The sequence below is a fragment of the Alteribacter keqinensis genome (genome assembly GCF_003710255.1).
In the GTDB taxonomy this organism is placed as follows: domain Bacteria; phylum Bacillota; class Bacilli; order Bacillales; family Salisediminibacteriaceae; genus Alteribacter; species Alteribacter keqinensis.
Window position 1 is genome coordinate 171,951 of record NZ_RHIB01000004.1, and the last position, 57,671, is coordinate 229,621.

The window sequence follows — 57,671 nt, forward strand, 5'->3', positions numbered from 1 at the left end:
ACAGAAGGTAAAGGCGGCTCTTTTGAAATTGCCGGCGAAGAATGGGAGTGGAAAGATGAGCCGACACTCACAGCCCCTGGAGTGGATATCATCTCCACACGGGTCATTGCTCCTCTTTCTGCTTTAGCGATTGAAAAAGACCTGGAATACATTGACCTTGAGCATATCCCTTACTACACAACCATGAGCGGAACATCAATGGCAACCCCTCACGTAGCCGGTATTGTTGCATTGATGCTTGAAGCAAATCCTGATCTTTCGCCGGACGAGGTGAAAACAATCCTTCAGGACACAGCGTCTGAGATGGAAGGAAGGGCGTCGTGGGAAGCGGGTGCAGGATATGCAGATGCTTATGAAGCAGTCCGGCTATCGTTTCAACAGTAAAAAAACCAAAAACCTTTAGAGGATATTTGAATAAATATATGAGATGTTTTTGTGCAGCGGCACGGGGACATCTCTTTTTTTGTTTTTTAGCCGAATCTTATTTCCATAGTCAAACCGATTATACTTTTACCAGCAATTTAGAATTAGTCATAAATCGTACGCAAAATTTGGTGAATATTGTGATAAAATGAAAGATATCATGCCTTAAGAATCAGGAGGAAAGTCATGTTGGATTTTATTATACCCGATCAGCTGGCAATGGTAACCCTCGCCGTTGCGTATCTGTTATGTATCTGTACATGCTTTATGTGTATTACACACCGCCTGGCATTCAAGGATTACACGAGGAAAAAGCAGCTTGGAATTGTTGTCATTTATGGGATCAGTTTCTGGGTTGTCCACCCTCTGATTCTGTTATCTGAAAGGACCGTTACCTTAACGGAAACGACCATTCTTCTTATGGTTTTAACGGTACCTCTCACCTGTGCGGCTCTTTGGGTTGCATTGGCTATGGGAGCAAAAATAGAAATTTCATCAATTCAGTTCCTCCTGGGCAGTTTTATTATAGGGACGCTAATATTTACACTTGATGTCACACTGTACATGCTTACTTTTGCAGACACCCTTGATATCAACGGATTGATTCTGACTTACAGTTACCTGCTGGTCGGATGCATAGCAGGGGCCGTACTTCGGTTTCTCCTGATCCTGAATAATGAAACAGAACTTGATGAAATAAAAAAATGGCATTTTGCCGGCGCTGTCACCATCGGTATTGCCTTAGCCAGTATACCGAATGTGATTAAAGCTTCTCTTACAGTGGGAAAGGAACTGACGAATTTAACCCTCACCTTTGACTCGATCTTTTTTGCCCTTCTGATCAATATTGTTGCGCTCATTGTTCTCATCCTGGTACCGGACCTGTTAGGAGATAACCAGCGTAAAAAAACAAAGCTTGCACTTCTGACAAACCGTGCAGAGTACCATTCTTTGTTCTTTAATCATCCGGATGCTGTTTTTGCTATTGATCAGGAAGAACGCTTTATCAGAATGAATGAAACGGCGAGGCAGACGCTTAACCAGACAGAGGCGACGCTGCCTCCTTCCCTTGCGCTCAAGGATGTATTGAAAAGCCGCACATACGTTAAGGTAAAAAGCTACCTCAAGCAGGCATTTGATGGAATCGGGAGTGAGTTTCATCTGTATACGGCAGATGACCGTTATTTTCAGGTGACACTTCTGCCGTTGGAGTTTGAAGGTCAGACGGCTGCTTATGCTATCTTGAAAGATCAGACCGATCCTAAAAAGTATCAGGAGCAAATCCAGCACTTCGCTTTTCACGACGACCTGACTGGCTTGAAAAACCGCAGGGGATTCTTTGTTGAACTGGAGGAAATTAATCATCCCTTTTCCATCGTGATGATTGATTTTGACCACTTTAAACGGATCAATGATATTTACGGACACGATTACGGTGACCTGTTGCTGAAAGAGCTGGCAAGACGAATGAAGCACCGGTTTTTAAGACCCTTTTCCATAGCCCGGATCGGCGGGGACGAATTTGCAATGATTTATTCGGGAGAAGATGAAGAGGCATTAGTCAATGCCTGCCGGAAATTCCTTGACGACTTTTCGGAACCTATTCAAGTAGGGGGCAGACTGTGCTACATGACACCGAGTATTGGCTTCGCTCATTCCATAGCAGATGAAAAGCCGGCTGCAATTGTGAGTTATGCAGACTACGCTATGTTCCAGTCAAAAAATAATGGCAGAAACCAGATTCAATTGTTCAAACCGGAAATGAAAGAACGTCTGGAGAGAAAGAAGGTGCTGGAAAAAGGCCTGCCCCATGCCATTTTAAACGACGAGCTGTTCCTCGTGTATCAGCCGATTCTTAATACAGTCTCAGCCCGGATAGAGGCAGTCGAAGCCCTGGTAAGGTGGGAACATCCCAAACTGGGCCTGATTTCACCGGGGGAATTTATACCGACCGCTGAAGATATCGGTGAGATTGCTCATTTGGAAGAATGGGTAGTGACAACGGCATGTGAAGAAGTGAAAAAGTGGAATGAGTCACTGGCCGAGCCTGTAAGACTGTCGGTAAATTTGTCCATGAAACATATTGAACAGACTGACATCCACCTATTTGTAAAAGACAGACTGACTCAAACAGGGTTCAGCCCGGAATGGATGACAATTGAGCTCACAGAAACGACTCTCATGAGAAGAGAGAAGGAAACGGTCAAATCCATTGAAAAGCTTAAGGAAATGGGCGTTGCAGTTTATCTTGATGATTTCGGCACAGGATACAGTTCGCTAAATTATATTATGCGTCTGCCATTGGACGGGGTTAAGCTGGACCGTCTGTTTTTACAGAAGATGAAGCAGGACAACGAACACTATACGCTCGTCCATTCTCTTATTACGATGAAACATAAGCTTGGCCTTGAAGTCGTTGCTGAAGGTGTGGAAACAAAAGATCATTTGCACATGCTTGAAAAAATGGGCTGTGAAAAAATACAGGGATATTATATTGCTAAGCCCCTTCATCATCAAGTGTGCCTCAATATGGTGAAATCAGGAATATTACCTGCAGCTGAAATTGTTTGATCGTAAAAGCTTTATAGTGGAAAATATGTATTTAAAATGTAAGAATAAGAATAGCAAAGATTTTATAATAGGGGTTAGAGGTTATATGTGTATTCAAAAAACAAATACAACAGAAAACAGAAAAAAGGTAACTGCTTTTTTAACGAAGGGCGATGTGGATAAAATTGTAAGTGCTCTTGTTAATAAACAGGACGCGATTATTATCAAACTGCTGTTCTTCAGTGTACAGGGGACGGAAGTATCAGAAATCAGAAATTTAACGATTCATGATGTAGACAAAGCGGAGCGAGAGGTCGTTGTGACTGACGATAAAAACCCGGACTGTCCCCGCTCTGTCAAACTTGATGCCGAGACCATCGCGCTGATTGAAGAGGCGCACCAGGAAAACGAATATGTTAAAAAGAACGGGGATATGGCCCAGACCAAGAACGTGAAAACAACGGTGGAAATGCCAGGATCAGATGAAACTGAATTTGTCCTGAAAACTGGTAAGACAAACCGAAAGCATGATAAAAAGGTGAGTCAGTACACAATCTACAACAGGATCGAAATGATACGGGACCTGGAACCTGTAAAGCGTATTTCCAGTAGCTTGAATTCCAAAATGATCGTAAGAAGCGGTATGCTGTATCGTGCCACTCAGATCCTTGAAACAGAGGGCGGCACCCTTGACAACAATAAAATAAAACAAGTGTGCAAAGAATTTAACGTAAGAAGCCACTGGGCAGTGAAGGGGTTTATGAATATAGACACGATTAACAGTCTGTACGGAGAACCAGAAGTAAATAAGGGCTGAAAAAAGACGGTTTTAAAGAGGGGCGCAAGCTACCCTTCTTTAAGACCGTTTCTTTTTTATCAAATAGGGTTCCAAAGAGAGAGTTCAGGAGCAGGGAAGTGATTCTTCAGATACTCCTCTGAATTCTGCGGATAAGGGCATTAATTCTGCAGGAAAAGCTGACAATTCTACCGATAATCCGAATAATTCTTCCAAAAAGAGAAAGAGACGATGTACAAGAGACCCTCTGAGAGAGACACCTTTAAAACCAGCAGAAAGGAGCCGTGGGTACAAAGAATTTCAAAACCTCTGTTGTTTTAACAGTACAGGATCGGGTAAAAGAAAAGGGTGATAACTAACAAATTGTAAGTAAAATACGGAGGTGTTTGGTTTGACGAATTCGATCTATATTAACGGCGAGTTTGTGGAAAGCGGATCAGAGGAGATGATTGATGTTATCAATCCTGCTACAGAAGAGACGATCAGGCAGGTGGTAAATGGCAACGAAGATGATGTGGAAAAAGCAATCGATGCTGCCTGCGAAGCTCAGAAAAGCTGGGCACACAAACCTGCTTCCGAACGTGCGGAATATTTGAATGTTATCGCAGACAAGCTCGAAGAAAACGAAGAATCATTCGCCAGACTCCTTACTGAAGAGCAGGGTAAAACGCTTGCTCTTTCCACCGGGGAAATCCAGATGACTGTTGACTATTTCAGATATATGGCCGGCTGGGCAAGACGGATCGAAGGTGACGTTGTACCAAGCGACAATCCGGACGAAAACATTATCGTGCTGAAAAAACCAATCGGTGTAGTCACTGGTATTGTTCCGTGGAACTTTCCGATGATGGTTTTAGCAAGAAAAGTAGCTCCGGCAATCGTGACCGGCTGTACGGTTGTCATAAAGCCAAGTCAGCAGACACCTCTTACTGCGATTAAATTCACAGAGCTGCTACACGAACATGCAGGTCTTCCAAAAGGGGTCTTTAACCTGATTACGGGATCAGGATCGTCTGTTGGTAAAGAGCTGTCATCTAATAATAAAGTCGGAATGGTAAGTTTAACAGGAAGCTTCCCTGCCGGATCAAAAGTGATGGAGGCGGCTTCAGAAGAAATCATCAAAGTGAACCTGGAGCTTGGCGGGAAAGCTCCTGCCATTGTAACAGAGCATGCAGACCTTGACCTTGCAGCCGAAAAGGTCATCGAATCCAGGATTATTAATGCAGGACAGGTATGTACAAATGCAGAGCGTGTGTATGTACACGAGTCGATGGCGGATGCCTTTATTGATAAAGTGACGACGAAAATGCGTGACCTCTCGTTTGGTAATCCTCTGGAAGAGGAGGTGGACTTTGGCCCTCTTGTAAGTAAAGACCAGCTTGAAGAGGTAGAAGAAGCGGTAGAAAAAGCAAAGAAAGATGGAGCCGATGTTCTCATTGGAGGGAAACGGGCAGATTTGGAAAAAGGTTTTTTCTTTGAGCCAGCCGTGATTACCGGTGTGAAACAGGAAATGGACATCATGCAATCAGAGATTTTCGGACCTGTTTTGCCAATCGCTGTTTTCAGTGATCTTGACGAAGCGATAGAACTTGCCAATGATTCCGATTACGGGCTTTCTTCATCCATCTTCTCAGAGAATTATCACGAGGTTATGCGTGCTGTTAATGAGCTCAAATTTGGAGAAGTCTTTGTTAACCGTGAGCATTTTGAAGCCATTCAGGGATTCCATGCAGGGTGGCGTCAATCAGGACTTGGCGGAGCTGACGGCAAGTATGGGGTAGAAGAGTATCTCCAGACAACTGTGGCTTATATGCAGTACGACAAAAAAAGAAAATAAGAGTAAAACTCAAAAGGTCGCTTTTACCTTTTGAGTTTTACTCGAAGCAATGAGCGGAGACGCCGCCCTCTTTAAAGAGCCCGGAAGGTGTGGGTTTTCTCCTGCCGGGCGAGCAGCGTGCGCAGCCATTGCCAATCTGCTGTGACCTATTTTGAGACCACTTATGCAACCTGTTGTAACAGACTTGTCATGGAATTTTCGTGATCTGATTGTTTGAAAAAAAGATGTACCGGGTATTTCAAATTCCAGGAGGCGATATAAGATGGAACCATTATACAAAGAGTTTTACAATGACGAAGAAGTTGTAAGTGCTGTTGAAACGTTAAAAAGTAAAGGGGTAGACGATGATAACGTGTTTATCCTGACACATGACGATGATCGTACTGACCGTGTTGCAGATAACGCAGACGCAAACACAGTCAGCCTGAAGCAGCAAGGTTTGGATACATCTGTTAAAAACGTTTTCCGTAAAAAAGGGGACGAGCTCCGTGCCCAATTTGAAGAACTTGGTTTTTCAAGCGACAAAGCTCACAGCCTTGAAGAGAAGCTGGACGAAGGAAAAGTCATTGTAGTCGTTAAAGATGCACCATCTGATTTAGTTCTCTAGCATAAAATACAGAAGGGCTGTCTCCTGAGAGAAGGAGGCAGCCCGTTTTATTGAAGTCATTTCATTGCCCTCTAATGATCTACAGTTGATTGACCAGCTGTCTGAGAGCACCAAGGTGATAGGCAGAATGTGCAAGAGAGGCCATGACCTGTTCGACCTGCTCTCCGGAAAAATCAATGTGATCAAGAAGGCTGAGATAATTTTCGTATTCCTCCCGAAGCTGGCTTTTGAATGCCTGCCAGGTTGCCTCATCAACTTCATGAATTTTCCAGCTTATTCCCCAGTCAACATGACGATCTTCTTTTAAAATATGAGCAGCAGATACTTGCAGGAAATAGAGTGTGTGGTGCACATGAGCGGCGATAGATGCTTCAGAAGAAGGAAGAATCATTGATGCTTCCCGGGCGTTGATTCTCTCAATAGTTCCAAGCAATCCGGTATCAGGTTCGGTATTGGTGAAGAAACTTCCTGACTTAGCCGGACCTTCAAATGTTTCTTTCAGCAACGATCTAGAGGAATCACGAATGGTTAACTGCTCCAATTTCATCACCATCACTCCTTTAAATAAATAGACTCTTTCATTACTTACGGACGGAAGGTGAAAACTCCTGCTTTTATGTAAAAAAACCTTCTAAGCCGTCGGGAAAAGGCGGGCTTGTACCCGGTCGGTCTAAGAAGGTCATTTTGACATACTGTTGAATTAGGCGATGTTAAGCTGGGCGGAGACGAGAATAAGAAGTTGAACGAGAAGCTGGATGTTGATGAGGATTTGAGTGTCTGTAGTAGTAACGTTAACATTTTTTGAGCCTTCAATGATGACTTGCTGGTAGGAGATTTGTTTTGACTTCACAGACTGCATTAAGTCGTCAGTAATTCTTTCCGCTTGATCAGAGTCAGCAACAGAAATGCTGATCAGGATCACAATGGCTGCCTGAAGAGCGGCCTGAAGGTTGACAGCTGCTTTTGTGTCGGTAGTTGTTACAGTAACATCACAGGAGTTGCGCACAACAATAAGCTCTTCAGACAACTGAGTTGTCTTGTTTTGAATGGTGTCGCCGCTACCTTCTTTCTTACAGCAGCTTAGTGGATGAGGTTTCCCACTCATAGGACTCCAGCCACCTCCATAATAGCTGTTGGGAGACTGGGAAAAGTTGCACCCTACTGGTCTTCCATTATTTACATAGTAACCTTTCATGACTTCACCTCCTTTCATTACCAGAGTATGAAGAGTGCAAAGATTTGGTTGGACAAACTATCCGGTTACTCTATCTATTTTTTCTATTTTTTTTGCGGTAGACATAGGGTTTACCTTCTGTTGTTTCAGAAAAGGATGGGGGATTGACTTCGGAGGGAGCAGATTTTTGAGGGTTTCCCTGATGGACTTCTTTTTTTTCTGCCTTTTCAACGAACGCTTTTACCTCCTGTTCCATTTCTTTAACAATGGACCGGAGCTTTACTTTTTGTTCCTTTGTAAGGTTTGATTGGACGTTTTTTACACCATGTTTTTTGAATGTCTTTTCTACGAGCATAGCTAGCAGCTTTTTATTGGTTTCCATATGACCGCCTCCTTTCAAATGAAATTCTGGTGACATGATAGTCTATGAAAAGAAAATGAAAGGGTATAGTCAAAACCAACGGCTCATCTTAAATGTGCGAACATCCTGAAAAGCAAAAAAAGAACCTCTCTGGATAGAGAGGAACAATGTATGTGCTAATGCTTCATTTGCAGAGAATGGATACTTTCGCCGATGTAAGAAGAGTATAAGAAACTTGCGACCTCTTTTACGTGATTCTCATCGTGTTTGCACAGATCTTCAATGTATTCCAATAATGTGTAGGAAGTCTCCCCCACAGAAAAGGATACAGACAACTCTGCTGAGTGCAGTTGTTCGGCGAGTTTAAGGCGGGATACGATAGCTTTATTCAGGAGTGTATGTTTTGGAATGGTTTTAGAGAATTGCTCTGCATCTTTGTTTACTAATTCTACGCGTTTCTTCAAACTGGGCAGGACTTCGCCTTTTTTCATACCAGGAAGCCGCTCCTCGGAAATGATTTGATCCCAGTAGTGAAAATGTGCAACAATTGCAGCTGTTGACCACTTGTCTTCACCTATTGGTTCATAGAACGTTTCGTCGTCTATTTGCTTCAGGTGATTAAAAAAAGAAGTCAACTGTTCAAACTTAGAGATAACTGTGTTCATCCAATCCCTCATTCTTTTATAGTGTCCGACTGCATACTGCTTTCCTAATTGTATGAAAATTCCTTTCCAAATGAAAGGAAACTCAATCAATTTGGCTAAAAAGGGCTATAAAAAAGTAGGATAATCCTGAAGAATCAGTATAAGGTATGGGTACTTTTTTCATGTATGGATGCTTTTTTGAGATCCGGGACAATATAAAAAGCCCGCCGGGGGAGCGGGCTTTTTGGGAGGGGAGTCCGGCTGACTAAAAGTTACAAGTGCAGCCTACAATAACAAGCAGTATAAAGATTACAACCACAAAAGCGAATGTGTTATTATACATCTTTTTATCACTCCCTTTTCACCATTTTGAGGGGATCTCCCAAGTCGGCGTCCACTTGAGAGTTAAAGGAATACCACGAATGTCTGGTTTTGCAAGGTTGTCGTCATTTACCTGATACACACAAAGTAAGCAAAGGAGGTTGCTTTAGGTTTGGGTGGCAAGTTGAGTTGGGGGGCGGAGCTTACTCTTAACCGTTAAAGCAAGAGCAGCCGATGATTACTAAAAGAATGAACAGCACAAGAATTAAAGCGAAGCCGTTTCCGTTGTAGTAGCCCATGTTTTCTCCTCCTCGTTTGTTTATTTGAGAAGTATCTTACCTCTCACTGATAACCTATGTGCAAAGAGAAAAAGAGACTGGACAAGTGATGGAGGTAATATGCCTGTTTTTTTCAGATTGGGCTTTTAATCAAGTGATTTATGGTGGTGTGTGGAGTTAGCGCTTTATTAATGTCCCGTCGTTTATACCTGTGAGGACTAAGCTGTTTTCGTATAGATTGTTGCTTTTACCAAGTAAATTCAGCTACAGGCGGACGCTTTCCGCGGGCATCACCGCCTTTTGCTCCATCATTAATATTGACAAAGCAATAATGTTTCCGAAAACAGATTTTTAAAAAAGTTTTTTATAAAAAAGTAATTGACAATGATTCTCAATCGCCTTATCATTAGAGTTGCGAGATTGATAATCATTATCACTACATACACATAGGAGGAAGCATAATGAAGAAGTGGTTTATGACAGGGTCACTGGCCCTTATGGCTCTTGGGATTGCGGCTTGCGGTTCTGATAATGAAGAGGGATCTGCAGATGGAGATAACGGATCTGAGGATGACGCAGCTGTTGAGGAAACAGGAGAACTGGTTGTTTATTCATCCCGTAACGAAACTTTTGTTAACGAACTTCTGGCAAAGTTTGAAGAAGATACAGGCATTGAAGTTCAGGCATTTCACGGTGATGATAATGCAATCAACCGTTTGAAGACAGAGGCAGAAGCTGGAAATATCTCGGCAGACATCTTCATTTCCAACGATGTTGGTGCCCTGGAGCACTTGAAAATGGAAGGACTCCTTCAGGAATCAGATCCTGAGAATATCGAATCAATTGATGAAAACTACCGGGCTGACGATAACTCCTGGTTTGCCCTTTCGGCCCGTACACGTGTATTAATGTACAACAAGGACCTTATCTCAGAGGACGAGATGCCGCAAAACATCTGGGATCTTACGGATGAGCAGTATGCAGACGAATTTGCCATTACCCGCGGTGGTAACGGTGGAATGATCGGTCATGTGTCGGCTCTCCGTCAGGAATGGGGAGACGAAAAAACAAGTGAATGGCTGGAGGCAATCAGTGAAAATGCTGGCACCATCCTTGAAGGACACGGAGACATCCGCCGTGCTGTCGGCTCCGGAGAATTCAAATTCGGTCTTGTAAACAACTACTATTATCACCAGCAGCTTCAAGAGCCAACGGACAATAACGTAGGTGTCATCTATCCCGACCAGGGAGATGATGAAATGGGAGCGGTTGTAAACGCAGCAGGTATTGGTTATATTGCTGACAACCCAAACCAGCACAGCGCTGAAGTTTTCCTGGACTGGATCCTTGAAAACGAAAACCAGCGTGAGTTCTCATATAACTCTCTTGAAGTACCGATTAACCCTGAAGTAGAAGCGGTTGAAGGTGCAGCATCCATTGATGATTACAAAACCCATGACATGCCGCTGAGTCAGCTTGGTGAGGTGTGGGAAGATACACGTACCTTGATTGAGCAGTCAGGACTCGATCTGGAAATCCGCTAGACACTTGAAGTGACATTTCTATTCCCCCTTTTAAAACAGGCAGCCATCCGGCTGCCTGTTTTGTTTGCTTTCCGTACAAAGGAGGGAACCGCAGGAAAAGCAGGCTTCATCTAAAGTCCTGGTCCAGGACGAGCTTATTGAGACCTTTATTTACTATTTACAGGAGAGTGGCTATAATGGGTGCAGAATGAGGTGAAAGAGATGGTTACGATTTTGGATATTGCAAAGCTTGCAGATGTGTCCAGAACGACAGTGTCAAGAGTCCTCAACGACTCGGGATATGTAAGTGAGAAAGCGAGATCCCGGGTTCTCGAAGCGATTGAGCAGACGGGATACATTCCAAGCGAACAGGCGAAATCCCTGCGGACAAAAAAAACGAAGGTTATCGGCGTGATCCTGCCGAAGATCAGTACGGAAACAGCGAGCAGAGTGGTGAATGGGATTGACGATATTTTAAGAGAAAAGGGATACCAGATTCTTTTATCCAATGCCAACCTTCAGGTAGACAAGGAAATTGAACAGATGAAGCTTCTTGAGAGCAGACGGGTTGATGGGATCATCCTCCTGGCTACGAATATCCAACAGAAACTTCTCAGTGCCATAAAGGAATTGAAGGTTCCCCTCGTTGCACTCGGCCAGGATATCCCGGATGTCCCGTCAGTCGTTTATGATGATTATCACGCAGCGAAAGACCTTACGAATGCCATTATTGACCGGGGTCATAAACGAATCGGTTTCATCGGGGTCCCGGAAACAGACCGTGCTGTCGGATATCTCAGGAAAGAAGGCTACCTCGATGCTATGAATGAAAAAGGTCTGGCTGTTGAGAAGTCTTGGATTCAAAAAGGGAAGTTTGACATTGAATCAGGCAGGCGTGCGATGAAAAGGATCCTTTCTGAGAGCAAGGAGGTTCCCACAGCCACTTTTGCCGTAACAGACCGTCTGGCCATAGGTGCCATGGAGTTTTTAAAAGAACAGCATATTTCTGTCCCTGACGAAATGGCTATGGCCGGTATAGGCGCATCTGAAATTTCCTCGTATATTACGCCTCCCCTGACTACAGTGGATTACAATAATGAAAATGCGGGAATGGAAACTGCAAAGCTGCTCCTTGAAAAAATTAACGGTAATGCAGGTAAAATGAGAAAATTATCGATGGACTATAGACTTATGATAAGAGATAGTTTAAGATAATTTATGGAATCGATTACATTAATCGCTTCCATTGCTTTTAATCATTGTGGAATCGATTCCATAATGCACATACTTCCTGAATGGAACATAAAGAATTGGACATAATTTCAATGAGAGGAAAGGGGTTTAACCATGTCAGAAAATCGTAAAATTGCAGAAGAACTGATTGAAGCGATCGGCGGAAAAGAAAACATTGATTCCGTTGCTCACTGTGCTACGCGGTTGCGCATCATGGTCAATGATAAGGAAAAGATTGATCAGAAAAGAGTAGAAGAGATTGATAAGGTCAAGGGAGCTTTCTATAACTCCGGTCAGTACCAGGTTATTTTCGGTACAGGAACAGTCAACAGAATTCACGAAGAGGTCATAAACCTCGGTGCTTCCGAGTCTTCCAAAGGGGAGCAGAAAGAGCAGCAGAAAAAGCAGGGGAATGCTTTCCAGCGGGCAATCCGTACGTTTGGTGATGTGTTTGTACCGATTATCCCGGTTCTTGTTGCAACAGGTTTATTTATGGGTCTTCGCGGCCTGCTTACCCAGGAAGAAATCCTGGCTGTTTTTGGCCTGGCACCTGAAGATATTTCGGAAAACTTTCTGTTATTCACACAAGTATTAACAGACACTGCATTTGCCTTTCTGCCGGCGCTTGTAGCCTGGTCGGCGTTCAGAGTATTCGGAGGAAGTCCGATCATCGGTATTGTCCTTGGTCTGATGCTTGTGAGTCCGGCACTTCCTAACGCCTGGGATGTTGCGGAGAACCCGGATCTTGCATTAGAATTCCTCGGCTTTATCCCGGTTATCGGATATCAAGGGTCTGTACTTCCAGCCTTCATTGCCGGTTTTGTAGGTGCGAAGCTTGAGAGATGGATTCGAAAGCGTGTACCGGAAGCACTGGACTTGATTCTTACACCTTTCCTGACGTTACTGATTATGATCACACTTGCTCTGTTTATTATCGGACCTGTCTTCCACGCAGTGGAAGCTGCAGTTATGGCAGCAACGACAGCACTGTTGAACATGCCGTTCGGTATCAGTGGTCTGATCATTGGTGGACTTCACCAGATTATCGTTATTACAGGTGTGCACCACATCTTTAACTTCCTTGAAATTCAGTTGTTAAACGAGCTTGCAGAAAACCCGTTTAACGCTATTATCTCCTGTGCGATTGCCGCACAGGGTGCAGCTGCGCTGGCAGTAGGGTTAAAAACAAAATCCAAGAAACTTAAAGCGTTGGCACTGCCGTCATCATTCTCCGCTTTCCTGGGTATTACCGAGCCTGCAATCTTCGGTGTAAACCTTCGATATATGAAACCTTTTATTATGGGTCTTGTAGGCGGAGCGGCAGGAGGATTCTTCGCCTCACTTGTAGGACTGGCTGGTTCAGGAATGGCTGTAACCGTTATACCGGGAACACTTCTCTACCTGGGGCCTGAGATCTTCTTCTACCTCCTTGCAAACCTTATTGCAGCAGGTGTTGCGTTCACACTGACGTACCTATTTGGCTTTACTGATAAAATGAAAGAAGAAATGGATAGCTAAGTGTAAAATGCTAAGGTGTCTCGAAAAGTCTGCCACAGACTTCGAGGCACCTTTTTCTTTGTTTTACTGCCCGGTCAGTTGGGATGATTAAATGGATGGGGAGGCTAATGTTCACAGTGTTTTATACAAAATTATGGAAATAAAAGTATGGGCAAAGAGGGAAGAGGACATCCTGCTAAAGAATGTTCTTTTTATAACATTCAGTTTCCTATATCGAACAAGAAAGGATAGACAAATCGTATTTTGTTCGATATAATGAACCAAATCGAATGTTCGAGCTAAGGCGGTGAATAGATACGCATGGGAGAAGTCGGAAATCGTATAAAGAAATATCGTCTCAGAAAAGGCTACTCAATATCACGACTGGCTGAAGAGAGCGGAATAGCGAAATCTTATATCAGCTTCCTGGAGCGTGATCAACGTAAGAATCCATCCGTAGAGACGTTGAAGAAACTTTCCAAAGTACTGAAGATTCCACTTGAACTGTTAATGGTAGACGAAGAGAGAGAATCGATTCTTGAAGTATTGGACGACGAGTGGCTCGGACTTATCAAGGAAGCAAAAGAGAGCGGTGTGAGTAAAGAAGAGGTAAGAAACTACATCAGGTTTATTCAGTATAACAAATGGCACGACAATAAAGATTCCAAAAATCCGGAAAAGTAACTCCCCCTTAAAACGAAAGTGTAAAGGGGGTTTATTTTTATTGTTTTTGCCCGGTTAATAATGAAAAATAAATGATATTGCCGAATTGTGCTCTGTTGAATAAACGTTTGTTTAAACAGGAAATATTCGATTCTTATAAGCATCAAATGTTAAAAAGCACTGTGTTTTACCAAGTGCCGGAGTTCTAATTATCTGGTTTGAGATATGACGGCTCAATGTTAAGAATTCATGGGTGAATATTAACAATTTCCGGAATTTCCGGATTTATGTTAAGGATTCCAGCTCTCCCGGAAGAAATCAAACACGACTCTTTGTGCACCTGTACACGCACAAAAAGACCCCATCCTGAATGGATGGAGACACCTTTTTGCTATTTTTTATCTTCAGGATCAACGTCCGGTTTCTTCGGTTCGCTCTCAGGCGTTTCAAGCTCTCCGTTTAACTGGTCGCCCAGATCTTCCCGAAGATCTTCGTAGACACGTTCTTTAAATTCTTCGTATACTTCTTCCTTAATATCTTCATAGACTTCTTCTTTTATATCATCGTATACTTCTTCTTTAATGTCTTCATACATGTCTTCTTTCAGGTCTTCATAGACACGGTCTTTCATGTTGTCATGCATGTCACCGTATACTTCTTCTTTTACGCGCTTAGTCTGACGTTTGGAGCGGCGTTTCTGTTCCACTTTTATGTCCCGTCCCATCATGATCAATAACGAGAAGATCATAACAACCATAATGATTGCAAATGGGAGGGCTGCCACAATGGAGGCAGTTTGCAGGCCTTCCAATCCGCCGCTGATTAATAGCACACTTGCTGTCCCGGCAATCAGGAAGCCCCAGATTACTTTTACGGAAAGGCGTGGCTCAAGGCTGCCGTTACTTGTCATTGCACCAAGGACATACGAAGCGGAATCTGCTGATGTAATAAAGAAGATCAGAATCAGCAGTACAGCCAGGGCACTCATAATCATTCCCAAAGGCAACTCACCTAATGTTGCGAAAAGAGCTACCTCTACATTATCAAGGACAAGGTCACCGAGCTGGTCGTTACCGCCGATAATCATATCCAGTGCCGTTCCGCCGAACGCGGTGAACCAGATTGCTCCAAGTAAAGAAGGAACAATTAACACCCCGGCAACAAACTCACGGATTGTACGTCCGCGGGAGATTCTTGCGATGAAAATACCCATAAACGGAGCCCAGGAAATATGCCATGCCCAGAAGAAAATCGTATAGGTCCCAAGCCATTCACCTTCTCCAAAAGGATCAAGATCGAGACTCATTTGGGTTACATTTGCTAAGTACCCGCCAATTGTCGTTACAACGCTTTCGGCGATGAAAAGTGTTGGTCCCATTGCAATGACAAAGATGAGCAGGATCGCTGCGATTGTTAAGTTGATTATACTTAAAATACGGATTCCTTTGTTTACTCCGGTAGCAGCGGAGAAAATAAACAAAATCGTTACAATAAAGATAATCACAAAGTTAGTAAATCCGGTATTGGGAATCGCACCGTCGGTTAAGTATGAGAGTCCCCCTGTAATTTGCATGGCACTTAAACCAAATGTTGTCGCAACCCCTGTTGAAGTAGCGAGTACAGCCAGCGTATCGATACCTTTTCCAAACGCTCCTTGTGTTCGGTCTCCTAACAGAGGCTGGAAGGCAGAGCTGATAAGTGCAGGCTGATCTTTTCTAAACTGTACATAACCAAGTGTCAGAGCAACCAGAGAGAAAATGGCCCAAGGATGGAGTGCCCAGTGAAAAACCGCATAGCGCAGGCCTGCATCAGCCTGAGAGGCCATGTCTGCATTTGCAAAATCCGGGTGGGGATCCAGATAGTAAAGAGCGGGCTCTGCCACACCCCAGAAAACAAATCCTACACCGATACCGGCTGAGAAAAGCATGCCGATCCAGGTGTAAAAACTATATTCAGGTCTCTCATCAGGTTTTCCAAGCCTCAGTCTTCCAAACGGACTAATGGCTAAAAAGAGTACAAAAGCGATGAAAAAGGCTGTGGAAAGCATGTAGAACCAGCCGAAGTTATCGAGTGTAAAGCCTAAGGCCTCCCCTGAAAATGCGTCCAGTGACGCCGGACCAAGGGCACCCCATAATACGAAAAGGGCTACCAATGTTGCTGAGATGTAGAAAACAATACTAGGTTTCTTCGTTTCGTATTGGTATTTGCTCACATTTAGGTTCATCCGGAACCTTTCTCCGGATGGTCCTCCTTTCAAAATTCTGAAGTAATGACGATATCAAACAATTGCGATTCCGTAAAGAAAGATGCATAAAAAATCCTTATTCCTACTTTCCCCTAAACTTTAGAAATCAAACTAATTGATTGGCAGGGAAGGGGATGGGCGTTGCAGGAAAATAGATTTACAAAGTCACTGAGTGGATTAAAACCCCAAAATAAAAAAGCCCTGTGAACCAGTTGACAGGCGGGGGCTAATCAACGTACTGTTCACAGGGCCTATTTGGTTACCCGGATTCAGGACTGTTTCAGTTCTGTATAAACAACCAGGCGCTCACGGTGGGTACGCTGTTCCCGGTCAAATTCCCCGGTACACGTTATCAGGTTCAAACGCTGGCTGTTTGTGTAGCCGAAAATCTGTTTGAGAGGTGCATTTTCATAGGGGTAACTCTCCATCATTTTCACTTCAAAAACGAGAATCTCATCTTTCCCGTAAACAATGACTTCATCACCTACATTCAGGTCTTTTAAATCAAAGAAAACAGCGGGGCCGGTGTAGTCATCCACGTGTCCGGCCAGAACCGCGTTGCCACGGGCACCGGGTTTAGCTCCACGGTTGTACCAGCCGACGGTTTTGCCATCATCAGGCACGTCCATGCCCCCTGTTTCTGTGAGACCAAGAGACTCAATATCAGCAGTTATATTTAAAGAAGGAATTTCAATTGAAGCAGGCTCAATGCCGGTGACTGCAACACTTTGAACAGGCTCCGCACCTTCAGGGTCCTCGCTTTGTTCGGGCGTTTCAGCAGGTTGGACAAGCTGTTCCTCTTCTTCGCTCTGTTCAGTGGCTTCTGCTTCGGGAAAAGAGGAAACCCCCTCTCCAGTTTCTCCAGAAGAAGGGTCCCCGGTTCCACACGCTGTTATCAATGCGAGGAGAACAGCGAAGGGAAAGAGTTTATTGATTTTCAACGGCCGGTCTGCGGAAGAAGAAGAACAAAGCACCAGATGCGAGAAGAACAATCAGCATACCGGCTGCCATGTAGCTTGAGCTCTGGTCAGCTGTGCCACCCATACCTGTTGCAGGCATTTCAGAAGGCATAGCGTCGTGGGAAGGATCAGCCAGTATGATTGTGTCCAGTCCAGGTTCACCATCAGCAAAGCCTACAGCAAGAACTGTGTAAAGCATGTCGCCTTCAAGCTCTGTTCCAGGCAGTTCAAGAACAACATCTTCTGTTCCGGCTACACGTACGTCAAGGTCAGCAGTCATTGGCTCAACCTCTTCGTAACCTGTTACAGATGGGAACTCGGCGCCGGCGAACAATACGTCACCGCCGGCTGTTACGTCAACAGCAGGTGCATCAGGAGATAAGTGGCCTACGCGTACCCAGGCCATTCCTTCAGAAGAAGATGTTTCGTCTTCAATGACATGAAGGTCAAGGTTTTCTAAGGTATTGATTGCAGCAACTGTGTAAGCCTGCCCTGCAGCAACTTCCAGCGTCGCTTCGATTACAGGCTCATCATGTTCACCAGCAGGATATATGGCAACATCGTGCTCACCTGCAGGGAGCTCTAAGTAATCCGTAGCGTCTTTGAATGCAGCACCTTCGACAGCAACATCACCGTTTACTGTAACATCAACAGCCGGTGCATCAGGGGAGGCGTGTACAATTCGTACCCAGGCATCGTCATCTCCATGATCATCAGCAAGAGCTGTTACCGAAAAAATTGAAAAGACCATTACACCAGCCAGCATTGACGTCATTAAACGTTTTAACTTCAAAAGAACCACTCCTTCATTTTTGGTAGGATTATCTCCTGTTCATCAAGTACCCTAATTATAAATTAGTTAAACACTTATTGAACAAATATTATACATTAAATATAAAAGGTTTCTTTGATATAGTCAAAAAATAACCTTCCGAGCGCTTAAAATATTCCTTTATAACTATAAAAATAGCAGAAGTCAGTAAAATAAATGTTAATTTCAATTTACAGAGGGAAATGCTTATACAGAGCGAATGTAGTTGTATAAACAGATGTACAAGGAGGAAGCGGAGGTATGGAAATAACATTTGATGATTTTTTAAAAGTAGATATGAGAGTAGGAACGATAAAAGAGGCTGAACCGTTTCCTGAGGCAAGAACGCCCGCGATCAAGATGACAATAGATTTCGGAGAAGAGATCGGGCTGAAGAAATCGAGTGCCCAGATTACCAGACGTTACGAGCCAAAAGAGTTAGTGGGAAGGCAGATCGTAGCGGTGGTAAACTTCCCTCCGATGCGTGTAGCAGGGTTTAAATCAGAAGTTCTTGTAATGGGCGGTGTACCCGGTGAGGGAGATGTAGTGTTACTTAACGTAGATGAAAAGATTCCTGAAGGAACGAAGGTAGGGTGACGGGGCTGTGGTGACTGACAGCAGGAAGTAAAAAATAAAAGCGCTATAATGAAAAATTAACAGTAAAAAGTGAAAAATAAGATATCGAAGTGAAAAATGAGAGGTTACTGGATCAAAAAACCACAAAACCCGCACTGCCAAAAAAGGCGTGCGGGTAAGACTACGGCGGGAGTGGGCGCCAGGGTATGACCCCGGAGGGCGAAGCGTGAGGAGTCACCGGCACCCCTGCGGAAAGCGCAGGGTACGCAGGTTTCATCTATAATAACTGTGTTTATGTTTTTGTACCATTACAACAATCTAAACGAAAAGAGCGTTTACGAATGAGGAGATACCATTGTAAATGTGGCGGTATCCTGAAGTTCTTCTTCTACATACACATCCACTTCATAGTCACCGGCGGAAATATCAGCATGACCTGTATCGAGAAGGGGAATGTTCACGGTACTCGAGCGGAAGAACGTTTCGGATCGTTCAAGAATCAGCTCCCGGCCACCTTCTCCATCCACTTTGTACATTTCAATTTCAAGACCGCCCCGGCCGATTGGCTCCTTGTTTTCGTAAAACAGCATCAGACTTGAGCTGAAAAGGTAATATTCAGGGTCCTGCTCCATCTCCCATGGCGTGTCAGGTGCCCCGTATTCATCGAGATAGACAAAGGCCCCTTTAGGAAAACCCGGGGAGTACTCCCATTCTGCCGAGATGATAAACGGATAAAAAGCAAAGATCACAATCACCAGGGGGGCAACGATAGCGGAAATAATGCTCGCGCCGCTTTGTGAAAAAAGCGGCACCTGTGCACGGTCAGGTTTCTGGTTTCGTTTTGTCAAAACGCTATTTTTTATTTTTTTAGCATATAAAGCATTGCCGTATGCGCCTGAAAGAATGTGAAGAGCCGCAATCACAAACAGGCAGCCGATCATACGCACGGAAGTGCCTTCTATGCCTGTTACATACTGGACATAAGGAATAAAGCTGTCCGCAAAGCTGTAGACAAGTAAAACGAGAAAATAAAGGCTTGCCCATCCGAACATTCTCCGGTATGAGAACCAGAACGGTGACAGAATAAAGGCTGCCCAGTTCCAACCGGCAAATCGTTCAGGAGCTTTAGACTGGCTCCATTTTTTTATATAATACGAATCATTTATTTGAACAGATTGTTTAATCTCTTTTTTTTCAGTGGTCATCATCTGCCCGAAACTTGTGTCACTCATGATCCTGCCCCTTTCATAATCCACATTATTTTACCACGATCCTTTTAAAAATCACATGGATTGTCCTTAAATCATACTTGCTATTATAAAAGAATTTATGTATGATACAAAAAATGGTATAAATGATATTCGGTGATGAAGAGAGTAGCAAAAAAGAAGCCCAAAGCGAGCCGGTGGCGGTGGAAGACCGGCGGAACCTTCTTTGCGAACCGCACTTCGGAGAAAATGGTATACATTCGGGAGAACCCCGTTATCAAGTTGAGTGGTTTAAAAACAATCAGAGTGGTACCGCGGGAATCGTCTCGTCTCTATTTACAAATAGAGGCGGGACTTTTTTTGTTTGCGTTGCTTTGAAAAAGAATTGAAATTCAGCTTCGTTGAACGGAATACACTCCCTTTCCGCGGATTCGCGCCGAGCCTCCTCAGGGCTTTGCCCCTGTGGGGTCTCGTCAGTCTCGCACTTCCACTGGAGTCTGGCGTATTCCGTTCAACGAAGCACGAGGCGCTGAAAAAATCAGTCGAACTGGGCAATTCAGCCGAAAAAATCAGCACACTCTGTTGAAAGAGAGACCAAATGAGTGGAAATTAACCATTCGTCTAAGTCGGGCAGAGAAAGCTGCGTTCGTTTAAAAGGAGGAAAAGATGATGAACATGAAGGACATTTTCACAAAAGCACTGGAAGAGCCGTTGAAAAACGAACTCTCAGAACCCCAGATTGCCAGTCTTATTGAACACCCTAAACATGAAGCTCACGGAGACCTGGCATTCCCCTGCTTCCAGCTGGCTAAAAGCATGAAGAAGCCGCCGCATATGATTGCACAGGAACTGTCAGAAGTCGTTGCTTCACAAGAAATTGAGAAAGCAGTGGCAGCGGGACCTTATGTGAACGTCTTTTTCAAACGAAGAAAAATCAGTGCAGGAATTTTAGAAGAGATTTTAAGAAAAGGAGCTGAGTATGGCTCAAATACCACGGGGGAAAAGGGAAATACCGTATTTGATTTTTCCTCGCCCAATATTGCGAAGCCTTTCTCGATGGGACATCTCAGGTCTACAATTATCGGGCAGGCACTTGCCAATATTGCTGAAAAAAATGGATTTAACTGCGTCCGTATTAATCACCTGGGTGACTGGGGAACACAGTTCGGGAAGCTCATGTGTGCCTATACACGATGGGGGGCGGAAGATGATGTGAGAAAGTGCCCAATTCCAACGTTGATGAAATACTACGTGGACTTTCATGAAAAAGCAGAGAATGATCCTTCCCTTTTGGAAGAGGGAAGAGCGTGGTTTAAAAAACTGGAGCTGGGCGATGGCGAAGCGACAAAGCTTTGGAAATGGTTCCGGGACGAGTCATTAAAAGAGTTTGAGCGGGTTTACGATCTCCTCGGTATCAGGTTTGATCATGTGCAGGGAGAGTCGTTTTATAACGACAAAATGACACCTGTAGTGGCAGAACTCACAGAAAAAGGACTTTTAACAAAATCTGAAGGGGCTTATGTCGTTGAAACCGGCCCTGGTAAGCCGCCCTGCCTAATCACAAAAACAGATGGTACGACCCTCTATGCCACAAGAGACCTGGCCGCAGCTGTTTATCGAAAGACAACTTTTGATTTCGCCAAAAGTGTTTATGTCGTAGGGGCGGAGCAGCAGCTTCATTTTGACCAGATTAAAAACGTTCTCCGTAAGATGGGACGTGAGTGGGAGAAGGACATGGTGCACGTTCCTTTTGGACTTATCTTAAAGGACGGGAAAAAAATGAGTACCCGTAAAGGGAAAATCATTTTGCTTGAAGATGTATTAAAAGATGCCATCAGTCAGGCAGAAGAAAATATTGCATTAAAAAATCCAGCTCTCGAAAACAAGGCGGCCACGGCCAGGGAAGTGGGTGTCGGGGCTGTGGTGTTCCATGATCTGAAGAACGAGAGAATGAACTCTGTGGAATTCAGCCTTGAACAGATGCTGACGTTTGAAGGGGAGACAGGGCCTTATGTTCAGTATACGAATGTCAGAGCCCGGAGCATTTTAACGAAAGCCCGGGCTGAAGGGACACCGCAGGAAGGCCTTGAGGATGATGCGTCGTGGGCGGTTGTAAAAGAGCTCCATGAATTTCCCGATGTGGTCAGAAGAGCCTGGCAGACTTACGAACCTTCTGTAATCGCAAGGTATCTTCTTTCTCTCGCGTCAGCTTTTAATAAATACTACGGGAAGGTAAAGATTCTCGAAAATGATGACTGCCTGGGAGATCGTCTTTCTGTCGTAGCATCCGTTAGCATTGTATTACAGGAAGGACTGAGACTTTTAGGGATCAAGGCTCCCCGTCAAATGTGAAGGTACTGAAAAGGCCGGCCTTTACCTTTTTCCAGTCTCTTCTAAGCAATGAGCGTAACGGTTGCACTTTTAAAAGCCTGTTACGAGTGGGTTTTTCGTAACAGGCGCGCAACCGATTGGAGCCATTGCTACTCAAATGTAGCAGGATTGTGAACGAGCTTGATTATTTCTTCTCTTTTTCTTACACTAAAGGCATTGTACTGCAGGAGGTAGTAGAGATGAGAAAATCAATATGGCTGAGCGCCTTGGGCGGTATTCTTCTGGTCAGTGCCTGTCAGGCGGAAGACCAGGAAGAACAGACCGCAGAGCCTGATGAGTCTGTGGAGGAAGCAGAACAAAGTGACGAACAAACCGTTGATCTCAGCGGAGATGATGACTTTTTTATACAGAACGATGAACTGGAAATCACCCATATCCACGGCCTTGGATATGCGGGAAACGAAGGCATTCTTTATGTGGCTACCCACCACGGACTGGCTTTGTATGATGATGGAAGCTGGTACGAAACGTCTGAAGAACGTAATGATTACATGGGATTCAGCGCAGTTGAGGATGGTTTTTACACCAGTGGCCATCCGGGAGAAGCGTCTTCCTTTGAAGTGGATCCGATCGGACTTGTAAAAAGTAACGACGGGGGCAAAACACTGGAAACGCTTGATCTCCTCGGTATGACGGATTTTCACGTAAAGGGAACCGGATACTATTCCAATGCGATTTATGTCTATAATCCAAAAGCCAACGAACGCTTGGAGGAAACCGGGTTCTACCGTACGCTGGACGATGCGGAGACGTGGGAAAAAAGAGAAGGGGAAGGACTTCCTGAAGCGTCATACGACCAGGGAGGCTACCCTAACTTTGCTATCGCAGTTCATCCGTCGGACGAAGATACGTTAGCGGTAGGAACGTCAGAAGGGCTTTTCTTATCGAACGATTCAGGTGGCACTTTTGAGCGTACAGGGCTCGGAAATCCTGTTATTGCAGCTGCCTATTATGAAGACGATGTATATGCAGGCATTTGGGACGGGGAAATACAGCTTGTCCGGTATGATGGAGAAGAAACGACGGTGTTAAAACGTCCCGATCTTCAGGAACAGGATGCCATTCAGTATATTGCGGTGAATCCTCAGGATGACAGCGAAATCGTATTCACCACTTTCCATGGAGAAGGCTACCTGAGTGAAGACGGCGGCGATTCATGGGAAAAAATCATTGACGCAGGGCAGGTTGTTTCAAAATAACAGTAATTTTTACAGGCTGGTTCTTTTAAGGATCAGCCTGTTTTTTTGTTGAGCTCATTTACTTGCGGTATATACCCCCATGAGGTATATTGGTGTAAGAAAGCAAACTTGAATAATGACGGGAGGTACTTTGCCGTGGCAAAAGTACGCTTTGGAATAGAAGGGATGCATTGTGCATCGTGTGTAAACCGGGTGGAAAAGAAAATATCCCGTGTAGACGGTGTGGAAGCTGTTAATGTGAACCTGGCAACCCACCAGGCTCAGGTCACTGGTGATATTACAGATGAGCGGATCAGTGAAATCATTTCATCTGTTGAAAAAATCGGTTTTGGAGCAAAGCCGCTGACGGATGAAAAAGAAGAAGATTTGTCCAAAAAACAAGAGGCGGAGTCGAAGAAACTAATACGTGACTTTTCGTTTGCAGCAGTGGCTACAGTTATTGTCCTGATCGGGAGTATTCCTCATATGATGCATACGTGGGGATCGTGGGTGCCGGGATGGATGTCCAATCCGTTCTTCCTCCTTATACTCACCACTTATGTACAGCTCGTACCGGGCTGGCGTTTTTACAAAAACAGCTACAAAGTTCTCCGGAGTAAATCAGCGGATATGAATGTACTAGTGGCAATGGGTACCACATCTGCCTGGGCGTATTCAGCAGCGATGACGCTCTTTCCCGGTTTTCTGACGAATGCCGGTTTTCCCTACCAGCTGTACTATGATGTGACGACGGTCATTACTACACTTATCCTTTTAGGCCGGTATTTTGAGGCGAAAGCCAAAGGGCAGACATCCACTGCAATTAAGAAGCTCATGAACCTTCAGGCGAAAACGGCACGGGTTATCAGGTCCGGACAGGAATTGGAGCTTCCAGTGAAAGAGGTGCGTGTGGGTGATCACATTCTCGTTCGTCCGGGTGAGAGAATACCCGTAGACGGTACGGTAATCGACGGATCGTCCACTGTGGATGAGTCCATGCTCACCGGTGAATCGATACCGGTTTCAAAAAAAGAAAACGATCCGGTAATTGGAGCGACGATTAATAAGTCAGGGTCGTTTACATTCGAAGCCTCCAAGGTAGGCAAGGACACCACGTTAGCGGGGATTATCCGGATGGTAAACGACGCCCAGGGGTCCAAAGCGCCAATTCAGCGAATGGTTGATGTGATATCGGCTTATTTTGTCCCTGCTGTTGTCGGTCTTGCGTCACTGAGCTTTCTCATCTGGCTCGTATTCGGTCCTGACCCATCCTTTATTTTTGCCCTTACCACCTTTATTGCCATTCTGATCATTGCCTGTCCTTGTGCCCTCGGGCTGGCGACACCTACGGCAATTATGGTGGGGACTGAAAAAGGAGCAGAAAACGGTGTGTTAATTAAGGATGCCTCAAGTCTTGAACAGGCTCATAAAATTGACACGATTCTTCTCGATAAAACAGGAACAATTACGCAAGGGCGTCCGGCTTTGACGGATCTTGTCTCTTTGAAGGGGTGGACAAATGAAACGCTTCTTCAAATGGTAGCTTCAATAGAGATGGCATCAGAGCATCCTCTAGGTGAAGCGATTGTACGTGCTGCAAAAGAGCAGCGTCTCTCTTTATCCAAGCCTGGATCATTCGAAGCGATTTCTGGTCATGGTATTGAGGCTGACTGGGAAGGTAAGCGTGTTTTTATTGGAAACGCGCGTCTTATGGAAAGGGAAGGTATCTCCACGGATGAGCTGAATCAATCCGCACACAAACTTGCTGAAGAAGGTAAAACACCGATGTTCATTGCATCAGAGGGAACCCTGTCCGGCATGGTGGCGGTTTCGGATCCGTTAAAAGAGGATGCAAAAAGCGCTGTGAGTATGCTGAAGGGTATGGGAATCGAAGTGGTTATGCTAACAGGGGATAACAAGCGTACCGCTGCTGCGATTGCGAAAGAAGCAGGAATTGACCGGTTTGAAGCTGAGGTCCTTCCTGAAGATAAAGCATCGTACGTGAAGAAGCTTCAGGCAGAAGGGAAAAAAGTGGCCATGGTCGGGGACGGAATAAATGATGCCCCGGCGCTCGCCCAGGCTGACATTAGCATTGCCATCGGTACCGGGACGGATGTCGCTATGGAAACTGCTAATATTACGCTCATGCGCGGCGATGTAATGAGCATTGTCACTGCCGTGCGTCTGTCTAAGTCCACGATGCGGATGATCTGGCAGAATCTTGGCTGGGCTTTCGGGTACAACATTGTTTTAATTCCTGTTGCAGCAGGACTTTTATATCCATTCTTCGGATTGCTGTTAAATCCGATGCTCGCAGGTGCTGCCATGGCGTTCAGTTCTGTATCGGTCGTACTTAATACCCTTCGTCTGAAGAAATTTAAAACTGTTGTTCCGGCCTCATCCTGAGTCCGGAAAGGTCGTCCATTGTCGCTGTCTATGTTTAATATCGTTCATAAGGGAAAAAGAGACATAAGGAGGCATCCTGTATGGGAACAGATTCTTGTGTACAGTCATCTCAAGAATGGATTGATACAAACCTGACATGTAAAATGAACAAGGCCTATGCCGTTACAATACCGAAAAAACTGCGGGAAAAGCTCGGACTCGAACCCATGAGCCCAGTTATTCTCGTTGTTGATAACCAAAGCATCCTCCTATCGACCAAAAGTATAGACGAATCACTCGACATTCAAAGTCATATCAACGATAACGGCTCATTCTACATGCCAAAAGAAATCCGGGACCAGCTTATACTTGCTCCCGGTACCACCTTCCGCATCCGCGTGGGGTCTGACCCCGCACAATTTTGTGAACTTTTGCTCGAAAAAGTTTAGGATTGCTGTTTAAGGGGTATGCATGTGATTTTGCTGATGGGGTTCAGCAGGCGTCTCCACATTGAACGGCGGCTCTGCTGCCATCAGAAAAAAGGAAAAGCCCACATATACAAGAGTGAAAACAAGCCATGTGCTGGAATACGCGTGGCTTGTTTCTTTTCTGATTACAGCGTCTCCGTCGATGGTCCGCTGACTCATCCAGAGAAAAGCGGCCACTGTGGCGAGCACTAAGATTACAACTGCAGATGACACGAAAGATATTGGTAGCATTTCTGCTGTCATTGCACCCATCATCCCCGCCATGCTTCCTGAGACAAGTCCTTCAACCACAGGAAGACCTTTATAAGGTAATCCGATCACCGCACCAGCTATGGCCCCGGACGCGACGGAAGCGGTGAGAGAGTGGGTGAATGTCCCGTGAAAGATGCCTCCGAAATAAAATCCGACCACCATCCCCGTAAGCATTGCCCCTGCCATTACATTCATCATTTTTTCCATTAGCGTCAGGCCATTGCCACGCTTCACACTGAAGTATAAAAACAGTCCCAATGGAACAATCAGAAGTACCAAAGCCATTACAATATACCCCCTCCCGGTTTTTCGGTTCTCTTTTATCCCTATTCGTACAACCTGTGAAATAGAAGGGAAGGTGTGGGCGGTGGTTGGTGTTAAAAAATCCTGGCTTATGAGCGGGAAGAGAAGTAATACTATCAAAAACCATCATAATTGTGCCAAAAACAAAATTAATACTATCGAAAAAACAAATAATACAATCAAAAATCCGATTAATTCTTCCAGGAGAAATTTGAACAATCGGGAAGAGAAGTAATTGTTAATAATTCCAGATCTTCCCCCCATTTAAATGGAAACCACAACCACAAATCGCAGAACATTCAAACGAACTCTTGAATAATCTGCCCTTTTGAGGTATATTCAAACCAGAATTTGAATATTGTAAACCCAGAGGTGATTGTAGATGAAAACGACAGAAACATGCGAAGTATACACATACGACCAGGCAAAAGTTGATGCTCTTAAAAAACAAATCAACGAAACAGATGTACAGGCAACGAGTCAGATCTTTAAAGTCCTTGCCGATGAAAAACGCTTTACTGTGGCCTATGCCCTGACTCTTACTGAGGAATTGTGCGTGTGTGACATTGCAAACCTGCTGGGGGCATCCACTGCCACCGCGTCCCATCATCTCCGGACGCTCCATAAAAAGGGTCTTGTGAAATCACGGAAAGAAGGGAAACTTGTTTTTTACAGTCTGGATGATGATCATGTAACGGATGTAATCAATCTGGCTATGCTTCATCAACGGGAAGGTAAAGGTCATGAGTAAGAAGGAAGAGTACGTCGTCCGTGGTTTTACGTGCGCAAACTGTGCGTCTCAGTTTGAACGTAATGTTCAAAACATCCACGGTGTAACAGAGGCAAAAGTAAACTTTGCCGCCAGTAAAGTTACGGTGAAAGGTGAGGCGACCATAGAACAAATCGAGGAAGCCGGTGCATTTGAAGACTTAAAGATACTTAAAGCAGACCAAAGGATTGAAGAAGACCACACCCCGTTTTGGAAAAAGGCTAAGAATATCAGGGTCATGATCGCGGCTGTACTTACATTTGCAGGCTGGGTCCTGCTTTTTCAGGCCGGAGAATCACACCCCCTCACGATTACCATTTTTGTGATAGCGGTTGCCATCGGAGGCTACCGTTTGTTCTGGCAGGGGCTTCGCAACCTTTTAAAGTTTGAATTTACGATGCGTACACTCATGACCATCGCCATTATCGGGGCAGGGCTGATCGGAGAGTGGGGAGAGGCAGCCATCGTTGTTGTTCTCTTTGCCCTCAGTGAAGCTCTGGAGAGCTATTCGATGGAAAAAGCGAGAAAGTCACTTCGCAACCTGATCGACTTGGCTCCACGCTATACGGTTGCAGTAAGAGGGAATAAGGAGATAACGGTTCCGGTTAAGGATATCCGTATCTCTGACACCTTGATCGTAAAACCGGGTGAAAACATTCCGGCAGACGGGATCGTAACAGAGGGATCTACGACAATAAACGAAGCCGCAATAACGGGAGAGAGTATTCCTGCCTTTAAAAAGACCGGAGACGAGGTTTTTGCAGGAACGCTGAATGAAGAAGGCTTGATTAAACTTGAAGTATCAAAAGGACCGGAAGATACGGCCCTGGCTAAGATCATTCATCTTGTAGAAGAAGCCCAGCAGGAGAAAGCTCCTGCACAGCAGTTTATCGACCGGTTTGCAATGGTATATACGCCGGCAATTATGATCCTAGCAGCATTGATCGCTATGGTTCCACCGCTTTTGTTCCAGGCATCGTGGGGTGAATGGGTCTACTTAGGACTGGCGACGCTCGTGGTAGGATGTCCGTGTGCCTTAATTATCTCAACACCGGTTGCCATTGTGACGGCCATCGGCCACAGTGCACATGAAGGTGTTCTGATTAAAGGCGGACTTCATATGGAACAGGCAGGAAAAATTAATGCTGTCGCTTTTGATAAGACAGGAACCCTGACGAAAGGGGAGCCGGCTGTAACGGATGTGGTACTGCCGGATGGTGAAAAAAAAGAGAATCTTCTTCCTCTTGCCTATGCTATTGAAAAATATTCGAATCATCCTCTCGGTAAAGCCGTGGTTCGCTATACGGAAAAGGAAGATCCCGAGATTACGGAAAATCCGTTGCTCATAGAAGGGCTTGAGAATCTTCCGGGACGTGGTATAAGAGGGAAGGCAGGAAACGAGGAGGTATTTGCTGCGAGTCCGGAATACGTGATGGAAACCTTCCCGGGTTTATACAGCAAGGACATAGAGACTAAAGTCGAAAGTCTTTTAAAAGAAGGAAAAACAATTATCGTAATTGGATCACAGAAGAAAGTACTCGGCCTGTTTGCTCTCCAGGATGAAGTGAAGACAGACTCTTATGATTCGATCAAAGATCTGGAAGCACTTGGAATAAAGAAGATTGTCATGCTTACGGGAGACCACCTGTACACAGCCGAAGCAGCAGGAAAAGAGGCCGGCATTACGGATGTCCGGGCAAGACTGATGCCGGAAGATAAGCTTTCGGTCATCAGGCAGTTAAAAAATAAGGGGTACAATGTAGGTATGGTCGGAGATGGTGTCAATGACGCCCCGGCTCTTGCGGCAGCGGATGTTTCCATCGCCATGGGTAAAGGAGGAACCGATGCAGCCCTGGAAACAGCAGATATTTCACTCATGGGAGATGATCTTACCAAACTTCCCTATACGATCCGCCTCAGCCGAAAAACGATGAAGGTTATTAAACAGAACATCATTTTCTCTTTTGTTTTGAAGCTTGCTGCCCTTATGCTCGTTCCATTCGGTCTTCTTACCCTCTGGATCGCGATTTTTGCCGATATCGGAGCGACGCTGCTCGTAACATTAAACAGCTTAAGGTTAATGAAGATAAAGAGATAGGAAGATGGTGTGTTTTGCGGGTGAAAAGTGAGGAGGCGAAGGGATTCACCGTACAATCAGCGCCAAACCAGCAGAACAGACAGTAAAAAGCCGGGCACTGAGACTTACTCAGTGCCCGGTATTGTTATGTGAAATGTTGTGCTCCTGCCTTTTTCACTCTCCACATGAATTCTCCCTTTAAGTTTATAGATGGTGCTGTATACAACAACCATTCCAAGGCCTGTGCCCTTATCTTTAGTAGAATAATAAGGCTTTCCCATCCGGGCAATTTCTTCCTTGGTCATTCCCACACCTTCATCCTGAATCCTGATCGTAATCGCATCACCCCGACCGGCTGCTTCTACAATCAGGGTTCCGGGATTTTCTTTCATGGCTTCAATTCCGTTTTTATATAGATTGATCAGACACTGCTGCATCTGATTTTTGTCATACGTAAGAGTGATGGAGTTGTCGAAAGTATAATTCAGTTCGACCTGATGCATCTTTGCAAAAGGAGACATGATGTTGTTTACATAAACGAACTCTTCCTCCAGATTGGAACGAACCATGTTTTCAGCTTGTGGTTTGGCTAAAGATAGAAAATCAGTCACAATTTTTTCTGCCCGCTTGATTTCAAGTAAAGAAAGATCAACGTATCGTTTATCAGAGGGCTGGATTGTTTTTGACTGATTCAACAGCTGCAAAAAACCACTGGAAACGGTGAGCGGGTTCCGGATTTCGTGAGACACACTCGCAGAGAGCTCACTGATTGTATTCAGTCTCTCTGACTGAATGAGCGACTCCCGTGCTTTCGCGTTTGTTATGATTTTTTCAACAAGCAGCATAATGACAAGCGTACCAAGGATGTGAATAGAAAGTACGTTGGCAGAAATAACGGCAAACGTTGCAGTTGCACCGTAAAATGGCATTAATGTAGCCAGGTAAAAACTGACCATCAGAAATGACAGGAATGTAGCAATCGTAATCCGTTTGCGGGGGTGGTGTGCGATAAACTTTCTGCCCAAGTAAATCACAATCAGAAGAATAACGGTTGAAAAAAAGAAGGATTGAATAACCCCTTCACCGCCAATGAAAAAACGGTATACGTTCAATACGGCATACAAAGGCAGAGCAACCTTAACGCCTCCGTATAATGATGCAATAATAAAGGGAATATAGCGCAGGTCAAAGATAAATCCAATTTCCAGAGTGATGGGAAAGCTCATACAGAGCACCATGGAAAAGGCTGAAAGAAAAATCATGAGCTTCTTACTGGAAATCGGATAGGCGTCTTCAAGAAAAATCAAGAACATAATCAATGGTGTGAGGAGAAAAAGAACGTTTATGAGTAAGGTTTCTGTCATCGTGTCCCCCTTTTAAAGTGTCTGGCACCGTATTATTTTTTAAGCTTCAGGATGCTGGTACTTTCATCTGCAATGAGGTACTGGGATCGTCCGAGGTATAAAGGGAGCTTTATTCTTTCAAAGTCTGGCAGTCTGTCAGGACCGAACTTTGAGTCGTCCCGGTGAAACCTGGTCATTTTCCCCACAAACCAGTCATGATCCCCGTACCGGTTGATGTCTATTATACTGCATTCATAAGCTGCGTAAGCTTCTTTTAAAATTGGAGCGTCAACGGTTTCGGCGGGCTTCCATCCGATCCCCAGAGCCTTGAATTTATCCCCGTCTTTTCCTGTGTGTTTACCTGCGCCATCAATATAAGCCGCGAATTCAGCAGGAACAAAATTAACAGCAAAGCTTCCCGATGCTTTCATGAGATGGTGAGTGAAACGTTCTTCTGCGACAGCGACTCCGTAAATAGGAGGGTCAAATGATATGTAAGAATGCCAGCCGGCAGCCATAATGTTTTGAGTATGCTCATGCTTGGCCGTAATGAGGGCAACGAGCCCCGGGTAGCTGTGCATGACGGTCTGATCTGTACTTTTTAGCATAATAGTTTCTTCCTTTCAGATCTTCATGAATTGTCTGACTCTATTATAAGAGAGGTTGGAGGATAAATGTAGTTTTTAGTCGAATTCTCCCGGGTTCAGCATGAGAAACAACATAAAAGCCGCACTCACAGAGTACGGCTTTTACATTCTGTATATTAATACTCACTGTATTGAGAAGAAGCAGAAGCTTCAAATGGTTCGCTTACGTCCATGTGTCCGAGGAATTCTCCCGGCACTTCACCATCAATTAAAAGCTGTGTTTTTTCGTAGCCGAACTGCGCCATCATCATAGCCAGCTGCTCTGTAAACATCATTTCACCGGACGAACCGAGGTTTGCTTCAGTAATGTTTCCGGAAAAAGAAACATAGGCAACACCATCAGCAAATCTGACTTCCTGAACAGTAACGTTTGAAGGAACAAGTCCCATCAACCCGTCACGGTCAGGACCGGCAATCCACTGTTCAAGAACTTCTTTTGCCCCCTGTTCGTCTTGGGTAACAGACTGGTCCGTTGTGACACGGTAGGTTTCCATAAGTTGATCATCACTGAAATAGTAGGTGACACTGTTCAGCACAGCAACGTCATCTTCCTGAGCTTCGTCTTCTTCGACGGCTTCTTCCTCAGCGGCTTCGTCTTCACCGGCACTGTCGTCTTCACCGGCTCCATCCGTTTCCTCTTCCTCTGTTGCTTCTTCAGCATCTTCCTCTTCTTCTAAAGCGTCTTCAGCGTCATCTTCTTCAGCATCAGCCTCATCGTCTTCAGTGTCTTCAACTTCTTCTGCAGTTTCTTCAGAATCAGCGCCCTCGGCTCCTGATACATCTTCCTCATTTGTTCCCTGCCCGCAGGCAGCTAACACCAATGCCGCGCTTAATGTTACAAACAACCATTTTGCTCTCTTCATAGTGACCCCTTCTTTCATATCGTTTCTTTTGTTATATGTAAGTCGTCATAACAAGAAATCCGTTACAAGATTAGCATGTTTTTCATCCTGTTTATTAAAAAACATGCCAAAACATGTCGAAAGTCATAGTTGGTTATCGTAGATAGACCTATAAAAATGAGCATTCTTAAACAAAAATCACAAAAATACAATATATTCTTCATTAATGATAAATACTCTCCGGTTAAAATAGAGGAGGAAAACAATATAAATGAAGGGCCTCAAGGATAAACGATCCCGCAGGAAAATAAACATATTATTATAAGGAAGTAAATAACGATATGAATGTCCGGCATTTATAGAAGGAGGAGAGGGATGGCGTGTCTACATTGATTTTTGCTCACAGAGGGGTGTCGGCATTTTTGCCTGAAAACACGATGGTTGCCTTTCGGGCGGCAGCGGATGCAGGAGCGGACGGGATTGAGCTTGATGTTCAATTAACCAAAGACGAAGAGGTGGTGGTAATTCATGACTATACGTTAAACCGCACCACCTCTGGAACGGGATTAGTGAGAGAACATACCCTTGGGGACCTGAAGCAACTCTCTTCCGGAGCTTGGTATGCATCTGTTTATGAAAAAGAAGTTATCCCCTCATTGCGTGATGTACTCACATGGGCAGTGTCGAACAATCTTCTGTTTAATATTGAATTGAAATGCCCGTCCTGGGACCGGGACCTTCTAGCAGAAAAAACGGCAGAACTTGTGGCTCAGTCAGGGTTGGAAAAACGGGTTATTTATTCAAGTTTTGATCATGTTGCATTGAAACGAATTGATGAAATTGCACCTGAAGTGGAACGGGCAGCTCTGGTGCATGGGGCACTTGTAAATATAGGTGAATATGTGAAAAGTCATAACTTTGACAGCTTTCACTATTACTTTCCAATGTTAAAAACGGAGGAAATTGAAGAGATTGAATTTCAGGGTATACCAGTAAGGCCTTATACCGTTAATGACCCTGAATGGCTCGCCTATTTTATAGGATTAAATGTAAGCGGCGTTATTACAGACAACCCGGAACTGGCCATAAGAATAAGAAATCAGACGTAAACCCCTGCCGGCAGCTATTTCCGGCAGGGGTTTTGTCTTTTTTGAAGTCTGTTTTCTTACGGATTGCCCATTTTAAAGAACCCTGGTCTGTCCTCTTAAATTATCGTTTGGTATAATAACGAGTATCGTATTTTTTATACAGGAAGGCGGACATACCATCATGCGCAAAAAGAATATTCAGTTATTTATCCTGTTATTGATAATCGGGTTTATCGCCGGGTCATTATACTGGGTCTGGGTTTTTTCAAAATAAAAACAAATAAATATGAAAAAAGATGTAACATCCAACGTTTTATATCGACAAATTATAGTGACAGGGAGGGAAAACTGTGCGGGAGGAGTTTGAACGCTTGTATGAAACCTATCATCATGCGTTATTCCAGTACCTGTTTTACATGGTTCGTAACCGTGAAACGGCAGAAGAATTAGTGCAGGAAGTTTATATAAAAGTCCTTCATTCCTACAATGGATTTGAAGGAAAGAGTTCAGAAAAAACCTGGCTCTATTCAATAGCCAAGCACGTCGCTATTGATTGGATGAGAAGCCAGAACAGAAAGAAGCGAAAATGGATTGGAAAACAGTATGAGCTCTCAGAAAGAGCGTTTGAAATACACGATCCATCTCCGCTTCCTGACGAAATTGTGGAACAAAATGATGATGTTCAGCATGTTTATGAAATGATGGAGCACTGTACAGAGGATCAAAAACAAGTGCTCATTCTAAGATATATTCAATCCATGTCTATTCAGGAGGCGGCAGCTGTTCTTGGGTGGACCGACAGTAAAGTGAAGACAACGCAGCACCGCGCAATCAAGACATTGAAGAAACACTTACAGAGAGAAGAAATGGAGAAGGAGGCAGGAAGATGACCCGAAAGTCTCGCTGGGATGAAACGGATATTGAAAATACATTAAAAGATCTCCCACCTATAAAAGACAGGCAGTCTAAAGAAGATCTTTTCACTAAAATTGAAAAGCGGGCAGAAAAGCAGCCTGCCACGAGAAGTTCGTCCCGCCGTAATAAGAAGCCCTGGCTCTATCCTGTTATGGCCAGTGCGGCCGCCATCTTTCTTCTTGTACTAATTGTTCCTTCTTTTTTATCCAGTCAGAATGAACAGTCTTTGATCCTCAATTCATCCGATGACGGGGACTCTGCTGAAGACGAGGAATCCACCGCTTTGTTTGAGGAATCAGAGGAAGAAGAAGAGTCTACTCCTGAACCTGAGAGTTACGAACCCCCTCCAGATGACGCCGGTGAGGAGGAATCTTATGACGCTGATGCAGCGAGTGAGCGTGATGAGACTGCGGATGAGGAGAGTGAGACTGAATCTGCAGATCTTCAGGAAGAGGAAGAGGCTGAGGCTGAGGTTACTGAGCAGGAAACGAGAATGGTAACGCTCCCGGTTCCATATGTTTTCAGTACCGCTACTGATTTTGTAATTGCAATAAAAAATGAAGTGATTGAAACGGATGAAGAACTGGAAGATCTTCTGATAAACCTGCTTACAGAGGAAGGCGAGAGTGACCAGCTCACTCTCCCGGGACTGAATGACGTTGTGTTTATTGACGAAAAAACAGTCCAGCTTGATTTTACCGATGAAGAGGAACAAAGCTTCCAGAGTCTCTCCAGCATGGAGACCGATTATTATCGTGAAGGTCTTCAGGAAATGTTCCTGGCTCTTGGCGTTAAACGCATCGTTCTGACCACTGAAGGAGAGGACGGCTTCTCATTCGGGGCAGACGGAGTGACCGAAGAGTGGGAGCTTAGAAACGGAGAAGGACCTCTTGGCTACATGCTCTTTACGACAGAGAGCGGGGAAACCTTACTTGTTCACAGCTCCCAGGCATCTCAGGAAGATGCTTCACCAGGAAGCTTTGAAGAAACAATTGAGTGGATGAAGGATGTTGAAGAAGGATCAGACCTTCAGTCACCGATGCCTGAATTTGATGAAGAGCGTGAGCTGATAACAGAAGTTACAGAGGAAAACGGGGGAATTACCGTTATCTTTGATGAAGAATATACGTTTGATGAAAATTCCGAAGAGCAGGCGATGATGCTGAAGGCTCTTTTATATACAGCAGCCGAATTTGGTTATGACTTTGTTGTATTTGAAGGAGAAGGTGCTGAACAGGTACAAGGAATTGCCATCGGCGAGGAAGTTTATCCGGATGAGACACCTTATGAACAATAAGAAAGCAATGACCTCCATTCTCCAGCAGCGAGAGTGGAGGTCATTGTTTTTGTTTTAATTTAGGCTACATGGGAATTCTCAACTTCTCATTATATCTTAAGCTTCGTTGAACGGAATACGATCCCTTTCCACTGACTCGCTCCGAGCCACCCCGGTGAGATGTAAGGTCTTGCCTGCCTCGTACTTCCGCAGGAGTCTCACGTATTCCGTTCAACACCCACAATGCGTTGGGAAATGATGAGCTAATCTGTCCGAAAAAAAGACTGAATACTTAACTTCATGAACCATGAAGTGCTTAAGACTTTTGTGTCAGATAACGATTAAAAAAATACAACGAGGGTTATTGAAACAAAATTAATTCCTCACCGTAAATAAAATTGTATTTCCCGCCTGGAATGTATGCTGATGGCGAAAAAGCGGCAATCCTGTGACCAGTAGCGCTGTTTTACGGGAAACGACGGCACAAATAATGGGAAGTCGAAGAGTGTTTCCCGGGAAATGTTCATGTCGAAAGGGAGAGTGCTGAAAAAAAGATGAAAAACGACACAGCAGATGATAACAATTTACATAATCAAAAAGAAAAAGTAACCTTTCGCGCTTTTTGGGAAATGGTCAGACAGACAAATCCGCCTAAGTGGATCGTAGCTGTGGCATTACTCCTCAGCCTGATTGAAACAGGAGTTGGCCTGGTTATCCCTTTATTTACACAAGGAGTAGTAGATCAGCTTGCCACCGGGAGTCTCGGGACCGGTCTGATAATCGGATTTATCGTCCTGTTTATCGTACAGGCGGTTTCTACAGGTTTTTCCATTTATTTATTAACCTATGTCGGGGAATATGTCGTACGAAGCCTGCGAATACGCCTTTGGAATAAGGTTTTACGGCTGCCCGTATCGTATTACGATACAAACCGGACCGGGGAAACGATCAGCAGGATTACAAATGACACGAATATTGTAAAAGCCTTGATAACGAATCACCTTGTTTCTGCTGTAACCGGGGTTATTTCTATTGCTGGTGCGGTAGTCATTCTTCTCTTTCTCGACTGGCAGATGACTCTTGTTATGCTTTCGGTGGTGCCGGTGATCCTGTTCATCATCATTCCTCTTGGAAGAAAGATGTACAGGATTTCCAAGTCGATTCAAAAGGAAATGGCAAGCTTCACAACGGTGCTTACACAGGTACTGTCTGAGATCAGACTCGTTAAAGCTTACAACGCTGAGAAAAAAGAAGCCTTGAGCGGGGAAGACAGAGTTGAGGGGCTGTTCAGGTTCGGGCTGAAAGAAGCGAAGGTGTTTGCGGTTTTGAATCCGTTAATCTCACTGGCCATGATGGCCATGCTCGTCTTTATTATCGGATATGGAGGCGTGCGTGTCGCTTCTGGTGAGATTACAGCAGGGGAGTTGGTGGCATTTATTTTATATCTCTTCATGATTGTTGTTCCTGTAAGCCGGTTTGCTTCATTTTTTGCTGAAGTTCAGAAGGCGATGGGAGCTACAGAGAGAATCAGTGCACTTTATGATATGGAAGAAGAGCGATACGGCCTGGGGGAAAGAGGAGAGGTGAACGGAAGTTCTCTTGTTTTTAGTAACCTGACTTTTCAGTACGAAAAAGGAGACATTGTCCTCCATGATGTTTCCTTCGAGGTTCCCGCGCAAAAGGTAACCGCGATTGTCGGCCCGAGCGGAAGCGGAAAGTCTACCTTATTTTCTTTGACTGAACGGTTTTATGAGCCAGCTTCAGGTGTTATAGCTTCGGGAGGAACGCCGGTTCGCGATATTGATCTGAAAACATGGCGCCAATCAATTGGCTATGTGTCCCAGGAGAGTCCGCTGATGGCCGGAACAATTCGGGAAAACGTCAGTTACGGCCTTGAGAAGGAAGTGATTGAGGATGAACTCGTTGCAGCAGCCAAGCTGGCAAACATCGATGAATATATTCTGTCATTGCCTGAGGGATTTGACACAGAAGTGGGAGAGAGGGGAATTAAGCTATCAGGTGGTCAGCGGCAGCGAATTGCAATTGCAAGGGCGCTGCTGAAAAACCCATCCATACTGATGCTCGATGAAGCTACATCGAGTCTGGACAGTGAGTCTGAACAAAAAATACAGGAGGCACTCGATAATGTAATGAAAAAGAGGACAACGCTTGTGATTGCCCACCGCCTTTCCACGGTTTTAGGGGCGGATCAGATTATCGTGCTGGAAAAAGGGCGTGTAAGCGGCAGGGGGACACATGATGAATTGTATGAAAATAATGAGCTGTACCGGAGTTTTGTTAATCAGCAGTTTAAAATTGAAGGATAAAGAGGTTGACCCAAAAGGCAGATTTTTACCTTTTGGATCAACCTCTGATTTATTTCTTTAGACCGTATTTCTTTAACCGGTATTGCAGGCTCTGGCGGCTCACGCCGAGTTCTTTTGCTGCCTGTGTCACATTCCATTCACACTGATGAAGGATTTCTTCAATATATACGCGCTCTGCTTCTTCCATAAATGACTGAAGCGTCCGGTTAGGTTTCTTTTCTGCAGCCGGAGGGAAGGCCTGGACCGGGGCAAACGAGTAGGTAGCGTATAAAGGAAACTTGTGGCGCACGTGAGGAGGAAGGTGAGTATAGTCAATTTCCTCATCGTACTGAATCAAATTCATGGCTCCTTCGACCATATGTTCAAGCTCACGGACGTTCCCCGGCCAGTCATACTCGTTGAAAAGTTCCATAACGCCTGGCGATACGCAGGGTACTTTCAACTGAAAACGGTAATTGTATTTTTCAATAAAGTGGTCAACCAGACACTCCAGGTCGCTCTTTCTTTTCCGGAGGGGAGGGACGACGATGGAGACAACACTCAGACGGTAGTACAAGTCTTCCCGGAGATCGTTTTTATTTATAGAAATGAGAGGGTCTTCGTTAACCGTAGCAAGGATTCGTACATCTACCGGTCTGTCCTTTGTATCGCCGATACGACGTATTTTCTTTTCCTGGATCGCCCGCAGGAGCTTTGCCTGAAGCGGGGCACTCAGGGAGTTGATCTCATCCAGCAGGAGGGTGCCCCCGTCTGCCTGCTCAAAAAGGCCGGGGTGCTCCGAAGCGCCTGTAAAAGCCCCTTTTACAGTTCCGAAGAGAATGCTCTCAATGAGGGTATCAGGAAGTGCCGCACAGTTCTGGCTGATAAAAGGCTTGGATGAACGTTCGCTTCCATTATGTATGCTTTGGGCGAACAGTTCTTTTCCGGTTCCGGTCTCTCCGGTAATCAAAACAGACGAGGTGGTTCTTGTCGCACGCTTGGCGTTGTCGATGACTTCCAGGATGGCGTCACTTTTGCCGATAATCTGATCAAACGTATACCTGGCGTCCGGTTTATCCCTGGCGTTTTCCCTGGTGAGGCGCTCGAGACGGGTAATGTCTTTGGCAATCTCTACAGCACCGATGATATCTCCGCCTTCACTGCGGAGGGGAAAGGTATCGTTGATGGTTGTAATTTCCTGTCCCTTATAATTAAAGTACGTCTGCTTGGCATTTTTCCTCAAGTCGCCTTTTCGGAGCGCCTGCATCAGGCGGCTTTCCTCTTCACCTGTGAACATGAAAATGTCCATTATGTTTTTTTGAAGAACATCGATTTTATCCATATCCTCAATTTCAGACATCTTACGGTTGTAAACGACACTTACGCCTTGATCATCGACAATGTGAATTCCCACGTCAACGGCATCGAGCAACTGATGATAGATATGGTCCAGCTTCGGTAATGAACGCTCCTCGTACATAAAACATCCTCCCCATCACAATCCATTAGCTATATTTTACCCTTCCCTTTTTACAGGGCGCAAACACATTTTGCGGAAAAAGCGCAAAATATTTTTTCAGTGCAAATCAATTTTGCATAAAAAGTGACTGAGCACCTGTTCATGTAAGGGTTTCCTTTTTGGCACGGTTTTTGCATTATAAGAAAAGTGTCAATATTATCATTTTGATGAATCTTTTTAAAAGGAGTGGATTTTCCATGGTAGTACCTTACAAACACGAACCATTCACGGATTTCACAATTGAGGAAAACCGTAAAGAGATGGAAGCAGCATTGAAACTGGTTGGTGGAGAGCTGGGTAAAGAATATCCATTGATCATTGGCGGAGAGCGCGTCATGACTGAAGATAAATTTGTATCTGAAAACCCTGGAAACCGCAAACAGGTTGTCGGATATGTGTCTAAAGCAACACAGGATCACGCAGAAAAAGCTCATAAGATTGCCGATGAGACGTTTGAAACTTGGAGAAAGTGGAAGCCTGAGCACCGCGCTAATGTTCTTTACCGTGCTTCAGCCATGATTCGTCGCCGTAAGCATGAGTTCTCTGCTTACCTTGTATACGAAGCAGGTAAGCCATGGAAAGAAGCGGACGCTGATACTGCTGAAGCGATTGACTTCCTTGAATACTATGCCCGTCAGATTAATCGTCTGAAGAACGGCATGCCGATTAATTCACGTGAAATTGAAGATAATCAGTTTAACTATATTCCACTGGGTGTAGGTGTAACCATCTCTCCTTGGAACTTTGCTTTTGCCATCATGGCAGGTACAGTTGCCGGACCGATGGTAGCTGGAAACACGATCCTTCTTAAGCCGGCAACAACTACACCGGTTGTGGCGTACAAGTTTATGGAAGTGTTGGAAGAAGCGGGGATGCCCGCAGGGGTAGTAAACTACATCCCGGGCAGCGGCGCGGAAATCGGGGACTACCTTGTAGATCACCCGCGCACACGTTTCATCAACTTCACAGGATCCCGTGACGTAGGGGTGCGCATTTATGAGCGTGCTGCAAAAGTACAAAAAGGTCAAAAATGGCTGAAACGTGTCATCGCTGAAATGGGTGGAAAAGACACGATTGTTGTAGATAAAGAAGCAGATCTTGAGCTTGCTGCAGAGTCGATCGTATCTTCTGCATTCGGATTCTCCGGACAGAAATGTTCTGCATGTTCCCGTGCGGTTATCCACGAGGATGTATACGACCAGGTGCTGGACCGTGCTGTTGAGCTTACAAAAGAGCTGACTGTCGGTGCTACATTCAATGACAACAGCAACTTCATGGGACCTGTAAACGATCAGGCTGCTTTTGATAAAGTAATGAAGTACGTTGAAATCGGAAAAGAAGAAGGGCGCCTGATGGCTGGCGGAGAAGGAGACGACTCTGAAGGGTACTTCGTAAAACCAACGATCTTTGCAGACATTGACCCTGAAGCACGCCTAATGCAGGAAGAAATTTTCGGACCGGTTGTGGCATTTACAAAAGCGAAGGATTTCGATCACGCTCTTGAAATTGCGAACAACACAGACTACGGTCTCACAGGAGCGGTTATTTCCAACAACCGTGCACGCCTTGAGCAGGCCCGTGAAGATTTCCACGTAGGAAACCTTTACTTCAACCGCGGATGTACCGGAGCTATCGTTGGATACCAGCCGTTTGGCGGATTCAACATGTCTGGAACAGACTCTAAAGCCGGTGGACCTGACTACCTATTACACTTCCTGCAGCCAAAAACAGTAACTGACCAGTTCTAATCAGCGGGTCACTGAATATCAAAAAGACCGGCTGCCCCCCGGTCTTTTTGAAACGTTTATCACTTATTGAATGGAGGCGTCTCAATGGGTAAAACAAAAGAGATTATTGATTTAACGGAAAAGTATGGTGCAAGAAACTATCATCCACTGCCAATTGTCATTTCAAAAGCGGAAGGCGTCTGGGTGGAGGATCCTGAAGGGAACCGCTATATCGATATGCTTAGTGCCTATTCTGCTGTGAACCAGGGACACCGTCACCCGAAAATCATTCAGGCTTTAAAAGACCAGGCGGATCGCATTACCCTTACATCCCGTGCCTTCCATAACGACCAGCTCGGTCCGTTTTATGAAAAAGTAACGGCGATGACAAAGAAAAACATGATTTTACCGATGAACACCGGTGCAGAAGCGGTTGAAACAGCAGTTAAGGCTGTCCGTCGCTGGGCTTACCGTGTCAAAGGTGTTGAAAAGAATCAGGCGGAAATTATCGTTTGTGAAGAAAACTTCCACGGACGTACGATGACTGCTGTGTCCCTTTCTTCAAATGAGGAGTATAAAGCCGATTTCGGTCCTATGCTTCCGGGCATCAAAGTAATTCCATACGGTGACGCTCAGGCTTTGAAAGATGCGATTACGCCAAGCACCGCAGCTTTTATCTTTGAGCCGATCCAGGGGGAAGCAGGCATTAACATGCCGCCTGAAGGATTTTTGAAAGAAGCGTACGACATTTGTAAGGATAACAACGTTCTTTACGTGGCTGATGAAATTCAGGCAGGTCTCGGGCGCTCCGGCAAGCTGTTCGCCTGCGACTGGGAAAATGTCGAGCCGGATATGTACATTCTTGGCAAGGCACTCGGCGGCGGGGTAATGCCAATCAGTGTGGTTTGTGCCAACGATGACGTACTCGGTGTGTTTGAGCCAGGCTCTCACGGTTCCACTTTCGGAGGAAATCCGCTTGCATGTGCCGTATCTGTCGCTTCTCTTGAAGTCATTGAAGAAGAAGGGCTTGTGGAACGTTCACTTAAGCTCGGTAATTACTTTATGGATGAGCTTAGAAAAATCGACAATCCAAAAATTAAAGAAGTTCGCGGAAAAGGCTTGTTCATTGGTGTTGAACTTACTGAACCGGCCCGCTCCTACTGTGAAGAATTAAAAGAGCTGGGTCTTCTGTGTAAAGAAACCCACGAAAACGTGATTCGTTTTGCACCGCCGCTTGTGATTTCTGAAGAAGATCTCGACTGGGCGCTGGAGCGAATCCGTAAAGTATTATCGGCATAATGCCACAGGAGGCGGGGGAGGTGCCGGTCACCGCCCTTCCTCTTCCCAATAGTTGGTGGCCTGACTGCTTACGGGGAAAGCAGATGGGTTTAGTTTGATTGAAAACAGTGAAAAGGATAAGTAGGCAGAGGCAACCGCCGTGCTTAACGGACCAAAACACAAATATGCTGACAGTAGTGTAAAAAACATCAGATTCACGCATTTTGCGTGAAGGGTAAGGGGGTTCATGGATGGAGATGATCACAAGAAATTTCTTTCTCTTCCTGGCACAAAACAAATTTATTAAAAATAAAGCAACAAAATGGGGCCCGAGATTAGGTGCCAAGCAAGTGATTGCCGGTGAATCCATTAAAGAAGCGATGGAAACAGCCGCAAAGTTAAACGAAGACGGTCTTGTATGTACGGTGGACCATCTTGGTGAATTTGTTTTTAACCGCGAGGAAGCAATCGAATCAGCTGATTATTGTATCAGAACTTTGGAAGCGATTGCAGAGACAGGCGTTAACTGTAACCTGTCACTTAAATTGACGCAGCTCGGTCTGGATGTTGATGTGAACCTTTGCCGTGACAACATGGTCCGTATTTTAGAGACGGCTAAAAAGTTCGGCAATTTCGTCCGCATTGACATGGAAGACTACTCCCACTTACAGCCGACACTTGATTTACTGGATGATCTCAGAAAGCAGTACGATAATGTGGGGACCGCAATCCAGGCATACTTGTTCCGTGCCGAGAAGGATGTCCGCAACCTTGAAGGGACAAACATCCGTCTGATTAAGGGTGCTTATAAGGAATCACCATCGGTTGCCCATCAGCGGGATCAGGATATCGACAAAAATTATCTGAACATTATTAAGGTTCACTTATTAAATGGGAGCTACGCAGCCATTGCCACCCACGATCACAATGTGATTAATGAAATTAAAGCATTTGTGAAAGAGAATAACATCCCGAGGGACCAGTTTGAGTTTCAGATGCTGTATGGATTCCGTTCAGAACTTCAAAAGGAGATCGCAGACGAAGGCTATAAAATGCGGGTCTACATTCCGTTTGGTGAAGACTGGTACGGATATTTCATGAGACGTCTTGCAGAGCGTCCTCAGAATGTATCATTTGCTCTTAGAGGCTTCTTTTCCAAGTAAAGCCTTGAATCGGTGAGCCTATTGTACTTCACCACGGCCAGACTGTGGCTATGCCCGGATACATCACTCTATCACGTTTGCTAAAAGACATAAGACTTCGTAATACTAATTAAGGGATAAGTTAAGCGATCATTCGCCAGCTGAGAGTTCGTGGAATTGGAGGAATGTCATCATGTCTCCGGTTACCCGGTAATCTCCTGGACGGAATGGTCGTTTTTAAAGCGCAGATTACGATAATGATACGAATGGAAAAGGTGAGGTGCAGTGTCAATGAACAACAAACGGATTTCAATCATCGGTGTGCCAATGGACTTGGGCCAAAGACGCCGGGGTGTCGATATGGGACCAAGTGCGATTCGCTATGCAGGTGTAGTCGAACGACTCGAAAATCTAGGATATGAAGTGAATGACCGCGGCGATGTTGAAATTGGACGTCCTGAAAAATATGATGTTGTAGAAGAAGGAAACTTAAAAGACCTGAAAGAGGTTGTCAAAGCCAACCAGGTTCTTTCTGATAAAATTACAAAAGCCGTTGACGAAGGTGACTTCCCGCTGATCCTGGGGGGTGATCACAGTATCGCCATCGGAACACTTGCAGGGGTTGCCAACAAGTGCGAGAACCTTGGTGTGATCTGGTTCGATGCTCACGGTGATCTGAATACGGGAGATACTTCACCGTCAGGTAATATACACGGTATGCCTCTTGCGGTGAGCCTTGGAATCGGACATCCCTCCCTTACTGAAATCGGAGGATATGCGCCTAAGATTAAACCTGAGAACCTTGTGATCGTAGGCGCCCGCTCTCTGGATGAAGGTGAGCGTGAGCTGATCCGCGAGAAGGGGATCAAAGTTTTCACTATGCACGAAATAGACCGTATGGGCATGACAAAAGTGATGGAAGAAGCGATCGAGCATGTGTCGAAAAACACCGACAGTGTTCACCTTAGCCTTGACCTTGATGCTCTTGACCCGCACGATGCACCAGGTGTAGGAACGCCGGTTATTGGCGGAACAAGCTATCGCGAAACGCACCTTGCCATGGAGATGCTTGCTGAACGCAACCTTCTGACAAGTGTGGAGTTTGTGGAAGTCAACCCGATCCTTGACTCTAAAAATCAGACGGCTGAAGCTGCTGTCGGTCTGATCGGCTCTCTGTTTGGAGAGAAACTGCTTTAATAGATCGCAAATCACCCCGGGTAGTCCGTGGAGGACCGGACCGGGGTGTTTTTTGGATATTTTTGTTAAGAATTACGCCCTTAATGTTAAGAATTGGAGATCTGCTTCCATTAAAATGAAAAACCAACCAAAAAGAGCAGCCGCCTGGCTGCTCTTTTTGGTTTGAGATGCTATCATTGGAACAGTTGCCCAATACAGGAGGTTTTTCGATGATCAAGAACATCGGTTATTTTCTTATGGCGGTTGGATTCACTGTGGCTGCCTTTTTTACAGGAGAAATCATTACGTTTGTGATGCTCGGCCTGGTGCTTATGAGTCTTCACAGCATACATATGACACTTAAGAAGATACTCGCAAAAATGAACTGACTTTTTACACCGGGGAGCGTCTAATCGGCATGCTCATGCACCTTGGGCCGCCACGTCCCCGGGAGAGCTCGGAGCTTGGCACTTCGATAACTTCAATACCGGCTTCCCGGAGGCAGCGGTTTGAGACGTAGTTCCGGTTATAGGTGACAACAACGCCGGGGGCAATGGCAAGAGTGTTGGACCCGTCATTCCACTGTTCCCGGGCGGAGGCAATTTCATCCCCGCCACCACAAGGGATAAGGTTGACCTCACCAAGCTCCAGTACTTCTTTAAGCGTATCGATTAAGTGGTGACGCTCCTGAATCATGACTTTCCCTTTTTCTTCACCAGGCTCAATAATATAGATGCGCATTCGGCCATCAGGTCCCTGAATGGCCGGGTGAATGGTGAACTGATCTTTATCCACCATCGTAAACACCGTATCCAGGTGCATGAAGGCCCTTGATTTTGGAATTTCAATGGCTACAATCCTGGTGAACGAAGGCCTGCTGGCAAACAGGTTGTTCGCAAGCTCCTCGATGGCCTGGGGAGTAGTTCTCGCACTTACGCCTATGGCGATGGTTTCTTCGTTCAAAATCAGCTGGTCTCCGCCTTCAAGGGAAAAGCGTGATGTTCTGTCAAACCAGGACGGAACATCTTCTTTAAACATAGGATGGTGCTTTATAATATAGTCCATAAACATGGACTCCCGCTTTCTTGCAGGCTCGGCCATGGTATTAATCGAAATCCCGTTTCCTATCACGCATGCCGGATCGCGTGTGAAATACAGGTTCGGCATCGGGTCCAGGTAAAACGGCTGGTGATCCTCCATCAGTTCGTAAAGGTTTGTCTTTCTCTCCTCACTGATCTCAGATTTTCGTACGCCCCCCATAACTTTATCCACCATTTCAGAAACCGGGAAGGAACTGAGGTACTCAGTCAGGGTCTGTCTCGAACAGCAGAGGTCGGCCTTGCTTTCCGTAATAAGCTGGTCAAGAAACTTATACCGAACAGCGGGGTTTTCAAGGGTTTCGGCCAGTAATTGCTCGAGATAAAGCACTTCAGTCCCTCGTTTCCTCATACTGTCTGTAAAGGCATCGTGTTCTTTTTGGATGGCAGGGAGATAGGGGATGTCGTCAAATAAAAGTCTTTTCAATGTATCTGGCGTCAAATTTTCAACTTCATAGCCGGGCCTTTTTACAATGACTTTTTCCAAGTTGCCTATTTCAGAATAAATGGAGAGTGGTCCGTTCCTGTCCAAGTAAAGCAGGCCTCCTTCAATTGTTCTTGTTAACTCTATGTAAAAGTAAAACAACGTTATGATGGTTTTCATTACCCTGAATAAGGAAATTTCAAGCGTACTATCTACGATCTATTTTACACGCAGGAAGATCTCGTTTTAAAAGGTATGGCAGATTATCGGACAGAAAAAAACCGTCCGGATGGACGGTTAAATCGTTAAATTAAGTAAAAGAGCAATGCGGATGCGATGCCGAAGTAGATTAAGAGTGAAAAGATATCATTGATGGTCGTGATTAGCGGACCGGAGGCAACTGCCGGATCGACGCCGAGTTTATACAGTGTAAGTGGGATGACCGTGCCTGCAAGTGTTCCGATAATTAACGTTGTAAACAATGAGATACCTACAACAAATCCGAGCATCGGGTCCTGCCAGACGGTTGCGATCAGAAACACGAGAATCCCGCAGGTAATCCCAATAATAATTCCTACATTAAATTCCCGGAATACAAGTTTCATGACGGTCTTTTTGTCCAGATCGTTTGTGACAAGGCCCCGGACGACAACAGCCAGTGACTGGGTTCCGGTGTTACCGGTCATGCCGGCAATCATCGGCATAAAAAAGATCAGGGCCACCACCTGATTCAGGGTATCCTCAAAGCCGTCGAGGATGCTTCCTGAAATCAGACCGATAAAGAGCAGCAGCACAAGCCAGGGTAAACGGCGGTAGGCAGCCACATAGGATTTTGTGTTAAAGTCAATGTCTTTACCGGAAGCAGAGAGCTTTTCAATATCTTCGTTTGCCTCTTCGATGAAAACGTCAATGACGTCATCAACAGTAACGATCCCTTTCAACACGTTGTTTTCGTCAACTACAGGACAGGCGAGGAAGTCGTAGCGCTGAATAATCTGGGCAACCTCTTCCTGGTCCATGTTCACAGGGACAGAAATAACACGGTTGAACATGATATCGCTGATCTGCTCGTTCGTATCTGCAAGGAGGAGATCGCGGTATGACACAACCCCTACGAGCCTCTTGTTTTCATCAATAACATATAAGTAGTAAATATTGCGGGTAAGTTCTGCGAAAGATTTAAACTTCTCAACAGCATCTCTAACAGTATAGTGATCGCGAATCCAGACAAATTCATTGGTCATGATCCCCCCGGCGGTTTCCGGTTCGTAGCTCATGAGCTGCTGGACGGTGTTGGATTCTTCTTTTTTCATGGAAGCGAGGTACTCTTCCAGGCGCTCCACACTCAATTCTCCAAGCATGTCGGCAAGGTCATCGTTATCCATGATGTCCATGACCTTAGAAGATTTTTCGATGCCGAGTTTATGGAGCATTTCCATCTGTGATTCCGGTTCCAGTTCTCCGATGAGGTCGGCGAGCTGGTCCGGGTTCAAATAGGTGAGAAATTTATAATGATGTTTCTCGGGTAAAGCCCGGTAAAGTTCTGCGAAGTCAAACGGATGAAGCTCTTCCAAAATCGTCTGAAGAGCACTTCGTTTTCCTTCTTTTAAATACTTGATTGTTAAGACTGTCAGTCGAGTGGGATCCACTACGCATGCTCCTCTCCGTAAATACTCAGCACGCTATTTATCGTATCATTGTTCAGGCGCCAATAGCACTCTCTTTTACGAAAGCTTATCATAACTTTTCCCGACGGGAGATGCCGTTCTGCAGGCATTATGGTTACAATGCTGATTGTCTTGGATATAGCCGCAATTGTTGTGAATAAAACCCGGATTTCACCTGATAACTTCCCCTGCACCGCACTGCTCTAAAAATGCAGGATTACCTTGCTGTTGGAGAGAGGGAGCACGGTTACTATAACAGGCTGCGATGAAGAAGATTTTGTTAAAGTGTTTTAACCTTTATTGAAACTCAGCTTCGTTGAACGCGCTCCCTTTCCGCGGACTCAGACCGAGCATCCTCAGCCCTGTGCGCTTGCGGGGTCTCGTCTGTCTCGTGCTTCCGCAGGAGTCTCACGTATTCTGTTCAACTGCGCATGGTGCGTGGTTAAAATCAGGGGAGAGAGAAAAGTCAGCCGAAAAGACCGCCAACCCGTTTTCAACAGCGCGCCGAGGAGGCTCACGAACCGCCCGCAGGCTTCATCTATACTTTCTGTATTATAAAACAAACACGACTTGCATTATTCTATACAAAAAATGTTTATTTCTCCGCCTGAAGATACCGTTTGTCTTTCATAAACAGGCGCCAGAAGACAACGAATGCGGGCACGAGGATGGCCAGGCCGACACCGTAACCGACGAGTAGCCAGCGGAACATGGTGGGATCGGTAAACGCGTCCTGGATAGTCAGGTCAGGGTAAAGAATATACGGCATGTGGGAAAAACCGTACCCGAGGCTTGCAAGACCAAACTGAATGACGATGAAAATGACACTGAGCCGGGGTCTGCCCGGGTTTTCTTTACCAGAGGGGATGAAAAGAGCCGCATACCCGATGATAAAAGCGAGAAGGGAGAAGGCGAACAAATACCAGACGTTCATCATGTTTTCTACCATCCATCCGGCTTCCGGGAGAAGGGTAAATGTGGCTGCCACTGCGAAAAGAAGTGTGACGGGTCCGAGCCACAATGCGTTTTTCCTGTATACGAGGTAAGTCTTTTCGTTTTGAGCTTCCCTTGAGTAGTCACTCAGTAAAAGAGAAGCAAGGAAAAGCTCTGTACTGAGCCCGAACCCGATGTGTGTATAAAGAGTCGGGGAGGCAAAGATCTCGTTAAAAAGAAGGTAGTCCCGCCCTTCTCCGATAGATACGAAACCGCCGATTGCAATCGGCAGGGTGGCTACGAGGAGGGCGGGAATAAACAGTCCTGTCGTTCCGGAAATAATCGTCAGCATCCGTGAGTACTTTTTAGACGAATAGGCATACACCATAAAGGTCCCGCGGATAGTGAGTAAAATCAGGACGAAGCTGAACGGCAGAATCATCAGTGTCCCGAGATAGGATGCCGCCCCTGGGAAAAAGCCCACAAGAGCAACGACGAGAAGCACGAGAAAAACGTTTGTTACTTCCCAGGAAGGAGAGAGGTAACGGTTGGCGATCACGGAGGCTTCCGTATTTTCCTTCCGGGTATAGTACATAGCCCAAAATCCTGCTCCGAAGTCGATGGAGCCTGCTATAGCGTAGACGAACAGAAAAGCCCAAATGATCGTAATCGCAATATAGGGATCAGTCATTACCGTTTCCTCCTACACATTCATATTCTCAAGTTCTTTACTCACAGGGTTGCGGCCGAAGTAGAACTTCAGCACAAGAGACGTGAGGACGAGCAGGGTGACGTACAGGGTAATAAAAAGAGCGAATAAAAACCCGAGATTTCCGGAATTTGTTGCGGCCTCACTCGTAAGCTGAACCCCGTAGATGGTCCAAGGCTGACGGCCGGTACAGCTGAATATCCAGCCTGTTTCGATGCCAAGCATGGCAAGAGGCCCGGACGTAACGAGAACAGCGAGAATCCATTTGGGCAGTGCCTTTCTGGGGAAAACAAACCTGTAGAAGAGTGCCCCGAATGAGAGTCCGAGAAGTGAGAAGCCGATCCCTACCATAATGTTGAACAACGTATGAACAAACAGCGGCGGCCAGTACTCCTCCGGGAAGTCGTTTAGGCCCTGGACGACCCCGTCCGTAGACCCTGAGGCCAGCCAGCTGAGCATACCGGGTATCTCAATTCCCCCTACTACTTCACCCCGTTCAGGGTCGGGGATGCCGAAAATGGCAAGGGGAGCGTTGTCCTGGGTTTCGAACAACCCTTCAGCAGCTGCCAGTTTGACAGGTAAATATTCATACAGCATTTTTGCCGTATCGTGTCCGTTCACAGCCGTATAAAGACTCATGACTGCCCCGATGATCAAAGAGATGGTCAGTCCTTTCCGGTGATACGCACGCTCGCTGTCGGACAGTTTGTTTTTCATCAATTTAAAAGCCGCGATGGAGGCGATTACAAATGCCCCTGCCATATAGGCTGTACTCACCACGTGAAGAACGGTTACATACACACTTGGATTGAAAACGGCTTCCCACGGACGTACATTCATAATTTCACCATTTACGACATCAAAGCCCCGGGGTGTGTTCATCCAGGCGTGTGCATCGGTAATAAGCACAGCAGAAGCAGTAGCACCTAAGGCGACCAGGGCCACACTCACAATCCTCATGGAATTTGACAGCCTGTCTGCTGCGTACACGTAAATAGACATAAACACCGCTTCAAGGAAGAAAGCGAAGATCTCCACCTGGAAAGGAAGGGCGATGACACGTCCTACGATGGCCATGTATCCAGGCCACAATAAGGACAGCATGACGCCGACAATCGTACCTGATGGAATAGCCACACCGAGGAGAACGGCGAACCCTTTCGTCCAGCGTTTGGCCATAACCCCATAATGGTCGTCTTTTTTAATGGCCCTGGTGATTTCCGCTACTAAAATCATAAGGGTAATACCAACACCTAATGTTGCAAAAATAATATGAAACGCCATGGAAGACCCAAAGAGCATTCTTGCTAATAACACTTCATCCATCTTTCACCGCTCCTCTTTATACAAGCTCTTTTTATCGTGCGACGTTGGTTGGGATTTATGCATTATTCTTCCAACAATAAAAAAGAATCATGAAAAAGGAGAGGAAGAGGACATTATCATATTCAAAAGAGCGGATAATACACTCATAGTGGAGGGGTTTGTGAACCTTTAAAGAGAAAAATGTGTTAAGGAACCTTGTTGATTTTTTTAAAAGAGTAGATTGCAGCGACTGAGCGGCGCCCCGCGAAAAGGGAGCGCAAAGAAGCGTAAATCAGCACCAGAGTTTAACAAAACCAAGGAGAAAAAATGAAGCGTATACAAAATAGTTCGACGAATCACAGTTCCTTCGTTGACGTTAAAAAAAGCCGTGTGCTATAATCCATATATAATGAAAATCATTCTCAACTAACTAATAATAATTCTAAATAAGATATGACTTAAAAGATTATTAATAGAAACATATACAGTTCAGGCGCTCTGGAACGCTGCCTGCGCCTTTATTATGGGAACTGAACGAACTGGAGGTACACATATGAGTTTCATTCAGTTAAAAGGAATAACAAAATTCTTTCCAAAAACATTAAAACCCGCTGTTGATTCTCTGGATCTTTCTATTGAAAAAGGGGAAATCATTACCCTTCTCGGTCCGAGCGGCTGTGGTAAAACAACAACCCTCCGTATGATTGCCGGCTTTGAACAGCCTTCAACCGGGGAGCTTGTTATTGATGATAAAGAGGTATTTAACGCGGGACAGTCCCTGCCTCCGGAAAAACGGGGAATCGGCATGGTGTTTCAGGACTATGCACTGTTTCCTCATATGAGCATCTTAAAAAACGTCATGTTTGGCCTGAATAAATGGAGCACCCGGGAAAAGAAAAAACGGGCGAAGGAAGTACTGGAGCTTGTTGGTCTTGAGGATTATGCCACGCGATATCCGACGGAATTATCCGGCGGCCAGCAGCAGCGTGTCGCTCTTGCCCGGGCTCTTGCGCCGAAACCTCACGTTGTTTTGATGGATGAGCCGTTCAGTAACCTTGATGCGGGGCTTCGTGAAAAGATGCGGTATGACGTAACAAACATCCTACGTAAAGCAAACACGACTGCCATTATCGTCACACACGACCAGAAAGACGCTTTTGCTGTGTCTGACCGTGTGGTTGTCATGAACGAAGGTGTCATTCAGCAGATTGCCGCGCCGAAGGAAATGTACCGCTGTCCGAAAAACTGCTTCGTAGCCCAGTTTGTAGGAAAGACGAATCTTCTTACAGGAACAATGGACAACGAGCAGAAGTGTATCCATACCCATATCGGGAAAGTCGCTCTTCCTGAACAATGGAAGGAACGTCTTGAAACTGACAGTGTGAAGCTCTCTATTCGTCCGGAAGGGTGCCGTCTTGCAAAAGAAGGGCAGTACTGCGGGAAGGTAGAGCGTGTAACCTACGGGGGAGAATATCAGGAACTTTATGTACGTCTGCAATCGGATGAGATGCTCTCGAGAGAACCGATGGTCCTTTATGCACCAATTGAACAGGATGTGGAGATTGGCTCGATTGTATCGTTTGATATTAAGCCGGAGTTGGTTGCCCTTGTTGAGTAGATGAAGCGTAACGGAGAGCATTTAACCTCTTTTTCTCTGAAATGAGAGGTTAGATGCTTTTTTTATGGGCATTACCTTCCTGATATTAATTATATTATTTATTTAATGATAATTATTATAAATAAAATCCGTTATGTCAAGAGAAAAAGCATGATTTTTTATTTGACTGTGACGTTGGTTATAGCAGAAGACAGATTAGTGCAATTATACAGGAGTTGTCATAGCGATGAGCAGCAACGAAGAACCGAACAACCAACCTCAAAAGAATAAACGCTCACCGAAGTCGTATTTTCGTCAGACTTGGCTGATGATCTGGAATGGGAATCCACCAGGGTTGGTCCTCTTTCTTTTCGGAGCTGTCACGGCTTTTATCATGGCTGTTCCCATTGTTTATGTGGTCTGGCGCTCTCTGTTTGCGGGAGTGGACCGCTGGATGCGGCTTCTGGATGACCGGATTCCGGGACTTCTCTGGAATACCCTGTCACTTACGTTCATGGTGACCCTGTTTGCGGTAATTATAGGTGTCTCCCTTGCCTGGTTTGTAAACCGTACCGACTTGCCGGGGCGTAAAACCTGGCAGTGGCTCCTCGCACTGCCGCTCGTTATTCCTCCATATGTAGGCGCGGTGGCATACATTATTGTAGCCGGTCCTACCGGGTGGCTTCGGGGGATGTGGAATGACACGGGATGGCTTCAGGCATTGTTCGGAGACTACCCCATTTCCATTTACTCATTTTGGGGTGTCTTTTTTGTACTGACCATGTTTACGTATCCGTACGTGTTTTTAATTGCCAGTGCGTCGCTTCGTAAGATGAACCGGAACTACGAGGAAGTAGCCCGATCCCAGGGGATGACGACCCGTCAGATCTTCTGGAAGATCAATCTTCCTTTTCTCCGTCCGGCGATCGGAGCCGGGGCGATTTTGATTGCCCTTTATGTGCTGTCTGATTTCGGGGCCATTGCGATGCTTCGTTACAACACATTTACTGCTGCCATCTACTATCAGATGGGAAGTTTTGATACGTTATCGGCTACCGTACTGAGCGTGGTGCTCATTGCCCTGACGCTTGTGATTCTCTGGATCGAGAGTAAGAGCAGGCGCAGACAGAAGTACTACCAGACAACCAATACGTACAAAGCTCCGGATATTTTAAGTCTTGGACGGTGGAAATGGCCGACGCTTGTTTATGTGGTTCTGATTTTTTCAATGTCTGTCATCGTGCCGATCGGGGTTCTCATCTACTGGTCCTATGTAGGGATTTCATTTGGGGCAGTTGACTGGGATTTCTGGAAGTATGCATGGAACAGTGTGCGCGTATCAGGTCTTGCAGCGCTGTTATGTATGGTGCTTGCCCTTCCGATTATTTACATGAAGAGCCGCTACCCGAGCGTTCTTACAAGTGTAATTGATAAATTGAGCTATTCAGGTTATGCCCTGCCGGGTGTGATCGTGGCTCTTGGGATTATCTTTATTTTCAGTCAGTATTTCACGTTTTTATATAACACCTATTACTTGATTGCGATTGCCTTCGTGGTAAGGTTTTTGCCTCAGGCGATGCAGGCGGGGGAGGCATCACTGAGTCTGATCTCGCCCCGAATGGATGAAGCGGCGAGAAGTCTTGGCTATCCGCCGTGGAAAGTGATGATCAAGATCATCATTCCATCGATTCTCCCCGGTGTCCTGGCAGGGGGAGCTCTTGTGTTTGTAAGTTCGATCAAAGAACTTCCTGCCACGCTCCTTTTGCGCCCGGCAGGATTTGATACCCTTGCTGTGCGGATCTGGGTGGACACGAGCGAAGCGATATACTACAGTGCGGCACCGGCGGCGTTGCTCATTATTCTGCTGTCGATTATTCCTTTGAAGTATTTGTTGAAGAAGTATTGAGGTGTGGCCGGTTCCCCTTGGTGGGGAGCCGGTTTTTTAGTGGTTTTTGAGGGGGGTGGGGGGCTGACTTGTGTAATTGGATGTCTAACTGGGTTAATGGTCGTGCTAACTTGTTTAAAGCTTCGGCTAAGTTGATTAAATCATTATGAGATGTTCTTTTCTGCGTACCTTTGTCTTTAAAAGATATGTGGACTAACTCGTTTAAACTCTTCATCTAAGTTGGTTAGTTCGTGCATCGCCAGTTGGGGGATTTGGAAAAACCATTCACCGCGTATCCTTTGTTCTGGAATGTACTGTGGAAGCTATGACCTCCGCTCTAAGCAGGGGTTTACAGTAAGGTACTTCTTTCTTATAAAGCCTGATCAGGCAGGAGTTGCTTTTGGGAGTCTAGAAGAAAGGTTATTGACTGGGGTGGAAGCAGATTCTGAAATTCAGGCCCCCTTCTTATAAAGAGAGAGGAGAGTAACGATGTATTCAGTAATGATTGTAATGTATTTAATCGTAGTAGTAGCTATTGGAGTATTCTTCAAGACGAAAGTGAAGGATATGGAAGACTTCGCCCTGGCTGGAAGGAACCTCAACACTCCCGTCCTCCTGGGAACATTGTTTGCTACATATATTGGTGGTGCCACAGTAGTAGGGTGGACCGGAAGCTTTTATTCATTAGGTATAGACTGGTGGTTCAGTGGTCTGGGAGCTATTCTGGGTATTACTGCAGCGACTTTCCTGCTGGCGGAAAGGTTTAGAAACTTGAAGCAGTTTACTGTCCCTGACATGCTGGCACTCAGATATAACAACAGTACCCGCTTTGTAAGCTCCTTTATGATCATTATCGGTGACATCGCCATAGTGACTGTCCAGATACTTGCAATGACAGGGATTTTAGTTTCTTTTACCGATATTGAGAGAATGCTTGCCATGATCATTAGTATTGTCTCTTTTACACTCATCTCGCTTTTTGGAGGGATGAAAGGTGTGGCGTTTACAGACTCAATCCAGGCAGTCCTGATTCTGTTTGGTCTGATTGCAGGAGTGGGGGTCGTTTTTAATCTTGGGGGAGGCCCGGGAGCCGTTTTCGGTGCTCTTCCGGAAGGTTATTTTACCCCGTTTACTGACGTTACTGTACTGGGGGCAGTCGGAATGGCTATTGCTGCATTTGGAACAACAGCTGTTTCACAGTCGTTTATTTTTTCCAGAGTATTCTCTGCTAAAGATGCAAAAACGGCGAAACGCGGGTTGGTGTGGCTGATTCCAACAGCGCTGATCGGATACGGCCTGGTAGCATTAGTCGGTTTCAGCGGCCGGTCTATGCTGGGAGATGATATTCCTCCGAGCGATGTCTTTGCCACTGTCATAACAAGCTTAATGCCTCCTTTTATAGGCGGCGTTCTGATTGCCGTAATCATTGCTGCTATTGTAACTTCGACGAATTCGATCCTGCTTAGTTCAAGTGTAAACCTGACCCGGGATTTTTATCAGCAGTTTGCCAAACGGGAGATTTCAAGTAAAGAGATGATGAGAGTCGGACAGATATCTGTTGTTGTCTTTGCCGCATTTGCATTTATTCTCGCTGTATTAATGCCTGATATTGTTACAGCGATTGTTTTTGCATATACAATGTACAGCGCAAGTCTGCTTGTTCCTCTTTACGCCGGCTATTTATGGAAAGGCGCAACTGCAGCCGCAGGTACGTGGGGTGTTATCAGCGGAGGCGGGACAGCATTAGTGTGGTATATTCTGCATGAGCCCCTGGGTCTGCCATCTATGATCCCGGCCATTGTTGTCTCGTTGGCAGTGGTTATTGTAGTCAGTATGGTTACGAAAAAACCGACAGAGGATCAGTTGAAAGTGTTTCAACAGTAAAAAGTGAGTTGGGGGAGGTGCCTGAATGGTATCTTCCTTTTTTGGTTTTTGAGGGGGTTGCGCGGCTAACTTGTTTAATTGGGTTTATAACTTGATTAATCGCAGTGATAACTTGTTTAAAGCTTCGGCTAACTCGATTAAAGCCTCGACTTACTTGATTATACATGCAAAACAAAAATTCCCCCTGACGAAAGGGGGAATAGATAACTAAAAAAATCTCGACAATATCCCGATCACAACAAGGGCTCCGATCACCGCAAACACGACTTTCTTTGTCCGTTGTTTACCGAGGGCTTTTTTGTTCCAGCGGTCCGGGTCGAATCCGATTTCGTTATCATCAGGTCTCGACCTCGCGGCAGCCGCGGCCCATGGGTTAAACGGACTTACCCGGTGAAGGATCACAGGACCGAGGGCAGCTCCCGCGATGAGTCCGAAGATATGGGCGTAGATGTTGATCTGCGGATTCAGGAACGTCATGATGAGTCCGATAAACAGAATCGTGACAACGAGCTGGGCATTTCCTGAGTCGATCAGGTCTTTTCGCTGCAGTACCATATACAGGTAAATACCGAACAGGCCATAGATGGCCCCGGATGCTCCGAGATGGAAAGGATAGTCCACACCGCCAATCATGAGAGTGGCGACATTGGCAAGAAAGCCTGTCAGCAGGTAGGCAGCAATAAACTTGAATTTACCGAGCATCTGTTCAAGGGCAGGGCCGAATAAGAACAGGGAAAATGAGTTAAAGGCGACGTGCATGAGAGATACGTGCAGGAAAACCGGTGTAATCAGGCGCCAGTATTCCCCCATCATAACAGCGAGGTTGTATCCGACACCTCTAAAGTAGATGAATTCTCCACCGAGACCCGGCAGGAAGTTTATCCATAAAAACAAGATGAAATGAATGGCGATTAGAGTTGTGACAATTGGGTAAGAACGAGTATAGGACTCAAAACTTTCGTTTCGTATGAACATAGCATACTCCTTTTGATTTAGGATCAGGTTTTTGTTTAAAACGCTATTTTCGTACATGTCATTTTTTATAGAAGGTAATGAAGCCGAAATGCCAGAGACTCCTGTGGCAGTGACGAGCGTTTCACACCACGAAATAGCTATTTCTCCCTGCTTGCCGGCACCGTCACGGAAAGCGAAGGGCACGTAGGCTTCAACTGTATTTACAATAAGCAACAACCTTTTAATGAGCACCGTTAAACTGATTTAAGAGTGTCAGAAATGCACTTCTAGTTTATCATATGAAGAAGCGGTGCGCCTTTATGAAGGTGCTTGAGGATGGACGAAACATTTCAGGAGGGGGATGCCGGGTGATAAAAGGTATCGGACTTGACGTTATTGAGCTTGAGA

Annotated in this window: 49 protein-coding genes and 1 other annotated feature (2 of these 50 cut by a window edge); of the genes, 29 read left to right on the plus strand and 20 right to left on the minus strand. The window is 45.4% G+C overall.

Annotated features, from left to right (window positions below; genetic code table 11):
• From EBO34_RS19470 to EBO34_RS19490, 5 genes are all read left to right on the plus strand, one after another.
• A protein-coding gene (locus EBO34_RS19470) for a S8 family serine peptidase (protein WP_122901760.1) crosses the window boundary here: on the plus strand, nucleotides 1-384 show its final stretch. The gene continues 1,026 nt to the left of window position 1, outside the view; the window shows 384 of its 1,410 coding nt (coding positions 1,027-1,410); its start codon lies off the left edge, out of view; it ends in the stop codon at nucleotides 382-384.
• A 225-nt stretch (nucleotides 385-609) separates the two neighbouring features.
• On the plus strand, nucleotides 610-2,994 hold the full coding sequence (locus EBO34_RS19475) for a putative bifunctional diguanylate cyclase/phosphodiesterase (RefSeq protein ID WP_122901762.1): 2,385 nt from the start codon (nucleotides 610-612) through the stop codon (nucleotides 2,992-2,994).
• Between the two features lie 85 nt (nucleotides 2,995-3,079).
• A complete protein-coding gene (locus EBO34_RS19480; protein WP_122901764.1) occupies nucleotides 3,080-3,790 on the plus strand; it encodes a phage lytic cycle repressor MrpR family protein in 711 nt (236 codons plus the stop codon).
• A 361-nt stretch (nucleotides 3,791-4,151) separates the two neighbouring features.
• Nucleotides 4,152-5,606, plus strand: coding sequence for an aldehyde dehydrogenase (gene aldA / locus EBO34_RS19485; RefSeq protein ID WP_346725817.1), 1,455 nt, complete (start codon nucleotides 4,152-4,154; stop codon nucleotides 5,604-5,606).
• Between the two features lie 262 nt (nucleotides 5,607-5,868).
• Nucleotides 5,869-6,213, plus strand: coding sequence for a YflT domain-containing protein (locus tag EBO34_RS19490; RefSeq protein ID WP_122901768.1), 345 nt, complete (start codon nucleotides 5,869-5,871; stop codon nucleotides 6,211-6,213).
• A 79-nt stretch (nucleotides 6,214-6,292) separates the two neighbouring features.
• Here the strand turns inward: EBO34_RS19490 and EBO34_RS19495 are convergent, their stop codons facing one another.
• From EBO34_RS19495 to EBO34_RS19520, 6 genes are all read right to left on the minus strand, one after another.
• A complete protein-coding gene (locus tag EBO34_RS19495; protein ID WP_122901770.1) occupies nucleotides 6,293-6,760 on the minus strand; it encodes a hypothetical protein in 468 nt (155 codons plus the stop codon).
• Between the two features lie 153 nt (nucleotides 6,761-6,913).
• The gene (locus tag EBO34_RS19500; RefSeq protein WP_249414159.1) at nucleotides 6,914-7,408 is read right to left on the minus strand and encodes a spore coat protein; all 495 of its coding nucleotides are present in this window, start codon (nucleotides 7,406-7,408) and stop codon (nucleotides 6,914-6,916) included.
• Between the two features lie 70 nt (nucleotides 7,409-7,478).
• Nucleotides 7,479-7,769: a hypothetical protein gene (locus tag EBO34_RS19505; RefSeq protein ID WP_122901772.1), complete on the minus strand. Its 291-nt coding sequence runs from the start codon at nucleotides 7,767-7,769 to the stop codon at nucleotides 7,479-7,481.
• Between the two features lie 155 nt (nucleotides 7,770-7,924).
• Complete coding sequence (locus EBO34_RS19510; protein WP_122901773.1) at nucleotides 7,925-8,413, minus strand: hypothetical protein; 489 nt, start codon at nucleotides 8,411-8,413, stop codon at nucleotides 7,925-7,927.
• 244 nt (nucleotides 8,414-8,657) lie between these two features.
• On the minus strand, nucleotides 8,658-8,735 hold the full coding sequence (locus tag EBO34_RS19515; protein WP_122901899.1) for a YjcZ family sporulation protein: 78 nt from the start codon (nucleotides 8,733-8,735) through the stop codon (nucleotides 8,658-8,660).
• A gap of 187 nt (nucleotides 8,736-8,922) precedes the next feature.
• Entirely contained in the window at nucleotides 8,923-9,012 is a 90-nt protein-coding gene (locus EBO34_RS19520) for a YjcZ family sporulation protein (RefSeq protein ID WP_122901775.1), read from the minus strand.
• 440 nt (nucleotides 9,013-9,452) lie between these two features.
• Here EBO34_RS19520 and EBO34_RS19525 point away from each other — a divergent pair, with 440 nt between their 5' ends.
• The 4 genes from EBO34_RS19525 (at nucleotide 9,453) to EBO34_RS19540 (ending at nucleotide 13,928) form a co-directional block, all read left to right on the plus strand.
• The gene (locus EBO34_RS19525) at nucleotides 9,453-10,535 is read left to right on the plus strand and encodes an extracellular solute-binding protein (protein ID WP_122901778.1); all 1,083 of its coding nucleotides are present in this window, start codon (nucleotides 9,453-9,455) and stop codon (nucleotides 10,533-10,535) included.
• 201 nt (nucleotides 10,536-10,736) lie between these two features.
• On the plus strand, nucleotides 10,737-11,729 hold the full coding sequence (locus EBO34_RS19530; protein ID WP_122901901.1) for a LacI family DNA-binding transcriptional regulator: 993 nt from the start codon (nucleotides 10,737-10,739) through the stop codon (nucleotides 11,727-11,729).
• Between the two features lie 132 nt (nucleotides 11,730-11,861).
• Nucleotides 11,862-13,265 carry a sucrose-specific PTS transporter subunit IIBC gene (locus EBO34_RS19535; RefSeq protein WP_122901780.1) on the plus strand — a complete coding sequence of 468 codons (1,404 nt, stop codon included), beginning with the start codon at nucleotides 11,862-11,864 and terminating at the stop codon, nucleotides 13,263-13,265.
• A 300-nt stretch (nucleotides 13,266-13,565) separates the two neighbouring features.
• A complete protein-coding gene (locus tag EBO34_RS19540) occupies nucleotides 13,566-13,928 on the plus strand; it encodes a helix-turn-helix domain-containing protein (protein WP_122901781.1) in 363 nt (120 codons plus the stop codon).
• Nucleotides 13,929-14,298: 370 nt separating this feature from the next.
• On the opposite strand, the gene EBO34_RS19545 is transcribed toward EBO34_RS19540, so the two are convergent.
• The 3 genes from EBO34_RS19545 to EBO34_RS19555 all read right to left on the minus strand — a co-directional run bounded on the left by EBO34_RS19545 (nucleotide 14,299) and on the right by EBO34_RS19555 (nucleotide 17,904).
• Nucleotides 14,299-16,131, minus strand: coding sequence for a BCCT family transporter (locus EBO34_RS19545; protein WP_122901783.1), 1,833 nt, complete (start codon nucleotides 16,129-16,131; stop codon nucleotides 14,299-14,301).
• Between the two features lie 290 nt (nucleotides 16,132-16,421).
• Entirely contained in the window at nucleotides 16,422-17,093 is a 672-nt protein-coding gene (locus EBO34_RS19550; protein WP_183163962.1) for a class F sortase, read from the minus strand.
• Nucleotides 17,080-17,904, minus strand: a complete 825-nt coding sequence (locus EBO34_RS19555; protein WP_236784867.1) for a DUF4397 domain-containing protein — start codon at nucleotides 17,902-17,904, stop codon at nucleotides 17,080-17,082. The genes EBO34_RS19550 and EBO34_RS19555 overlap by 14 nt, the downstream gene beginning before the upstream one ends.
• 279 nt (nucleotides 17,905-18,183) lie before the next feature.
• Here EBO34_RS19555 and csaA point away from each other — a divergent pair, with 279 nt between their 5' ends.
• A complete protein-coding gene (gene csaA, locus EBO34_RS19560; protein ID WP_122901787.1) occupies nucleotides 18,184-18,519 on the plus strand; it encodes a chaperone CsaA in 336 nt (111 codons plus the stop codon).
• Between the two features lie 314 nt (nucleotides 18,520-18,833).
• Here csaA and EBO34_RS19565 read toward each other — a convergent pair whose 3' ends face one another.
• Nucleotides 18,834-19,730: a DUF2628 domain-containing protein gene (locus EBO34_RS19565; RefSeq protein ID WP_122901789.1), complete on the minus strand. Its 897-nt coding sequence runs from the start codon at nucleotides 19,728-19,730 to the stop codon at nucleotides 18,834-18,836.
• Between the two features lie 123 nt (nucleotides 19,731-19,853).
• Nucleotides 19,854-20,043, plus strand: a binding site (T-box leader).
• Nucleotides 20,044-20,375: 332 nt separating this feature from the next.
• Here EBO34_RS19565 and argS point away from each other — a divergent pair.
• From argS to EBO34_RS19590, 4 genes are all read left to right on the plus strand, one after another.
• The gene (argS, locus tag EBO34_RS19575; protein ID WP_122901792.1) at nucleotides 20,376-22,058 is read left to right on the plus strand and encodes an arginine--tRNA ligase; all 1,683 of its coding nucleotides are present in this window, start codon (nucleotides 20,376-20,378) and stop codon (nucleotides 22,056-22,058) included.
• Between the two features lie 218 nt (nucleotides 22,059-22,276).
• Complete coding sequence (locus EBO34_RS19580) at nucleotides 22,277-23,296, plus strand: F510_1955 family glycosylhydrolase (RefSeq protein ID WP_122901794.1); 1,020 nt, start codon at nucleotides 22,277-22,279, stop codon at nucleotides 23,294-23,296.
• A gap of 135 nt (nucleotides 23,297-23,431) precedes the next feature.
• Complete coding sequence (locus tag EBO34_RS19585; RefSeq protein WP_249414160.1) at nucleotides 23,432-25,681, plus strand: heavy metal translocating P-type ATPase; 2,250 nt, start codon at nucleotides 23,432-23,434, stop codon at nucleotides 25,679-25,681.
• An 80-nt stretch (nucleotides 25,682-25,761) separates the two neighbouring features.
• A complete protein-coding gene (locus tag EBO34_RS19590) occupies nucleotides 25,762-26,109 on the plus strand; it encodes an AbrB/MazE/SpoVT family DNA-binding domain-containing protein (protein WP_122901796.1) in 348 nt (115 codons plus the stop codon).
• Nucleotides 26,110-26,118: 9 nt separating this feature from the next.
• On the opposite strand, the gene EBO34_RS19595 is transcribed toward EBO34_RS19590, so the two are convergent.
• Nucleotides 26,119-26,685, minus strand: a complete 567-nt coding sequence (locus EBO34_RS19595) for a hypothetical protein (protein WP_122901798.1) — start codon at nucleotides 26,683-26,685, stop codon at nucleotides 26,119-26,121.
• A gap of 400 nt (nucleotides 26,686-27,085) precedes the next feature.
• Between EBO34_RS19595 and EBO34_RS19600 the strand changes: the two genes are divergently transcribed.
• Nucleotides 27,086-27,454 (plus strand): ArsR/SmtB family transcription factor, encoded by a 369-nt coding sequence (locus EBO34_RS19600; RefSeq protein ID WP_122901800.1) that lies wholly within the window; start codon nucleotides 27,086-27,088, stop codon nucleotides 27,452-27,454.
• On the plus strand, nucleotides 27,447-29,570 hold the full coding sequence (locus EBO34_RS19605) for a heavy metal translocating P-type ATPase (RefSeq protein ID WP_122901802.1): 2,124 nt from the start codon (nucleotides 27,447-27,449) through the stop codon (nucleotides 29,568-29,570). Before EBO34_RS19600 ends, EBO34_RS19605 begins: the two co-directional genes overlap by 8 nt.
• A gap of 104 nt (nucleotides 29,571-29,674) precedes the next feature.
• Here EBO34_RS19605 and EBO34_RS19610 read toward each other — a convergent pair whose 3' ends face one another.
• The 3 genes from EBO34_RS19610 to EBO34_RS19620 form a co-directional block, all read right to left on the minus strand.
• Nucleotides 29,675-30,913 (minus strand): ATP-binding protein, encoded by a 1,239-nt coding sequence (locus EBO34_RS19610; RefSeq protein WP_122901803.1) that lies wholly within the window; start codon nucleotides 30,911-30,913, stop codon nucleotides 29,675-29,677.
• Nucleotides 30,914-30,945: 32 nt separating this feature from the next.
• Nucleotides 30,946-31,500: a flavin reductase family protein gene (locus EBO34_RS19615; RefSeq protein ID WP_122901804.1), complete on the minus strand. Its 555-nt coding sequence runs from the start codon at nucleotides 31,498-31,500 to the stop codon at nucleotides 30,946-30,948.
• Nucleotides 31,501-31,655: 155 nt separating this feature from the next.
• Entirely contained in the window at nucleotides 31,656-32,402 is a 747-nt protein-coding gene (locus EBO34_RS19620) for a GerMN domain-containing protein (protein WP_183163963.1), read from the minus strand.
• Nucleotides 32,403-32,761: 359 nt separating this feature from the next.
• Between EBO34_RS19620 and EBO34_RS19625 the strand changes: the two genes are divergently transcribed.
• The 4 genes from EBO34_RS19625 (at nucleotide 32,762) to EBO34_RS19640 (ending at nucleotide 37,987) form a co-directional block, all read left to right on the plus strand.
• Nucleotides 32,762-33,490, plus strand: coding sequence for a glycerophosphodiester phosphodiesterase family protein (locus EBO34_RS19625; protein ID WP_122901806.1), 729 nt, complete (start codon nucleotides 32,762-32,764; stop codon nucleotides 33,488-33,490).
• Between the two features lie 329 nt (nucleotides 33,491-33,819).
• Complete coding sequence (sigX, locus tag EBO34_RS19630; protein ID WP_122901807.1) at nucleotides 33,820-34,359, plus strand: RNA polymerase sigma factor SigX; 540 nt, start codon at nucleotides 33,820-33,822, stop codon at nucleotides 34,357-34,359.
• Entirely contained in the window at nucleotides 34,356-35,681 is a 1,326-nt protein-coding gene (locus tag EBO34_RS19635) for a GerMN domain-containing protein (protein ID WP_122901808.1), read from the plus strand. The genes sigX and EBO34_RS19635 overlap by 4 nt, the downstream gene beginning before the upstream one ends.
• A gap of 533 nt (nucleotides 35,682-36,214) precedes the next feature.
• On the plus strand, nucleotides 36,215-37,987 hold the full coding sequence (locus tag EBO34_RS19640) for an ABC transporter ATP-binding protein (protein ID WP_122901810.1): 1,773 nt from the start codon (nucleotides 36,215-36,217) through the stop codon (nucleotides 37,985-37,987).
• 49 nt (nucleotides 37,988-38,036) lie between these two features.
• Here EBO34_RS19640 and EBO34_RS19645 read toward each other — a convergent pair whose 3' ends face one another.
• The gene (locus tag EBO34_RS19645) at nucleotides 38,037-39,446 is read right to left on the minus strand and encodes a sigma-54 interaction domain-containing protein (RefSeq protein WP_122901812.1); all 1,410 of its coding nucleotides are present in this window, start codon (nucleotides 39,444-39,446) and stop codon (nucleotides 38,037-38,039) included.
• 236 nt (nucleotides 39,447-39,682) lie between these two features.
• Here EBO34_RS19645 and pruA point away from each other — a divergent pair, with 236 nt between their 5' ends.
• The 5 genes from pruA to EBO34_RS20840 all read left to right on the plus strand — a co-directional run bounded on the left by pruA (nucleotide 39,683) and on the right by EBO34_RS20840 (nucleotide 45,197).
• On the plus strand, nucleotides 39,683-41,233 hold the full coding sequence (gene pruA, locus EBO34_RS19650; RefSeq protein WP_122901814.1) for an L-glutamate gamma-semialdehyde dehydrogenase: 1,551 nt from the start codon (nucleotides 39,683-39,685) through the stop codon (nucleotides 41,231-41,233).
• A gap of 84 nt (nucleotides 41,234-41,317) precedes the next feature.
• A complete protein-coding gene (locus tag EBO34_RS19655) occupies nucleotides 41,318-42,511 on the plus strand; it encodes an ornithine--oxo-acid transaminase (RefSeq protein ID WP_122901816.1) in 1,194 nt (397 codons plus the stop codon).
• A gap of 230 nt (nucleotides 42,512-42,741) precedes the next feature.
• Nucleotides 42,742-43,653 (plus strand): proline dehydrogenase family protein, encoded by a 912-nt coding sequence (locus tag EBO34_RS19660; protein ID WP_122901818.1) that lies wholly within the window; start codon nucleotides 42,742-42,744, stop codon nucleotides 43,651-43,653.
• 270 nt (nucleotides 43,654-43,923) lie between these two features.
• Nucleotides 43,924-44,829: an arginase gene (rocF, locus tag EBO34_RS19665; protein ID WP_122901820.1), complete on the plus strand. Its 906-nt coding sequence runs from the start codon at nucleotides 43,924-43,926 to the stop codon at nucleotides 44,827-44,829.
• A 209-nt stretch (nucleotides 44,830-45,038) separates the two neighbouring features.
• On the plus strand, nucleotides 45,039-45,197 hold the full coding sequence (locus EBO34_RS20840; protein ID WP_183163967.1) for a hypothetical protein: 159 nt from the start codon (nucleotides 45,039-45,041) through the stop codon (nucleotides 45,195-45,197).
• 4 nt (nucleotides 45,198-45,201) lie between these two features.
• On the opposite strand, the gene arcA is transcribed toward EBO34_RS20840, so the two are convergent.
• The 4 genes from arcA to EBO34_RS19685 all read right to left on the minus strand — a co-directional run bounded on the left by arcA (nucleotide 45,202) and on the right by EBO34_RS19685 (nucleotide 50,964).
• Nucleotides 45,202-46,437 carry an arginine deiminase gene (arcA, locus tag EBO34_RS19670; protein WP_249414161.1) on the minus strand — a complete coding sequence of 412 codons (1,236 nt, stop codon included), beginning with the start codon at nucleotides 46,435-46,437 and terminating at the stop codon, nucleotides 45,202-45,204.
• 197 nt (nucleotides 46,438-46,634) lie between these two features.
• Nucleotides 46,635-47,978, minus strand: a complete 1,344-nt coding sequence (gene mgtE / locus EBO34_RS19675) for a magnesium transporter (protein WP_122901824.1) — start codon at nucleotides 47,976-47,978, stop codon at nucleotides 46,635-46,637.
• A gap of 613 nt (nucleotides 47,979-48,591) precedes the next feature.
• A complete protein-coding gene (locus EBO34_RS19680) occupies nucleotides 48,592-49,620 on the minus strand; it encodes a cytochrome d ubiquinol oxidase subunit II (protein WP_122901826.1) in 1,029 nt (342 codons plus the stop codon).
• 12 nt (nucleotides 49,621-49,632) lie between these two features.
• Nucleotides 49,633-50,964 (minus strand): cytochrome ubiquinol oxidase subunit I, encoded by a 1,332-nt coding sequence (locus EBO34_RS19685; RefSeq protein WP_122901828.1) that lies wholly within the window; start codon nucleotides 50,962-50,964, stop codon nucleotides 49,633-49,635.
• 532 nt (nucleotides 50,965-51,496) lie between these two features.
• Here EBO34_RS19685 and EBO34_RS19690 point away from each other — a divergent pair.
• The 3 genes from EBO34_RS19690 (at nucleotide 51,497) to EBO34_RS19700 (ending at nucleotide 56,309) form a co-directional block, all read left to right on the plus strand.
• On the plus strand, nucleotides 51,497-52,561 hold the full coding sequence (locus EBO34_RS19690; protein WP_122901830.1) for an ABC transporter ATP-binding protein: 1,065 nt from the start codon (nucleotides 51,497-51,499) through the stop codon (nucleotides 52,559-52,561).
• A 226-nt stretch (nucleotides 52,562-52,787) separates the two neighbouring features.
• On the plus strand, nucleotides 52,788-54,446 hold the full coding sequence (locus EBO34_RS19695) for an ABC transporter permease (RefSeq protein WP_122901832.1): 1,659 nt from the start codon (nucleotides 52,788-52,790) through the stop codon (nucleotides 54,444-54,446).
• A 468-nt stretch (nucleotides 54,447-54,914) separates the two neighbouring features.
• Complete coding sequence (locus EBO34_RS19700; RefSeq protein WP_122901834.1) at nucleotides 54,915-56,309, plus strand: sodium:solute symporter family protein; 1,395 nt, start codon at nucleotides 54,915-54,917, stop codon at nucleotides 56,307-56,309.
• Nucleotides 56,310-56,516: 207 nt separating this feature from the next.
• On the opposite strand, the gene EBO34_RS19705 is transcribed toward EBO34_RS19700, so the two are convergent.
• Nucleotides 56,517-57,284 carry a rhomboid family intramembrane serine protease gene (locus EBO34_RS19705; RefSeq protein ID WP_122901907.1) on the minus strand — a complete coding sequence of 256 codons (768 nt, stop codon included), beginning with the start codon at nucleotides 57,282-57,284 and terminating at the stop codon, nucleotides 56,517-56,519.
• Between the two features lie 347 nt (nucleotides 57,285-57,631).
• Here EBO34_RS19705 and acpS point away from each other — a divergent pair, with 347 nt between their 5' ends.
• A protein-coding gene (gene acpS / locus EBO34_RS19710; RefSeq protein ID WP_122901836.1) for a holo-ACP synthase crosses the window boundary here: on the plus strand, nucleotides 57,632-57,671 show its start. It continues 317 nt past the right edge of the window; only the first 40 of its 357 coding nucleotides appear in the window; its start codon is at nucleotides 57,632-57,634; its stop codon lies off the right edge, out of view.

Coding starts and splice junctions, on each gene's coding strand:
- EBO34_RS19475 (WP_122901762.1), top strand. CDS start 610: ATGTTGGATTTTATTATACCCGATCAGCTGGCAATGGTAACCCTCGCC.
- EBO34_RS19480 (WP_122901764.1), top strand. CDS start 3,080: ATGTGTATTCAAAAAACAAATACAACAGAAAACAGAAAAAAGGTAACT.
- EBO34_RS19490 (WP_122901768.1), top strand. CDS start 5,869: ATGGAACCATTATACAAAGAGTTTTACAATGACGAAGAAGTTGTAAGT.
- EBO34_RS19495 (WP_122901770.1), bottom strand. CDS start 6,760: ATGAAATTGGAGCAGTTAACCATTCGTGATTCCTCTAGATCGTTGCTG.
- EBO34_RS19500 (WP_249414159.1), bottom strand. CDS start 7,408: ATGAAAGGTTACTATGTAAATAATGGAAGACCAGTAGGGTGCAACTTT.
- EBO34_RS19505 (WP_122901772.1), bottom strand. CDS start 7,769: ATGGAAACCAATAAAAAGCTGCTAGCTATGCTCGTAGAAAAGACATTC.
- EBO34_RS19510 (WP_122901773.1), bottom strand. CDS start 8,413: ATGAACACAGTTATCTCTAAGTTTGAACAGTTGACTTCTTTTTTTAAT.
- EBO34_RS19515 (WP_122901899.1), bottom strand. CDS start 8,735: ATGTATAATAACACATTCGCTTTTGTGGTTGTAATCTTTATACTGCTT.
- EBO34_RS19520 (WP_122901775.1), bottom strand. CDS start 9,012: ATGGGCTACTACAACGGAAACGGCTTCGCTTTAATTCTTGTGCTGTTC.
- EBO34_RS19525 (WP_122901778.1), top strand. CDS start 9,453: ATGAAGAAGTGGTTTATGACAGGGTCACTGGCCCTTATGGCTCTTGGG.
- EBO34_RS19530 (WP_122901901.1), top strand. CDS start 10,737: ATGGTTACGATTTTGGATATTGCAAAGCTTGCAGATGTGTCCAGAACG.
- EBO34_RS19535 (WP_122901780.1), top strand. CDS start 11,862: ATGTCAGAAAATCGTAAAATTGCAGAAGAACTGATTGAAGCGATCGGC.
- EBO34_RS19540 (WP_122901781.1), top strand. CDS start 13,566: ATGGGAGAAGTCGGAAATCGTATAAAGAAATATCGTCTCAGAAAAGGC.
- EBO34_RS19545 (WP_122901783.1), bottom strand. CDS start 16,131: ATGAACCTAAATGTGAGCAAATACCAATACGAAACGAAGAAACCTAGT.
- csaA (WP_122901787.1), top strand. CDS start 18,184: ATGGAAATAACATTTGATGATTTTTTAAAAGTAGATATGAGAGTAGGA.
- EBO34_RS19565 (WP_122901789.1), bottom strand. CDS start 19,730: ATGAGTGACACAAGTTTCGGGCAGATGATGACCACTGAAAAAAAAGAG.
- argS (WP_122901792.1), top strand. CDS start 20,376: ATGAACATGAAGGACATTTTCACAAAAGCACTGGAAGAGCCGTTGAAA.
- EBO34_RS19580 (WP_122901794.1), top strand. CDS start 22,277: ATGAGAAAATCAATATGGCTGAGCGCCTTGGGCGGTATTCTTCTGGTC.
- EBO34_RS19590 (WP_122901796.1), top strand. CDS start 25,762: ATGGGAACAGATTCTTGTGTACAGTCATCTCAAGAATGGATTGATACA.
- EBO34_RS19595 (WP_122901798.1), bottom strand. CDS start 26,685: ATGGCTTTGGTACTTCTGATTGTTCCATTGGGACTGTTTTTATACTTC.
- EBO34_RS19600 (WP_122901800.1), top strand. CDS start 27,086: ATGAAAACGACAGAAACATGCGAAGTATACACATACGACCAGGCAAAA.
- EBO34_RS19605 (WP_122901802.1), top strand. CDS start 27,447: ATGAGTAAGAAGGAAGAGTACGTCGTCCGTGGTTTTACGTGCGCAAAC.
- EBO34_RS19610 (WP_122901803.1), bottom strand. CDS start 30,913: ATGACAGAAACCTTACTCATAAACGTTCTTTTTCTCCTCACACCATTG.
- EBO34_RS19615 (WP_122901804.1), bottom strand. CDS start 31,500: ATGCTAAAAAGTACAGATCAGACCGTCATGCACAGCTACCCGGGGCTC.
- EBO34_RS19620 (WP_183163963.1), bottom strand. CDS start 32,402: ATGAAGAGAGCAAAATGGTTGTTTGTAACATTAAGCGCGGCATTGGTG.
- EBO34_RS19635 (WP_122901808.1), top strand. CDS start 34,356: ATGACCCGAAAGTCTCGCTGGGATGAAACGGATATTGAAAATACATTA.
- EBO34_RS19640 (WP_122901810.1), top strand. CDS start 36,215: ATGAAAAACGACACAGCAGATGATAACAATTTACATAATCAAAAAGAA.
- EBO34_RS19645 (WP_122901812.1), bottom strand. CDS start 39,446: ATGTACGAGGAGCGTTCATTACCGAAGCTGGACCATATCTATCATCAG.
- pruA (WP_122901814.1), top strand. CDS start 39,683: ATGGTAGTACCTTACAAACACGAACCATTCACGGATTTCACAATTGAG.
- EBO34_RS19655 (WP_122901816.1), top strand. CDS start 41,318: ATGGGTAAAACAAAAGAGATTATTGATTTAACGGAAAAGTATGGTGCA.
- EBO34_RS19660 (WP_122901818.1), top strand. CDS start 42,742: ATGGAGATGATCACAAGAAATTTCTTTCTCTTCCTGGCACAAAACAAA.
- rocF (WP_122901820.1), top strand. CDS start 43,924: ATGAACAACAAACGGATTTCAATCATCGGTGTGCCAATGGACTTGGGC.
- EBO34_RS20840 (WP_183163967.1), top strand. CDS start 45,039: ATGATCAAGAACATCGGTTATTTTCTTATGGCGGTTGGATTCACTGTG.
- EBO34_RS19680 (WP_122901826.1), bottom strand. CDS start 49,620: ATGACTGATCCCTATATTGCGATTACGATCATTTGGGCTTTTCTGTTC.
- EBO34_RS19685 (WP_122901828.1), bottom strand. CDS start 50,964: ATGGATGAAGTGTTATTAGCAAGAATGCTCTTTGGGTCTTCCATGGCG.
- EBO34_RS19690 (WP_122901830.1), top strand. CDS start 51,497: ATGAGTTTCATTCAGTTAAAAGGAATAACAAAATTCTTTCCAAAAACA.
- EBO34_RS19695 (WP_122901832.1), top strand. CDS start 52,788: ATGAGCAGCAACGAAGAACCGAACAACCAACCTCAAAAGAATAAACGC.
- EBO34_RS19700 (WP_122901834.1), top strand. CDS start 54,915: ATGTATTCAGTAATGATTGTAATGTATTTAATCGTAGTAGTAGCTATT.
- EBO34_RS19705 (WP_122901907.1), bottom strand. CDS start 57,284: ATGTTCATACGAAACGAAAGTTTTGAGTCCTATACTCGTTCTTACCCA.